Genomic DNA, 54196 nt, shown 5'->3' with positions numbered 1-54196 from the left:
GGCAATCAATCCGCATCTCCACGGGATGTGTTTTTGTTTTATGAGGTGGGGGGGGGGGGCCGGCCCCCCCACCGCGAAACTGTCGGGCACCAAGCACGAGGCGTTCAGCATCGCCGGCAAGCCCGGCGCCGACGGCGAGACTGTGCCGGTGATCCGTCTCGATGATCTGATCGACGACGGCCATCTGCCGCTCGGCGGCAAGTACATCGTCAAGCTCGACGTCGAGGGGGTCGAGATCGACGCGATCCGCGGCGGCGAGCGGCTGCTCGCTGAAGACACCGCGATCCTGTGCGAAGAGCACGGCAGCGACCGCGATCACAAAGTGTCGCGCTTCATCCTCGAACACACCCCGCTGAAGCTGGTCGTGTACGACCCGCAAAGCAATCGCTACGAGGCCGTAGTCGACCTCGGCATTCTCGACCGGATCAAGGTCGCGTCGAATGTCGGCTACAACGTCGTCGGAACCGCAAGCGCGTTCTGGCAGGCCCGGATCCAACACCTGAATGCGAGCGTGGCGCAGCGCTCGGCGAGAAACTGAGCATGTCCGTTCGTCGTCTGGCACCGAAAGAGCTGCAACCCGAGAGCTTCGCGTTCACCGCGGAAAATCTCGCCTGGGCGCAGAAGGAAATCACCAAGTATCCGCCGGGCCGGCAGTTCTCGGCGGTGATCGCGATCATGTGGCGGGCGCAGGAACAGTGCGGCGGCTGGCTGCCGGAAGCGGCGATCCGCACCGTCGCCGACATGCTGGAGATGCCGCACATCCGTGCGCTGGAAGTGGCGACCTTCTACACGATGTTCCAGCTCAACCCGGTCGGCAAGAAGGCCCATGTGCAGGTCTGCGGCACCACGCCGTGCCGGCTGCGCGGCGCCGGCGAGCTGATCGAGGTCTGCAAGAACCGGATCCACCACGACCCGTTCCATCTGTCGGCTGACGGAGACTTCTCCTGGGAGGAGGTCGAGTGCGCCGGCGCCTGCGTGAATGCGCCGATGGTGCAGATCTGGAAGGATACCTACGAGGATCTGACGCCCGAGACGCTGAACAAGGTGCTGGACTGCTTCGCCAGCGGCAATCCGCCGACGCCGGGTCCGCAGAATGGCCGGCAGCACGCGGCACCGATTACCGGCCCGACCACGTTGAAGACGGGTGGTATCAACGTATCGCCGGTCGACGCCAACGGGCCGCCGTTGACCGATGACGAGGCGAAGCGGGCGGGGGCGGCTGCCAACGTCCAGGAACGCCCCGCGCCCAAGCCGCCCGCAGCAGACGCCACCGAGAAGAACCCGCCATGACGACGCCCGCCCCGGTGGGGCGCGCCGTCGCGGAAAGCGCGAGAGCCATGCCGATCCCCGTTTACATGCTGCTGCACGGTGTCGCCGCCGCAGCGTTCATATTTCTGCTGCAGCGCTACGCGCTCGGTGCAACACTCCAATCGAGCGTGATCTGGGCGCTGACCTTCGGGGGCTGCGCTACCGGGCTCGCTTACATGCAATCCAAACGCTGACAGGGAACGCCGCAAGCCATGCTGGACGACAAGGACCGCATCTTCCGGAACCTGTACGGTCTCGACGACTGGACGCTGAAGGGCGCGCGCCGTCGCGGCGCGTGGGAAGGTACCAAGGCGATCATCGACAAGGGCCGCGACTGGATCATCAACGAGATGAAGGCGTCGGGCCTGCGCGGCCGCGGCGGCGCCGGCTTCCCGACCGGCCTGAAGTGGTCCTTCATGCCGAAGGACAATGCCGACGGCCGGCCGAGCTATCTGGTCGTCAACGCCGACGAGTCCGAACCCGGCACCTGCAAAGACCGCGAGATCATGCGCCACGACCCGCACACGCTGGTCGAAGGCTGTCTGGTCGCCGGCTGCGCGATGGGCGCCCACACCGGCTACATCTACGTGCGCGGCGAGTTCATCCGCGAGCGCGAGCGGCTGCAGGCGGCGATCGACCAGGCCTACGAGGCCAAGCTGATCGGCAAGGACAACGTCCACGGCTATCCGTTCGACCTCTATGTCGCCCACGGCGCCGGCGCTTACATCTGCGGTGAAGAAACCGCGTTGCTCGAGAGTCTCGAGGGCAAGAAGGGCCAGCCGCGGCTGAAGCCGCCGTTCCCGGCGAACGTCGGTCTGTTCGGCTGCCCGACCACGGTGAACAACGTCGAGTCGATCGCGGTGGCGCCGGATATCCTGCGCCGCGGCGCGGCGTGGTTCTCGTCGATCGGCCGCGCCAACAACGTTGGGACCAAGCTTTACGGCATCTCCGGCCACGTCAACACGCCCTGCGTCGTCGAAGAGGCGATGGGCATTCCGTTCCGCGAGCTGATCGAAAAGCACGGCGGCGGCATTCGTGGCGGCTGGGACAATCTGCTGGCGATCATTCCCGGCGGCGCATCGTGCCCGCTGATCCCGGCGGCCGATTGCCAGGACCTGATCATGGACTTCGACGGCACCCGCGCGGTGAAGTCGAGCTTCGGCACCGCCGGCGTGATCGTGATGGACAAGTCGACCGATGTCGTCGCGGCGATCGCGCGCATCAGTTACTTCTTCAAGCACGAAAGCTGCGGCCAGTGCACGCCGTGCCGCGAAGGCACCGGCTGGATGTGGCGCGTGCTCGACCGCATGGTCGAAGGCCGCGCCCACAAGCGTGAAATCGACATGCTGCTGGAAGTAACCAAGCAGGTCGAAGGCCATACCATCTGCGCGCTCGGCGATGCCGCGGCCTGGCCGATCCAGGGCCTGATCCGCGCCTTCCGCCCCGAGATCGAGCGCCGCATCGACGACTTCTCGCGCAAGGCCACGCTCGACGATCAGGGCGTGCTCGATCCGGCGCACATGCAAGCGGCGGAGTGACTGCCATGATCAAGATCATCGTCGACGGCAAGGAAGTCGAAGTTCCGCCGGAGTACACGCTGCTGCAGGCCTGTGAGTCCGCCGGCGCCGAAATTCCGCGATTCTGTTACCACGAGCGGCTGTCGATCGCCGGCAACTGCCGGATGTGTCTGGTCGAGCTGAAGGGCACGCCGAAGCCGGTGGCGAGCTGCGCCTGGGGCGTGCGCGACTGCCGTCCGGGCCCGAACGGCGAGCCGCCGGAGATCTCGACCAAATCGCCGATGGTCAAGAAGGCACGCGAAGGCGTGATGGAGTTCCTGCTGATCAACCATCCGCTCGACTGCCCGATCTGCGATCAGGGCGGCGAGTGCGACCTGCAGGACCAGGCGATGGGCTATGGCGTCGACCAGAGCCGGTTCGCCGAGAACAAGCGCGCTGTTGAGGACAAGTATCTCGGCGTGCTGGTCAAGACCTCGATGACCCGCTGCATCCAGTGCACCCGCTGCGTGCGCTTTGCGGCGGAGATCTGCGGCGTGCCGGAAATGGGCGCGATCGGCCGCGGCGAGGATATGGAGATCACCACCTATCTCGAGCGGGCGCTGACCTCGGAGCTGCAGGGCAACCTGGTCGACATCTGCCCGGTCGGCGCGCTGACGTCCAAGCCGTATGCCTTCGCGGCGCGGCCCTGGGAGCTCGGCAAGACCCAGTCGGTTGATGTGATGGACGGCGTCGGTTCGGCGATCCGCGTCGATACCCGCGGCCGCGAAGTGATGCGCATCCTGCCGCGCGTCAACGAGGCGATCAACGAGGAGTGGATCTCCGACAAGACCCGCCACGTCGTCGACGGCCTGCGCACGCAGCGGCTCGACCGGCCTTACGTTCGTGAGGGTGGCAAGCTGAAGCCGGCGAGCTGGCAGCAGGCATTCGCCGCGATCAAGGCCAAGCTCGACGGCACCTCGGCCAAGAAGATCGGCGCGATCGCCGGCGATCTCGCCGCGGTCGAAGAGATGTTCGCGCTGAAGCAGCTGCTCGCCAAGCTCGGCTCGACCAACGTCGCGGCGCAGAACGTCGCGGCGTTCGATCCGAAGGCCGGCCGCGCCAGCTACATCTTCAATCCCGGCATCGTCGGCATCGAGCAGGCCGACGCGGTGCTGATCATCGGCTCCGATCCGCGCAAGGAAGCGGCGATCCTCAACGCCCGCATCCGTAAGCGCTGGCGGGCCAGCGGCATGCCGATCGGCGTGATCGGCGACCAGGCCGAGCTGACCTATCACTACAACTATCTCGGCGCCGGCACCGACACGCTGAACGATCTGATCGCCGGCAAGCTCGGCTTTGCCGAGACGCTGAAGAACGCCAAGCGCCCGATCATCCTGGTCGGCGCGGCGGCGACTGCGCGTCGCGACGGCGCGGCGATCCTGTCGCTGGCGGCCAAGCTCGCCGCCGACGTCGGCGCGCTCGACGACGGCTGGAACGGCTTTGCGGTGCTGCATCCGGCGGCCTCCAGCGTCGGCGCGCTCGATATCGGCTTCGTGCCGGGAGCGGGCGGGCTGGGTGCAGCGGAGATGGCGACGGCCGGCGGCGTCGACGTGCTGTTTTCGCTCGGCGCCGACGAGGTCAAGGTGCCGGACGGCGCATTCGTCGTTTACATCGGCACCCACGGCGATCGCGGCGCGCACCGCGCCGACGTGATCCTGCCGGGCGCCGCCTACACCGAGAAGTCCGGCATCTACGTCAACACCGAAGGCCGCGTGCAGATCGCCAATCGGGCGTCGTTCCCGCCGGGCGATGCGCGCGAGGACTGGGCGATCCTGCGGGCGCTGTCGGAAGCGCTCGGTGCCAAGCTGCCCTACGACTCGCTGGCGGCGCTGCGCAAGGCGCTGTTCGCCGAGGTGCCGCATCTGATGCGGGTCGATCAAATCGAGGCCGGCGATCCGGCCGATCTGCGCAAGCTGGCGAGCGCCGGCGGCAGCGTCGAAAAGACGCCGTTCAAGCCGGTGATCGCCGATTTCTACATGACCAACCCGATCGCGCGGGCGTCCGCGGTGATGGCGGAATGTTCCCGCCTGGCGTCGGGGCAATTGCTGACGGCGGCGGAGTAGGCGGGACCCATGGCTGAATTCTTCGCGACCAACCTGTGGCCGCTGCTCGTGGTGATCGGGCAGAGCGTGCTGCTGTTGGTCATCCTCCTGATCGCGATCGCCTACATCCTGCTCGCCGACCGTAAGATCTGGGCGGCGGTGCAGATCCGTCGCGGCCCGAACGTGGTCGGACCGTGGGGTCTGCTGCAGTCGTTCGCCGACTTGCTGAAGTTCGTCCTCAAGGAGCCGACCATTCCGGACGGCGCCAACAAGGGCCTGTTCCTGCTGGCGCCGCTGGTGACCTGCGTGCTGGCGCTCGCGGCCTGGGCGGTGATCCCGGTGAATGCCGGCTGGGTGATCGCCGACATCAACGTCGGCGTGCTCTACATCCTCGCGGTGTCGTCACTGTCGGTGTACGGCATCATCATGGCGGGCTGGTCGTCGAACTCGAAGTACCCGTTCCTCGCCGCGCTGCGCTCGGCGGCGCAGATGGTGTCCTACGAAGTCTCGATCGGCTTCGTGGTGATCTGCGTGCTGCTGTGCGTCGGCTCGCTGAACCTGACCGCGATCGTCGAGGCGCAGGACGGCAAGTGGGGCATGCTCGGCTGGTACTGGCTGCCGCTGTTCCCGATGTTCGTGGTGTTCTACGTCTCGGCGCTGGCCGAAACCAACCGCCCGCCATTCGACCTCGTCGAAGCGGAATCGGAACTGGTCGCCGGCTTCATGGTCGAATACTCGTCGACCCCGTATCTGCTGTTCATGCTCGGCGAGTACGTGGCGATCGTCACGATGTGCGCGATGGGCACGATCCTGTTCCTCGGCGGATGGTTGCCGCCGGTGCCTTATGCGCCCTTCACCTGGGTGCCGGGCATCGTCTGGTTCTCGCTGAAGCTGCTGTTCATGTTCTTCCTGTTCGCGATGGCGAAGGCGATCGTGCCGCGCTACCGCTACGACCAGTTGATGCGGCTGGGCTGGAAGGTGTTCCTGCCGCTGTCGCTGGCGATGGTGGTGATCGTGGCGTCGGTCCTGCAGTTCGCCGGCCTGGCACCGAAATGAGGCTTCGATGAACGTCACCGCTACCGCCCGTTCGCTGCTTCTGACCGAGTTCGTATCGGCGTTTTTCCTCGCCATGCGTTACTTCTTCAAACCGAAGCCGACGATCAATTATCCTTTCGAGAAGAACCCGATCTCTCCGCGGTTCCGCGGCGAGCACGCGCTGCGCCGTTATCCCAACGGCGAGGAGCGCTGCATCGCCTGCAAGCTGTGCGAGGCGGTGTGCCCCGCGCAGGCGATCACCATCGAGGCCGGTCCGCGCCGCAACGACGGCACCCGCCGCACGGTGCGCTACGACATCGACATGGTGAAGTGCATCTATTGCGGGTTCTGCCAGGAGGCGTGCCCGGTCGACGCGATCGTCGAGGGACCGAACTTCGAGTTCGCCACCGAGACCCGCGAAGAATTGTACTACGACAAGGCCCGCCTGCTGGCCAACGGCGACCGCTGGGAACGCGAAATCGCCAAGGCCATCTCCCTCGACGCGCCGTACCGGTGAGCTGACGCCATGTCGATGCCCGTCCTGTTCTTCTATCTCTACGCCGGGGTGGCGATCGCCGCCGCGGTGATGGTCGTGGTCGCCCGCAACCCGGTGCACTCCGCGCTGTTCCTGATCCTGGTGTTCGTCAACGCCGCCGGCATGTTCGTGCTGATGGGGGCCGAATTCCTGGCTATGATCCTGATCGTGGTCTATGTCGGCGCCGTCGCGGTGCTGTTCCTGTTCGTGATCATGATGCTGGATGTCGATTACAGCCAGCTTCGCGAGGGCTTCCTCGAATATCTGCCGTTCGGCCTGTTGATCGGCTTCATCTTCCTGGCCGAGCTGCTTCTGTTGGCCGGCGGCTGGGTGATCAGCCCGACCGTCACCAAGGCGGTGACGTCGCCGATCCCGACCGGCGTGTCCAACACCGAGGCGCTCGGCCTCGTGCTCTATACCCGCTACATCCACTACTTCCAGGTGTCGGGCATGGTGCTGCTGGTGGCGATGGTCGGCGCGATCGTGCTGACGCTGCGTCACAAGAAGAAGGTCAAGCGGCAGGATATCGCCGCGCAGAACGCCCGCTCCAAGGAGACGGCGATGGCGATCCGCCACGTCAAGCCGGGGCAGGGCCTGTCCGACAACGATGCTCCGGAGTGGGTGCGATGAACGAGATCGGTCTCGGCCATTTCCTGTCGGTCGCCGCGGTGCTGTTCACGCTCGGCACGCTCGGCATCTTCCTGAACCGCAAGAACGTCATCATCATCCTGATGTCGATCGAGCTGATGCTGCTCGCCGTCAACATCAATCTGGTGGCGTTCTCGATCTACCTGAACGACATCGTCGGCCAGGTTTACGCGCTGCTGGTGCTCACCGTCGCAGCCGCGGAGGCCGCGATCGGCCTTGCGGTGCTGGTGGTGTTCTTCCGCAACCGCGGCACCATCGCGGTGCAAGATATCAACTTGATGAAGGGCTAGGGCATGATCGGCAATCGTTTGCGGATTGACGGCATGTCCGGGGGGCTGAAGGCGCGCGCATGATCCAGGCTATCGTATTCCTGCCGCTTGTCGGCGCGCTGATCGCGGCCGTCATTGCGCTGGTGGGCGCCCACGCCCGCAACCCGAGCGGCGACACCGTCGAGCATCACGATGATCACGGCCATGGCCACGACGCCCATGGCCACGCGGCGCACGGCCATGACGCTCATGCGCATGCCGCGCATGGTCACGACGACCACGCGCACGACGATCACGCTCACGGTCCGGTTGAACCGGCCGCCGCCGGCTCGCGTCTCGCCGAGATCGTCACAACGACGCTGCTGCTGATTTCCTGCGCGCTGTCCTGGGTGACGCTGGTCGAAGTCGGCTTCATGCACCACGATTCACGCGTGGCGTTGTTGCCGTGGATCAATTCCGGCGAGCTGCAGGTCGCCTGGGCGCTGCGCGTCGACACCCTCACGGCCGTGATGCTGGTGGTGGTGACGACGGTGTCGTCGCTCGTTCACCTGTATTCGATCGGCTACATGCACGAGGATCCGCATCGGCCGCGGTTCTTCGGCTATCTCTCGCTGTTCACGTTCGCGATGCTGATGCTGGTGACCGCCGACAACCTGCTGCAGCTGTTCTTCGGCTGGGAAGGCGTCGGTCTGGCGAGCTACCTGCTGATCGGGTTCTGGTACCAGAAGCCGTCGGCCAATGCCGCCGCCATCAAGGCTTTCGTGGTCAACCGCGTCGGCGACTTCGGGTTCCTGCTCGGCATCTTCACGGTGTTCGTGCTGGTCGGCTCCACCGATTTCGACACCATCTTCTCGGCGGCGCCGGGTCTGACCGGCAAGACCATCAACTTCTTCGGCTGGCACGCCGACGCACTGACGCTGGCCTGCCTGATGCTGTTCATGGGCGCGATGGGCAAGTCGGCGCAGTTCCTGTTGCACACCTGGCTGCCTGACGCGATGGAAGGCCCGACCCCGGTGTCGGCGCTGATCCACGCCGCGACCATGGTCACCGCAGGCGTGTTCATGGTGGCGCGGATGTCGCCGCTGTTCGAACTCGCGCCGAATGCGCAGGCCGTGGTGATGTTCTTCGGCGCGACCACCGCGTTCTTCGCGGCGACGATTGGTCTGGTCCAGAACGACATCAAGCGGATCGTGGCGTATTCGACCTGTTCGCAGCTCGGCTACATGTTCGTGGCGATGGGGGCGGGCGCTTACTCGGTCGGCATGTTCCACCTGTTCACGCATGCCTTCTTCAAGGCGCTGCTGTTCTTGGGCGCCGGCTCGGTGATCCACGCGATGCATCACGAGCAGGACATCCGCAACATGGGTGGCCTGAAGGACCGCATCCCGTTCACCTACGGCGTGATGCTGATCGGCACCCTGGCGCTGACCGGCTTCCCGCTGACCGCCGGCTACTTCTCCAAGGACGCGATCATCGAGGCGGCGTTCGTCTCGAAGAACCCGCTGGCGTTCTACGGCTTCCTGATGACCGTGGTCGCCGCGCTGCTGACCTCGTTCTATTCGTGGCGCCTGGTGTTCAAGACCTTCCACGGCGAGCCGCATGATCGGAAGCATTACGAGGCGGCGCATGAGAGCCCGCTGGTGATGACGATCCCGCTGTTCGTGCTCGCGTTCGGCGCGCTGGCGGCCGGCTATCCGTTCAAGGAGCTGTTCGCCGGCCACGGCATCGAGGAGTTCTTCCGCTCGTCGCTGAAGATGCACCCGCACATCATCGAAGAGATGCACCACATCCCGGCCTGGATCGCGTTGCTGCCGACGGTGATGATGGTGGTGGGCTTCCTGGTGTCCTGGTTCTTCTACATCCGGCGCCCGGATATCCCGATGGAGCTCGCCAGCCAGCATCGGCTGCTCTACCAGTTCCTGCTCAACAAGTGGTACTTCGACGAGTTGTACGAGATCATCTTCGTGCGTCCGGCGAAGTGGATCGGCCGCCAGCTCTGGAAGAAGGGCGATGGCATGCTGATCGACGGCTTCGGCCCCGACGGCATCTCTGCCCGGGTGCTCGACGTCACCCGCGGGGTGGTCCGGATGCAGACCGGCTACCTCTACCACTACGCATTCGCGATGCTGATCGGCGTGGCCGGTCTGATCACCTGGTTCATCCTCGGCTTGGGGGGCCGGTAAATGTCGGCTTCGATCATGACCTGGCCGGTGCTGTCGGTCGTTACGTTCCTGCCGGTGCTCGGTGCGGCACTGGTCTATCTGGCCCGCGGCGAGGACGAGGCGGCGCGGCGTAACGCCCGCTGGATCTCGCTGTGGACCACGCTGATCACCTTCGCGGTGTCGCTGCTGCTGGTGTGGCACTTCGATCCCGCCAACCCGGGCTTCCAGTTCGTCGAAAAGGCACCTTGGCTCGGCAACACCATCACCTATCACATGGGTGTCGACGGCATTTCGCTGCCGCTGGTGATCCTGACCACCGCAATCATGCCGTTCTGCATCATCGCGAGCTGGCGCTCGGTGACGGTGCGGGTGCGCGAATACATGATCGCGTTCCTGATCCTCGAAACGCTGATGATCGGCACCTTCTCGGCGCTGGATCTGGTGCTGTTCTATCTGTTCTTCGAAGGCGGCCTGATCCCGATGTTCCTGATCATCGGCATCTGGGGCGGTCCGCGCCGGGTGTACGCGTCGTTCAAGTTCTTCCTGTACACGCTGCTCGGCTCGGTGCTGATGCTGCTGGCGATCATGGCGCTGTACTGGAACGCCGGCACCACCGACATTCCGACCCTGATGCGCACCTCGGTCCCGAGCGGTCTGCAGACCTGGGCGTGGCTGGCGTTCTTCGCTTCATTCGCGGTGAAGATGCCGATGTGGCCGGTGCACACCTGGCTGCCGGACGCTCACGTCGAAGCGCCGACCGCGGGTTCGGTCGTGCTGGCCGCGATCCTGCTGAAGATGGGCGGCTACGGCTTCCTGCGGTTCTCGCTGCCGATGTTCCCCGACGCCTCGGTGTATTTCGCGCCGCTGATCTACACCCTGTCGGTGATCGCGATCATCTACACCTCGCTGGTCGCGCTGATGCAGGAGGACATCAAGAAGCTGATTGCGTACTCCTCAGTGGCGCATATGGGCTTCGTCACTATGGGCATCTTCTCCGGCACCACCCAGGGCGTCGCCGGCGCGGTGTTCCAGATGATCAGCCACGGCATCGTGTCGGGCGCGCTGTTCCTCTGCGTCGGCGTCGTCTACGACCGGATGCACACCCGCGAGATCGCCGCCTATGGAGGCCTGGTCAACCGGATGCCGCTGTACGCGCTGGTGTTCATGGTGTTCACGATGGCCAATGTCGGTCTGCCCGGCACCTCCGGCTTCATCGGTGAATTCCTGACGCTGCTCGGCACCTTCCGCGTCAACATCCCGACCGCGACGCTGGCGACCACCGGCGTGATCCTGTCGGCCGGCTACGCGCTGTGGCTGTATCGCAAGGTGGTGTTCGGAGCGATGACCAAGCCGGCGCTCGCCAGCATCAAGGATTTGACCTGGCGCGAAGGTCTGATGATGGCGCCGCTGGTGGTTCTGACGATCCTGTTCGGCTTCTATCCGAAGCCGGTGCTCGACATGTCGGCCGCCTCCGTTCAGCAACTCGTCAACAACTACGCCGCCGCCGTGACTGCCGTGAAGGCAGCGGCGCTGCCGTGACCGGCAAGGACTGATCCAGATGAACTTTGAAACAGCCGGTTACCCGCTGCTTCCGATCCTGCCGGAACTGGTTCTGGTGGTGGGGGCGATGCTGCTCCTGATGCTCGGCGCGTATCGCGGGCCGAAGGCCACCGGCACCGTCACGGTGCTGGCGATCCTGCTGCTGGTCGCCACCGGCGCGCTGGAGCTGTTCGCGCTGCCGGCCGGCAAGCTGGTCACCTTCGGCGGCAGCTTCATCGTCGACGACTTCGCCCGCTTCCTGAAGGTGCTGGCGCTGATCGGTTCGGCGGTGACGCTGATCCTGTCGCTCGAAGTGCTGACCCATCCGACGCGGCGGATGTTCGAATACGCCATTCTGGTGCTGCTCTCGTCCGCCGGCATGCTGCTGCTGATCTCGGCCGGCGACCTGATCATGCTGTATCTCGGCCTCGAGCTGATGAGCCTCGCGCTCTACGTGGTCGCGGCCAGCAACCGTCAGGATGCCAAGTCGAACGAAGCCGGCATGAAGTACTTCGTGCTCGGCGCTCTGTCGTCCGGCATGCTGCTGTACGGCGCCTCGCTGATCTACGGATTCACCGGCACGGTGCAGTTCTCCGGCATTGCGGCTGCGGCCAAGGACGGCAATGTCGGCCTGGTGTTCGGCCTTGTGTTCCTGCTCGCCGGCCTGTGCTTTAAGGTCTCCGCTGTGCCGTTCCACATGTGGACGCCGGACGTCTATGAAGGCGCGCCGACTCCGGTCACTGCGTTCTTCGCCTCGGCGCCGAAGGTGGCGGGCATCGCGATCTTCACCCGCGTCACGCTGACGGCGTTCCCGAGCATCGCGCCGCAGTGGCAGCAGATCGTGATCTTCGTGGCGATCGCCTCGATGGCGCTCGGCTCGTTCGCGGCGATCGGCCAGAAGAACATCAAGCGCCTGATGGCGTATTCGGCGATCGCCAATATCGGCTTCGCGCTGGTCGGTCTGTCGGCCGGCACGGTCGAAGGCGCGCAGGGCGTGATCGTCTACATCTCGATCTATGTGGCGATGACGCTGGGCGCGTTCGCGGTGATCCTGGCGATGCGTCGCAACGGCATGCACGTCGAGAACATCAGCGACTTCGCCGGCCTGTCGCGGACCAATCCGCCGCTGGCGTTCTTCTTCGCGATGCTGCTGTTCTCGTTCGCCGGCATCCCGCCGCTGGCCGGGTTCTTCGCCAAGTTCTACGTGTTCATGGCCGCGATCAAGGCCGGCATGTTTGTGCTGGCAGTGGTCGGCGTCGTCACCAGCGTGGTGGGTGCCTACTATTATCTCGCCATCGTCAAGGTGATGTACTTCGACGAGCCGGCGCCGGGCGTCGATCCGGTGCGGCCGGAGCTGCGCGGCGTCCTGATGGTCGCCGGCCTTTTCAATATGCTGTTCTTCGTCTACCCGGCACCGCTGGTGAACGCAGCGACAGCGGCAGCCAAGTCGCTGTTCTAAATGACAGCGCTGCATCTCGGATCAAAGGCGGCAGCGGCGGGCTATAGGCTCGCCGCTTTCGATTCCACGGGCTCGACCAACGCCGAGGCGCTGACCAGCGCGCGATCAGGCGAGGCGGGTCCGATGTGGTTCGTCACCACCGAGCAGACCGCTGGCCGCGGCCGCCGCCAGCGCGCCTGGATCGCGCCGCGCGGCAATCTCGCCAGCAGTGTTCTCGAAGTGATGCGAGTGCCGCCCGGCACCGCGGCGACGCTCGGCTTCGCGGCCGGGCTCGCGCTCGAAGCCGCGCTGCAGCAGGTCAGCCTGGAAGTGCGGGCGCGCTCAGGGATCGATTTTGGTTTCCGGCTGAAATGGCCGAACGACGTGCTGGCATCCGGCAAGAAGCTCGCCGGCATTTTGCTCGAAGCGGAGAATGTCGGTGATCGCCTCGCCGTGGTGGTCGGTATCGGCACCAACGTCATCGCGGCGCCGACCGATACGCCGTATCCGGCAGTCTCGCTGCACGACCTCGGCATTTCGGTGAGCGCGGAGGATCTGTTCGCGGCGCTGTCCGACGCTTGGACGGAGCTGCGCGGCATCTGGGACGACGGCCGCGGCTTTCCGGAGATTCGCCGGCGCTGGTTGGAGCGCGCCGCCGGTCTCGGCGAGCCGGTGTCGATCCGGTCGGGCGACAGCGCGCTCGAGGGCGTGTTCGACAGCATCGACGACACCGGCTGTCTGATCGTGCGCACCACCGACGGAAGAAGGGTGCCGGTTTCGGCCGGTGACGTGTATTTCAAAGGCGTCGCATCAATGGGAGCGGCGTGATGGCGCGTCCGGACGAGTTTACATTTGCGCCGCTCGGCGGCGTCGGCGAGATCGGCATGAACCTGTCGATCTACGGCCTCGGCAATCGCGCTCAGCGGAGCTGGCTGGCGGTCGACCTCGGCGTGTCGTTCGGCGACGAGGAGCATCTGCCCGGCATTGATTTGATCATGCCGGACATCCGCTTCCTGGAAAAAGAGAAGAAGAACCTGGTCGGCCTGGTGCTGACCCATGCGCACGAGGATCATTTCGGCGCGATCATCGATCTGTGGCCGAAGCTCGGCTGCCCGATCTACGCCACCAAGTTCAGCGCCTCGCTGTTCGCCGCCAAGCTGGCGGCCGAACGCACCACGCTGAAGATTCCGATCACCGAAGTGCCGTCGGGCGGCACCATCGATCTCGGCCCGTTCAGCGTCGAGTTCATCCCGGTGGCGCATTCGATTCCGGAAAGCCACGCGCTGGCGATCCGCACCTCGGTCGGCACCGTGCTGCACACCGGCGACTGGAAGATCGATCCGACGCCCGTCGTCGGTCCGCCGACCGACGAAGCACGACTGCGTCAGCTCGGCGACGAAGGCGTGCTCGCGCTGATCGGCGATTCCACCAACGCGGTGCGCGACGGCCGCTCGCCGTCGGAAGCTGAAGTTGCGGTTTCGCTCGCCGGCCTGATCAAGTCGGCGAAGGGCCGCGTCGCGGTGACGACCTTCGCATCAAACGTCGGCCGCATCCGTGCTGTCGCCGATGCGGCAAAGGCGGCGGGGCGCGAGGTTGTTCTGGTTGGACGCGCGATGGACCGCGTTGCGCAGGTCGCGCGCGAGACAGGGCATCTCGATGGCGTGCAGAGTTTCCGCGGACCCGAGTATTATGGGCACTTTCCGCCCGACAAGGTGCTGGCGCTGTGCACCGGCAGCCAGGGCGAGCCGCGCGCCGCGCTGGCGCGAATTGCCAGAGACGACCATCCCGAAATCACCCTCAACAAGGGCGACTGCGTGATCTTCTCGTCGCGCACCATTCCGGGCAACGAGAAGGCGGTCGGCAGCATCATCAACGGGCTGGTGACGCAAGGCATCGAAGTGATCACCGATCGCGATCACCTCGTTCACGTCTCCGGCCATCCGCGCCGCGACGAACTGCGCGAGATGATCTCCTGGGTGCGGCCGCAGCTCTTGATCCCGGTGCACGGCGAAGCGTTGCATCTGAACGCACACGCCAAGCTGGCGCGGCAGATGGGCGTGCCGAAGGTGATGACCTGCCGCAACGGCGACCTGATCCGTCTCGGCCCGGGCGATCCGGCGGTGATCGATCAACTGCCGTCGGGCCGGCTCTACAAAGACGGCACCATCCTCGAGCAGGACACCTCGCGCGCCGTGGTCGAGCGCCGCAAGATGGCGTTCGCCGGCTGTGCCTTCGTGGCGCTGGCGCTGACCGAGGCCGGCGAACTCGCCGACGATCCCGAGGTCGATCTGGTCGGCATGCCGGAGAACAACACCGCGGGCGAACCACTCGAAGACATCGTGTTCGATGCCGTGGTTGCCACTGTCGAGGGGTTGCCGCGCGCGCGGCGACGCGATCCGGACTCCGTGGCGGAATCGGTGCGACGCACGGTCCGCTCGATCGTTCAGGCGGAATGGGGCAAGAAACCTTTGTGCACGGTGCACGTGCTGACGGTTTGAGATAAACACCAACAAGAACACGACAACGAAAGAGGGTGACCATGCTCGGGCGGCTCAACCACGTGGCGATCGCGGTGAAGGATGCGGTACAGGCCGCCAAGGTCTACGGCGCCGGCTTCGATGCGGCGATCTCGGAAGCCGTGCCGCTGCCGGAGCACGGCGTCATCACCGTGTTCGTGACCCTGCCGAACACCAAGATCGAGTTCATCCAGCCGCTCGGCGAAGCCTCGCCGATCGCCAAGTTTCTCGAGCGCAACGCCGACGGCGGCATTCACCACGTCTGCTACGAAGTGCCGGACATCATCGAAGCGCGCGACCGCCTGACCAAGGAAGGCGCGCGGGTGCTCGGCGACGGCAATCCGAAGATCGGCGCCCACGGCAAGCCGGTGCTGTTCTTCCATCCGAAGGATTTTTCCGGCGCGCTGGTCGAGATCGAACAAGCCTGATCGATGGCCTCCACCATCGCCGGCCTGCTCGCGATCTACTTCGTCTTATGGTGGATCGTGTTGTTCGTGACGCTGCCGTTCGGCGTGCGCAGTCACGCCGAGAGCGAAGGTGAGGGGCCGTCTCCCGGCACCGATCCCGGCGCCCCAGTGGCAACGCTGCTGGCGCGCAAGGCGCTGTGGACCACGCTGATCTCGGCGGTGATCTTCGCCGTCGCGCTCTACGCGTATCGGTCCGGCTGGCTCGGCATCGATCGTCTCGCCAAGCTGATGAATCTGCCGCTGTAGTAGCCGCTGCGCCGCATGCCGCGTTGTCGTGGCGACGTGCTGTGGTTCGGCGCTGCGTGTTGAGCGCAGCGAGCCTCACGGGCGCGTGCACGATTCGCGGCGATGAATTTCGCTGCGTTCAATCGATCCTACCAGTCGCGCACGCGCAGCAGCTCTTTTTGCCAAATGTATCTGGGTTGGATTCGCCCGCGAGCAGCGCCGGCTGCTTGGCGATTCGTCGAATGAAAAATAGTGCCGAAATGGTGCTGAAAAAGAAAAAGCAGGGCGCGGCGCCCTGCTAAAAAACTTGTCGACCCTATAATTTCCCCGAATAGTTGTTCGTATTGTTTGGCCGGGCGACGTTCGTTGATGAACGTCAGGGTTCCTCCCGAGACTTGGACCACTCAGACCTTCGCCGCAAGGCTCAGCCTGTAGCCACATTGGTAGCCTATTCTAAGCGTCTTGTCATCATTCACGGCAACGAATGTTCAAATTTAAGGCAAGACGTGAAATGAACGAGAACTCGCCAGCTGCACGCGGTTTGCAGTTTCGTTTGGCGCGGTTGCCGAGCTGTGCGATGCTGCGTTGGTCAACCGAACGCAACCGACCTGCATGATAATTCACCCGCCCAAAGGACTGTCTGCGCTGCGCCGACGCCTCGGGCGGCTGATTCCGTTGGTTGCTGTGGTGGTGCTGGTGCAGCTTTTGGCGCCGGTCGGGGCGGTGCGCTTCATTGCCAGTGCGATTGCCGATCCGGTCGGCGTCGCGCCGCTGTGCGCCGAGATGGCGAGGCCGGGGCAGGCATCACACGCCGCTATACCGTCGGCGCACGACTCGGGCTGCTGTGCGATCTGCGCCGTCGGCCTCAGCGGTGCGCCGGTGCCGGCGCTGCCGCCGCAGGATTTCGTGGTGGCGCGGTTTGCCGAGGTGGTGGTCTGGTACCTTGCCGATTCGGCGCCGGCCGACCGTCGCTCGTTCGCGCACGCCCGGGCGCGTGGGCCGCCGGCTCTGGTTTCAGCCTCTGCCTGACCGCGGCGTCCGCCGCTCTTTTCAATGTTCGATAATCGCCGGACGGCGCGTCACCCCGCAATCGCCGGGAACGCGCCTGCCGCAGCTTTCGTTCTGACTTCCTCAACTGACAGAAAGACCCACCCATGAAGATGTTCATCCGCAGCGTTGCGTCCGTCGCCGTTGCCACCTTGCTGTCCACCGCCGCCGTGCAGGCCGCCGAGGTCAAGGCCGGCGATCTGGTGATCAGCCAGTCGTGGAGCCGCGCCACCCCGGGCGGCGCCAAGGTTGCCGGCGGCTTCCTCACCATCGAGAACAAGGGCAGCAGCGCCGACCGTCTGGTGTCCGGCACCGCCGACATCGCCGGCAAGGTCGAGATCCACGAGATGTCGATGGACAACGGCGTGATGAAGATGCGCCCGCTCGACAAGGGCCTGCCGATCGAGCCCGGCAAGACCGTCACGCTGATGCCGGGCAGCTACCACATCATGCTGATGGATCTGAAAGGCCCGCTGAAGCAGGGCGACAAGGTGCCGATGACGCTGCAGTTCGAAAAGGCCGGCAAGGTTCAGGTCACGCTCGACGTCGAAGGCGTCGGCGCCAAGGCGCCGGGCGATGCCGGCGGCAGCATGATGAAGATGGACCACGGCACGATGGATCACAGCGGCCACGGGATGAAGAAGTGATGCGGCTGCGATCCGTATCGGCAGCGGCGGCCCTCGCGGCCGCCGCGCTCGGCGCCGCGCCGGCGCTGGCTCACGTCACGCTGCAGCCGAACGAGGCCACGGCGGGCAATTACTTCCAGGCGGCATTCAGCGTGCCGCACGGCTGCGACGGCAGCGCGACGGTTGCGGTCCGGGTCAAAATTCCGGACGGCGTGCTGTCGGTGAAGCCGCAGATGAAGCCGGGCTGGTCGGTCGACATCAAGACCCGCAAGATCGATGGCGAACAGCCGAAGCTGCACGGCAAGACCATCACCGAGACCGTCGACGAGGTGACCTGGCGCGGCGGGCCGCTCCCGGACAACCTCTACGACACTTTCGGTCTGGTGATGAAACTGCCCGACGCTGCCGGCAAGACGCTGTACTTCCCGGTGGTGCAGGAATGCGAAAAGGGCGTTTCGCGCTGGATCGAAATTCCTGCCTCGGGACAGAAGCCCGACGCCCTGCATGAGCCGGCCCCGGCGCTGCGGCTGAAGCCGAAGGCGCCGTGACGGCGGGCTACACTCACACGCGCCGCCGCGGGCGCTGGCTGGCCTGGATCACGGCGATCGCCGTGCTGCTGTGGCCGGCGCTCGCGGCCGCGCATGCCAGCCTCGTCGCCAGCGATCCCGCTTCTGAAGCGGTGCTGGCGACGCCGCCGACCAGTTTCTCGCTGACCTTCAACGAACCGGTCACCGCGCTGCTGCTGCAACTGATCGACGCGCGCGGCCGCAGCCAAGCGATCACGGCAATCGACCAGGACGGCGCGACCCTTCGATTTGCTCCGCCGGCCGGACTAGGCGAGGGCGCCCATGTGCTGAGCTGGCGGGTGGTCTCCGCCGACGGCCACCCGATCGGCGGGGCGCTGACGTTCTGGATCGGGACGCCCGGCCAAAGGCTGCCGCCGATCGTCGTGCCGGACGATCCCGCGCGTCGCACCGCGATTTGGGCGACGCGCATCCTGGGCGGCTTCACGCTGCTGACCGCCGTCGGCGGCGCGGCGTTCCTGGCCTGGATCGCTGCCGCACCGGTCGCGGGCGCGGCGATGCTGACCGCAGGACTCGCGCTGCTCGGCCTGGCCGCTGTCGTGTTGTCGGCCGGCCTGCAGGGGCTGGACGCGCTCGATCTGCCGCTGGCCCGGCTCGGCGATGCCGCGGTGTGGCGCGCCGGCGCATCGGGCTCGTTCGGCGATGCGGCCGCACTGTCCGGCATGGCCTTCGTCCTGACGCTGCTGGCACTGCGCTGGCGCGGCTGGAACGCGCGGCTGCTGTCGCTCGGCGCCGTGGTGAGCCTCGGCACGGCGTTCGCCGTCAGCGGACATGCGGCCACAGCCGAGCCGCGCGCGCTCTCCGGCGCCGCCGTCTGGCTGCATGGCGTCAGCCTGGCGCTGTGGATCGGCGCACTGCTGCCGCTGGCGATCGCGGTCGGCAGGCGCGATGCGGCGCCGGCGACGCTGCGGCGGTTTTCCAAGGCGATCCCGCTGGTGATCGTAATGCTGCTGATCAGCGGCGTCGCGCTGGCGGCGATCGAACTCGGGCGGATCGATGCGCTGTGGCAGAGCGATTATGGCCGTGTGCTGATCGCCAAGCTGGCGCTGGTTTGCGTGCTGCTCGCTCTGGCGCTGTGGAACCGGGTGTGGCTGACGCCGCTGCTGCTGGCCGGCGAAGCTTCGACGGTGCGGAGAATGCGGGCCAGCATCGTGGCCGAGCTGGTGCTGGTGATCGCCATCCTGGGCGTGGTCGGGCTGTGGCGGTTCACGCCGCCGCCGCGCAGCACCGCATCTCAACCGGCGGCAGCCTCGGAGATGGTGCATCTTCATACCGAGCGGGCGATGGCCACGGTGACGCTGGCGCCCGCCCGAGCCGGGCCTGTCGAGATCGAAGTGCTGCTGCAGACGGCCGAGGAAGCGCCGCTTGCCGCGCAGGCGCTGACCGTGACGCTGGCCAAGCCTGACGCCGGGATCGAGCCGCTCAGCGCCGAAGCGCGGAAGACGGCGGACGGACCCTGGCGGGCGCGGCTGACGGCGCCGGTGCCAGGGACATGGACGCTGACGCTCGGCATCCTGATCTCGGATTTCGAGAAGGTGAACCTCGAAACCCCGATCGTGATTCGATAGTCGGGTGCCGAGCACCCGGTCGCCGTGCTAGACCGCAAGTGTCCCGCACCGACCTGAGCAGCGGCCAATCCGGCTCGAATTGCAGAGTTGCGCGGCTCCCGCCCTTGTGTTTTCGCGTCCGATCCGGTTTCACTGGCGCAAAATCAGCTTCCACCCGATTCTCCGAGCAAATCCCATGCGTTTGTCGCGATTCTTCCTGCCGATCCTGAAGGAAAACCCGAAGGAGGCCGAGATCGTCTCGCACCGGCTGATGCTGCGCGCCGGCATGCTGCGGCAGGAGGCGGCCGGCATCTACGCCTGGCTGCCGCTCGGCCATCGGGTGCTGAAGAAGATCGAGCAGATCGTCCGCGAGGAGCAGAACCGCGCCGGCGCGATCGAACTGCTGATGCCGACGCTGCAGCTCGCCGACCTGTGGCGCGAGAGCGGCCGCTACGATGCCTACGGTCCGGAGATGCTGCGGATCGCCGACCGGCATAAGCGGGAATTGCTGTACGGCCCGACCAACGAGGAAATGATCACCGAGATCTTCCGGGCCTACATCAAGTCCTACAAGAGCTTGCCGCTGAATCTTTATCATATTCAATGGAAATTCCGCGACGAGCAGCGTCCGCGTTTCGGCGTGATGCGCGGCCGCGAATTCCTGATGAAGGACGCGTACTCGTTCGACGTCGACGAAGCCGGCGCGCGCAAGTCCTACAACAAGATGTTCGTCGCTTACCTGCGCACCTTCGCGCGGATGGGCCTGAAGGCAATCCCGATGCGCGCCGAGACCGGCCCGATCGGCGGTGATCTCAGCCACGAATTCATCGTGCTGGCCGAGACCGGCGAGTCCGGTGTCTACATCGACCGCGACGTGCTGAACCTGCCGGTGCCGGACGAGAACGTTGACTACGATGGCGACCTGACCCCGATCATCAAGCAGTGGACCTCGGTCTATGCGGCGACCGAGGACGTTCACGAGGCGGCGCGCTATGAAAGCGAAGTGCCGGAGGCCAACCGCCTCAACACCCGCGGCATCGAGGTCGGTCAGATCTTCTACTTCGGCACCAAGTATTCCGACTCGATGAAGGCCAATGTCACCGGCCCGGACGGGACCGATGCGCCGATCCACGGCGGCTCCTACGGTGTCGGCGTGTCGCGGCTGGTCGGCGCGATCATCGAGGCCTGCCACGACGACAACGGCATCATCTGGCCGGAGGCGGTGGCGCCGTTCCGGGTGACGATCCTCAATCTGAAGCAGGGCGACGCTGCGACCGACGCGGCCAGCGACCAGCTGTATCGCGAGCTGTCGGCCAAGGGCGTCGACGTTCTGTATGACGACACCGATCAGCGCGCCGGCGCCAAGTTCGCGACTGCGGACCTGATCGGCATTCCGTGGCAGATCCACGTCGGTCCGCGCGGGCTGGCCGAAGGCAAGGTCGAACTCAAGCGCCGCAGCGACGGGTCGCGCGAAAATCTCGCACTCGCCGATGTGGTCGCACGTCTGACGTAATAGGCACTTATCCACCGCGGGCCTGAACGGCGAGGGCGGCGTCGGCCAGATAAAGCCCGAATCGTGTGAAATTCGGACTATGGATCACGCCATGAACGAGCCAGTTCGAACTCCTCCTTTTGCGCCATTCGAATGGCTGATTTCCGGGCGCTATCTGCGCGCGCGCCGGCGTGAGGGGTTCATCTCGGTGATCGCCGGCTTCTCGTTCCTCGGCATCATGCTCGGGGTGGCGACGCTGATCATCGTCATGGCGGTGATGAACGGCTTCCGCAAAGAGCTGCTCGACAAGATCCTCGGCCTGAACGGCCACCTCCTGGTGCAGCCGCTGGAAAGCCCGCTGACCGACTGGAAGGACGTCGCCGACCGGCTCAGCGGCGTGCAGGGCATCAAGCTCGCAGCCCCGGTGGTTGACGGCCAGGCGCTGGCGTCGTCGCCGTTCAACGCCTCGGGCGTGTTCGTGCGCGGCATCCGCGCCGACGACCTCAATCATCTGTCGTCGATCGCCAATCATCTGAAGCAAGGTACGCTGGAAGGCTTCGACGACAGCCAGGGCGTCGCGATCGGACGCCGGCTCGCCGATCAGCTGTCGCTGCACGCCGGCGACAGCATCACGCTAGTGGCGCCGCGCGGCGCCGTGACGCCGATGGGCACCACGCCGCGGATCAAGCCCTATAAGGTCGCGGCGGTGTTCGAGATCGGTATGTCCGAATACGATTCGACCTTCGTGTTCATGCCGCTGAAGGAAGCGCAGGCGTATTTCAACCGCGCCAACGACGTCACCGCCATCGAGGTCTATACCGACAATCCCGACCGCATCGACGTCTTCCGCAAGGCGGTGACCGAAGCCGCCGGAAGGCCCGTGTTCCTGGTCGACTGGCGCCAGCGCAATTCGACGTTCTTCAACGCGCTCCAGGTCGAGCGCAACGTCATGTTCCTGATCCTGACGCTGATCGTGCTGGTGGCGGCGCTCAACATCATCTCCGGCCTGATCATGCTGGTGAAGGACAAGGGCGCCGACATCGCGATCCTGCGCACCATGGGCGCGAGCCAGGGCTCGATCATGCGGGTGTTCCTGATCACCGGCGCGGCGATCGGCGTGGTCGGCACGCTGACCGGGTTCTTCGTCGGCGTGCTGGTGTGCATGAACATCGAGTCGATCCGGCAGTTCCTGTCCTGGGTCACCAACACCGAACTGTTCTCGCCGGAGCTGTATTTCCTGTCGAAGCTGCCGGCCGAGATCGATTTCGCCGAGACCAGCGCGGTGGTGATCATGGCGCTGACGCTGTCGTTCCTCGCCACGCTGTACCCGTCGTGGCGCGCCGCGCGCCTCGATCCGGTCGACGCGCTGCGCTACGAGTAAGGCGAAACACGATGGAGCAGGGCGCCGAAGACATCCCGGTCGTGTACCTTCACGACATCAAGCGCCAGTATTCACAAGGCGAGGCGACGCTGACGATCCTCGACGGCGCCAGGCTGGCGCTCTGGGCGGGGCAATCGGTGGCGCTGGTGGCGCCGTCCGGTTCGGGCAAGTCGACGCTGCTGCACATCGCCGGGCTGCTCGAGCATCCGGATGAGGGCGAGGTCTATGTCAGCGGCGCGGCAACGTCGGCGCTGACCGATGCCGAGCGCACCCAGATCCGCCGCACCGACATCGGCTTCGTTTACCAGTCGCACCGGCTGCTGCCGGAATTCACCGCGCTGGAAAACGTGATGCTGCCGCAGATGATCCGCGGCCTGAAGCGCAAAGAGACGATCAGCCGCTCCAAGGAAATCCTGTCCTATCTGGGGCTCGCCGACCGCATCACCCATCGGCCGTCGGAATTGTCAGGCGGCGAGCAGCAGCGCGTCGCGATCGCCCGCGCGGTGGCCAATGCGCCCCGCGTGCTGTTCGCCGACGAGCCGACCGGCAATCTCGATCCGCACACCGCTGATTACGTGTTCAACGCGCTGATGCAGCTGGTCAAGGCGACCCAGGTGGCGATGCTGATCGCCACCCACAACATGGAGCTCGCCGCCCGCATGGACCGCCGCGTTTCGCTGCAGGACGGCGTGGTGGTCGAGCTGGAATAGGGCGCGCCAGGCCTTCATTCCGTCATTCCGGGCGCTCGCGTTAGCGAGCGAACCCGGAATCCCGCGGTGCAGGGTGAAGCGCCTCAACGCAGAACATCTCGGGATTCCGGGTTCGCGCTTGCGCGCGCCCCGGAATGACAGGGCCCTAAGAGAGCCGCGCTCGTCGTCAGTGCTGGCGGCGATGCTTGCGCTTCTTCTTGGTCGGCTGCTGCTGCGGCGCGGTGTACCACGGGTTGGTCATGCAATCGGCGCTGCGGCCCGAGGCCGACATCCGGCACTGCGCTATGGTGTCGTAGCTGCACTCGTCGTACCAGTCGTGATAGCTCTGATACACCCGCAGGCAGACCGGATAATCCCGCGCCTCGGCGGTGGTGGTCAGGCCGAGGCCGGCGAGCATCGCGATCAGGAGCAGCTTGCGCATCTTCGTTCGGATCCTTGTTGAGCAGCCGGTCGCGGTAGCGGCGACTCGGCGCACCCGAGAGTGTGACAGAAATCTATGACGGCGCGGGGTCGGCGCACATGCGCCGGCTCAATGCCGCCGGGCGCGGCGCGAACCGGGCCCCGCCGGCGGCTGATACCACGGATTGGTCAGGCACTGGGCGGCGATCCCCGATGCGGCCGGCCGACACTGTTCGATCGATGTGTAGCGGCACTCGTCGTAGCGCACCGGGCCATACACCCGCAGGCAAACCGGGTAGTTGTCGTAAGGCTGTGCCGAAGCTGCTCCCTGCAGCGCCAGCCCGGCCAGCAGCACCATCGCTCCAATCCGCATCGTCGCCTCCGCTGCTGCGCGGTTCATAAGCCGCGCGCCTTTCGTTCCGTGCGCTAATCCCGAATGACCGTCAATGCGGGGCCAGGCCGGTGGATTCCGGGGATAGTAACGTCTCATTAACGGTCCAGATTGCTGCGCCGGTCGCTTGCTTGACTCTAGAACGAAATAAGAACATTGTTCTTGTTATGTTCACAAGGTCAGGGAGGCGGACGATGTTGAAGATCTTCATCCAAGAAGCTGCGGCGCTGACGTCGATTGCACTGTTCATCGGCATGGTGGCGGTGTGGGCTCAAGTGCTGGCGCAGGCCTGAATGCAGGCAAGCGTTGCGACCGCTTCGGCATAGCGGGGATAAGGTCGCCGCCGATGCTTGCGGTGAAGGGTGAGGGGGCCCACCATTGGGCTTCCGAGTCGGTTGCCGTTACGGCGACCGGTTCCGCAAACCACTCGTCCCAACCCGCACGTTTGTCTGAAGAGCCGCCGCGCCGATGAGCAACGCCGGATTCGTCCATCTGCACGTCCACTCGGCCTATTCGTTGCTGAAAGGCTCGATGAAAGTCGCCAAGCTGGCCGAGCTGGCGAAGGCCGACCGGCAACCGGCGCTGGCCCTGACCGACACCGACAACATGTTCGGCGGTCTGGAATTCTCCGACAAGCTGTCGGGCTATGGCATTCAGCCGATCGTCGGCCTCGAACTTGGCATCGACTTCGGCGACCAGGATCCGAACTCGCGCCATGGCGCCTTGGCGACACCGGCGCGGATCGTGCTCCTGGCAGCGCGCGAGCAGGGCTATCGCAGCCTGATGCGGCTGAACTCACGGGCGTTCCTGGAGACGCCGGTCAATCAGGTGCCGCACGTCAAGCTCGAATGGCTGGCGGGCGAAACCGACGGCGTGATCGCGCTGACCGGCGGGCCGGACGGACCGATCTCGCTGGCGATGCTGACCGATCCGGCGCTCGCCGCGCAGCGCTGCGAGCGGCTGCAGCAGGCATTCGGCGATCGGCTGTATGTCGAACTGCAGCGTCATGGCACCGAGGCCGAGCGCCGCGCCGAAGGCGGGCTGATCGATCTCGCCTATGACAAAGGCCTGCCGCTGGTCGCGACCAACGAGCCGCATTTCGCCAGCACCGAGGATTACGAGGCGCACGATGCGCTGCTGTGTATCGCCTCCGGCAAGCTGATCGCCGAGACCGATCGCCTCCAGCTTACTCCCGACCACCGCTTCAAGACTCGCGCCGAGATGGCGGTGCTGTTCGCCGATCTGCCCGAGGCGCTGGCCTCGACGGTGGAAATCGCGCAGCGCTGCGCCTATCGGCCGCTGACCCGCAAGCCGATCCTGCCGCTTTTCACCGTCGGCGCCAGCGTCAGCGACGCGGCGGAAGCCGCCGCCGCTGAAGCGGCCGAACTGCGCCGCCAGGCCGAGCAGGGCCTCGCCAAGCGGCTCAGCGTTCACGGCCTGTCGCCGGGGACGACCGAAGAGGACTACAACAAGCGGCTCGCCTTCGAGCTCGACGTCATCACCCGCATGAAATACGCGGGTTACTTCCTGATCGTGTCCGACTTCATCAAATGGGCCAAGGCCCACGGCATTCCGGTCGGTCCGGGCCGTGGTTCGGGCGCAGGCTCGCTGGTGGCGTATTCGCTGACGATTACCGACCTCGACCCGATCCGGTTCGGCCTGCTGTTCGAGCGCTTCCTCAATCCCGAACGCGTCTCGATGCCGGACTTCGATATCGACTTCTGCCAGGATCGCCGCGGCGAAGTGATCGAATACGTGCAGCATCGCTATGGCCGCGATCAGGTGGCGCAGATCATCACCTTCGGTACGTTGCAGGCGCGCGGCGTGCTGCGCGACGTCGGCCGCGTGCTGCAGATGCCGTACGGTCAGGTCGACAAGCTGACCAAGCTGGTGCCGCAGAATCCCGCTGCGCCGATCACCCTGAAGCAGGCGATCGAAGGCGAGCCGAAGCTGCAGGCGGCGCGCGACGAAGACCCGATCGTGGCGCGTGCGTTCGACATCGCGCAGAAGCTCGAAGGCCTGACGCGTCACGCCTCGACCCACGCGGCCGGCATCGTGATCGGCGATCGCCCGCTCAGCGACCTGGTGCCGCTGTATCGCGATCCGAAATCCGACATGCCGGTGACCCAGTTCAATATGAAATGGGTCGAACCGGCGGGCTTGGTGAAGTTCGACTTCCTCGGCCTGAAGACGCTAACCACGCTCGACGTCGCGGTGAAGCTGCTCAAGCAGCGCGACATCCATGTCGACCTGCACACGCTGCCGATCGACGATGCGCCGAGTTATCAGATGCTGGCCCGCGGCGACGTCGTCGGCGTGTTCCAGGTGGAAAGCGCGGGCATGCGGCGGGCGCTGATCGACATGCGCCCCGACCGGTTCGAAGACATCATCGCGCTGGTGGCGCTGTATCGCCCGGGCCCGATGGCCAATATCCCGACCTACTGCGCCCGCAAACACGGCGACGAGGAGCCCGAATATCTGCATCCGATGCTGGAGCCGATCCTGAAGGAGACGTTCGGCGTCATCATCTACCAGGAACAGGTGATGCAGATCGCGCAGGTGATGGCCGGCTACTCGCTCGGCGACGCCGACCTGCTGCGCCGCGCGATGGGTAAGAAGATCCGCGCCGAGATGGACAAACAGCGCGCGATTTTCGTCGAAGGCGCGGTGAAGAATGGCGTCGCCAAGGACGCTGCCGACACCATCTTCGACCTGCTCGCCAAGTTCGCCGACTACGGCTTCAACAAGAGCCACGCGGCCGCCTATGCGCTGGTGTCGTACCATACCGCGTATATGAAGGCGCACTATCCGGTCGAATTCCTCGCCGCGTCGATGACGCTGGAAATCCACAACACCGACAAGCTGTCGGAATTCCGCGCCGAGGCGCAGCGGCTCGGCATCAAGGTCGAGGCGCCGTCGGTCAACCGCTCCGGCGCCACCTTCGAGGTCGGTCCGAACACCATCTACTACGCTCTCGCCGGCCTGAAGGGCGTCGGCATGCAGGCGGTGCAACAGATTGTCGAGGCGAGGGGGGATCGGCCGTTTGCCTCGCTCGCCGACTTTGCCGCACGGGTCAATCCGCGCGCCATCAACAAGCGCGTCATCGAATGTCTCGCGGCGGCCGGTGCGTTCGATTGCCTCAACTCGAACCGTGCGGCGGTGTTTGCGGGTGCCGACGCGATCGTCGCGGCCTGCCAGCGCAATCATGAAGCCGCCACCAGCGGCCAGAACGATATGTTCGGCGGTCTGTCGGATGCGCCGTCGATCATTCTGCCGCAGCTCGAGCCGTGGCTGCCGGCGGAGCGGCTGCGCCGTGAATACGATGCGATCGGCTTCTTCCTGTCCGGCCATCCGCTCGACGACTACGCCACTGCCTTGAAGCGGCTGCGGGTGCAGTCCTGGACCGAGTTCTGCAAGGCGGTGAAGTCCGGCGCCACCGCCGGCAAGGTCGCCGCCACCGTGGTGTCGCGGATGGAACGGCGGACCAAGACCGGCAACAAGATGGGCATCATGGGCCTGTCGGATCCGACCGGGCATTTCGAGGCGGTGCTGTTCTCCGAAGGTCTGGCGCAGTATCGCGAGGTGCTGGAGCCGGGCGCTGCGGTGCTGATGCAGCTCGGTGCCGAACTGCAGGGTGAGGATGTGCGCGCCCGGGTGCTGCACGCCGAGCCGCTCGACGCCGCGGCGGCGAAAACTCAGAAGGGTCTGCGCATCTTCCTGCGCGATACCAAATTCCTCGACTCGGTCGCCAAGCGGCTGCAGCCGCCGGAGACCAAGGTTGCGGGCGGCAACATCGCGCTGGTGCTGCGGCTCGATCCGCAGACCGAGGTCGAGTTCGATATTCCCGGGCGCTACCACGTGTCGCCGCAGATCGCCGGCGCGATCAAGGCTGTGACCGGCGTCGAGCACGTCGAAACGCTGTGACAACGGGTTTGCTCTCGCGTCACGGAAAACGGACGGCGAGGGCGGTATTTGTTCGCGAACCGGTCGCGGATTGTTCAATCGCCGTTCAGATTGGGACGCGCTGAAATGCGATCGGCGGCGCTGCGCCGGTTCCGGCTGCGCCCTTGCAATGGGTCCCGGCCATGCGTCTCAATCATTTTTTCTCGGTCGTCTCCACCATCCTCGTTGTTCTGATCGCCGGGCCGGTTGGTCCCGCGGCCGCGCAGCAGCAGGAAAAACGCATCGCGCTGGTGATCGGCAATGGTGCCTATGCCAAGGCGCCGCTCTCCACCGCTGCCAATGACGGCGGCCTGATCGCGCAGACCTTGCAGGCGGCCGGCTTCGACGTCAGCGGCGCGCGCGATCTCGACGGCGACACGCTCCGCGGCGCCTTTCGCGACTTCGTGAAGAAGGCCGAGGACTCAGGGCCCGACACCGTCGCGGCGGTGTATCTGGCCGGCTACGGCGTGCAATACGCCGGCGAGAACTACTTCATCCCGGTCGACTCGCGGCTGTCGCGCGACACAGAGATCCCGACCGAAGGGCTGCGCATCAGCGACTATCTGCGCCAGCTCGCGGCGCTGCCGCTGAAGACCAGCGTCGTGGTGCTCGATCTGGCGCGCGAGCAGCCGTTCGTGCCCGGCGGATCGATCGCCTCGGGTCTGGCGATGGTCGAGCCGAACCCGAAGATGCTGATCGCCTTCAACGCCGCGCCCGGCACGGTGGCGCCGGAGGAGCGGGGCGCTTACGGCGCCTATGCGCAAGCGCTTGCCGAGATGATCCGCACCGGCGGCCTGACGCTGCCGCAACTGTTCGATCGTGTGCGGCTGCGGGTCAATGAGACTACCAAGGGCGCGCAGGTGCCGTGGGATACGCAGAGCGTGGAGTCGAACTTCATGTTCTTCGATCGCGCGCCCGATGCGCCGCCGCTGCCGGCGCCGGATCAGGCGCTGCGCAGCAAGCCGATCCGCGACATGGGCGCCGCCGAAGCGTATGCGGCCGCGCTCGATCGCGACACGCTGCAGGCTTACGAAGACTTTCTCGCCGCCTATCCGAACGATCCGCTGGCCAAGCGGGTGAGGGCGATTGTCGCCGCGCGGCGCGAGGCGATTACTTGGCGACGGACGTATCGCGTCGATACGCCGGATGCGTACTGGTCGTATCTGCGGCGCTATCCGCGCGGGCCGCACGCGGCGGACGCCCGGCGCCGGCTGGAGATCCTCGCGGCTGCACTGGAGCCGCCGCCGAGCTTCACGGTGATCGACTACGATGTGCCGCCGCCGCCACCGGACGAGATCGTCTATGTCGACCGGCCGGTGCTGATGTTCAGCGATCCGGTGTTCGATTTTGCGCCGCCGCCACCGCCGCCGGTGTTCTTCCTGCCGCCACCGCCGCCGGACTTCGTGGTGCTGCCGCCACCGCCGCCGCCGATCGGCCTGTTCTATCTGCCGCGGCCGTTGTTCGTGCCGATCCCGGCTTATGTCCGGCCGCCGGTCTATGTGCAGCCGCCGCCGAACAACATCATCTTCGCCAACATCCACAACACCACGGTGATCAATCAGGTGATCAACCAGCCGCCGGCCGCCGCCAACCCGGCCGCGCCGGTGGTGAGTCCGCCGGTTGCCGGGCCTGCGCTCGCAACACCTGGCGCACCGGCAGCGACGGCGGCTGCCGTGGCGTCCGGCGCTGTGCTGGGCGCGGCGCTGCCGGCCGCCGCGCTGCATCGCGCCACGCTGATCCAGCAGGGCAAGGCGCCGGTGCCGCAGAGCGCGTCGATCGCCACGACGCCGCCGGGCGGGTTTGCGCAACGTCCGGGCGTCCAGCCGCAGGGCCCGCGGCTGGCGCAGCCCGCCGCCGCGCCGACCCAGGCTCCGACGACGACCGCGCCGAACTCCGCATCCACGCCCACTCCTGGCACGCCGCCGAGCCAACCGACCGGACCAGCCGTCGCGCCGCCGACGGGGCAGAGCCGGTCGGGGCCAGGTGCGTCCGGCGGTGCTGCACCGGCCGGCCAGGCGCTGCCGGTCCCTGGAACCAAGGGATTGCCACCCGCGCCCGGTGTCGCCGCGCGCCCGGGGGCTCCGTCGGGCGCTCAGCCACAGCCTCCTGGTCGGCCAGCGCTCGGCCCAGGCGGCCCGGCCGCGCCGCGAAACGGGACCGTCGCGCCACCGGCCGGATCGGCGCCGAAGCCGCTTGCAGGCACGCCGCCAGCCGGCGCAGGTCCGGCGGTGCGTCCGGAAGCTGTTCGCCCTCAGCAGCAGGCCCCCGCCGCCAGGTTGCGGCCGACCCCGCCGGTGACGGCGCCCGCCAGACTGGCGGGACCGCCGCCGGGCGCAGCTGCCGACCGCCGTCCGCCGCCTGCGGCTCCGCGGATCCAGCGTCCCGCACCGCCGACGGTGTCCCGTCCGGTCCCGCCGCCGATGCATGTGGCTCCCCGGGTTGCTTCGCCGCCGCCTCCCCAGCATGCGGCTCCACGCATGGCGCCACCGCCGGCGCCGGTTCGCGCGGCACCGCCGCCGCCCCATGTCGCCCCGCCGCGGCCACCGGCACCGCCAAGGGCCGCCCCGCCGCCGCGGCCGCAGGGCCCTGCCAAACGGTGCCCGCCGGGCGTGAAGGAGTGCTGAGCGGGGTGAGGGCAGGTCAAACTGGCGGATCGCGGCCATCGCGGTCCGCCCCTCCCAGGCGCGATCTCGGCCGCTCCGCCTTGCGTTATCGGGGAATCCCGCTATAACGCGCGCCATCTCACACGGAAACATGGCTCACAAGGCCGTCCGGTGGCACCGGGCCGCGAAGGGATTCGTCCCCAGTTCGGAACGGTTGCCCACACGTTTCCGGAGGAACCAACCGGAGAAGATACAATGGCGCTTCCTGAATTCTCTATGCGTCAGCTGCTCGAAGCTGGCGTGCATTTCGGTCACCAGTCGCATCGCTGGAATCCGAAGATGGCGGACTACATTTTCGGCGTCCGCAACAACATTCACATCGTCGACCTGACCCAGACCGTGCCGCTGCTGCATCGCGCGCTGCAGGCGATCAGCGATACCGTCGCCAAGGGCGGCCGCGTGCTGTTCGTCGGCACCAAGCGCCAGGCGCAGGACGCTGTGGCTGATGCCGCCAAGCGTTCGGCCCAGTACTTCGTCAACTCGCGCTGGCTCGGCGGCACGCTGACCAACTGGAAGACGATCTCGGGCTCGATCCGCCGCCTGCGTCACCTCGAAGACGTGCTGAGCTCGGCCGACGCCAATGCCTACACCAAGAAGGAGCGTCTGGAGCTGCAGCGCGAGCGCGACAAGCTCAATCGCTCGCTCGGCGGCATCAAGGACATGGGCGGTCTGCCCGACCTGATCTTCGTTATCGACACCAACAAGGAAGACATCGCGATCCAGGAAGCCCAGCGTCTCGGCATCCCGGTCGCTGCGATCGTCGATACCAACTGCGATCCGAAGGGCATCACCTATCTGGTGCCGGGCAACGACGACGCCGGCCGCGCGATCGCGCTGTACTGCGACCTGGTCGCCCGTGCGGTGATCGACGGCATTTCGCGCGCGCAGGGCGACATGGGCGTCGACATCGGAGCGGCGTCGCAGCCGCTGCGTGAGGATCTGCCGGCGGCGCAGGCGACCACCTTCCAGGGTCTGCCGGGTCCGCGCGGCACTCCGGACGACCTCAAGAAGCTGCCGGGCGTGTCCGGCGCGATCGAAAAGAAATTCAACGACCTCGGCATCTTCCACTACTGGCAGCTCGCCGAGCTCGATCAGGCCACCGCACATCAGATCGGCGAAGAGCTCGGTCTGCCGAGCCGGGCCGATGCCTGGGTGGCGCAGGCCAAGTCGCTGACCGCCGAGGCGGAGTAATACGAGGCGATGCGGCCGGCTTCCGGCCGCATCGTTCCGTCGTCAAAATCTGAGATGTGTTCCTGATTGCGAACCGCGGGCTTCGGCTGCGCGGTCGCACTCACAGGCAGAGGGCTTATTAGCGATGGCAACGATTACTGCAGCAATGGTCAAGGAGCTGCGCGAGACCACCGGCGTCGGCATGATGGATTGCAAGCAGGCGCTCGCCGAGACCGACGGCAACATCGACGCCGCGATCGATTGGCTGCGCAAGAAGGGCCTGTCGAAGGCCGCCAAGAAGGCCGGCCGCGTCGCCGCGGAAGGTTTGATCGGCGCGCTGACCGACGGCACCAAGGGCGTTGTCATCGAGGTCAATTCCGAGACCGACTTCGTCGCGCGCAACGAGCAGTTCCAGGGGCTGGTCAAGATGATCGCCCAGGTCGCGCTCAAGGTCGGCGCCGATATCGATGCGATCAACGCTGCTCCGGTCGGCTCGACCAACGTGGCCGGCGCGATTGCCGACGCGATCGCCACCATCGGCGAGAACATGACGCTGCGCCGCGCCGCCGCGCTGAGCGTGTCGCAGGGCGTGGTCGCCAGCTACATCCACAACGCGGTGATCGACGGCGCCGGCAAGATGGGCGTGATCGTCGCGCTCGAATCCGCCGGCAAGGCCGACGAGCTTGCGACCCTCGGCCGCCAGCTCGCGATGCATGTCGCCGCTGCGAACCCGCAGGCGCTCGATCCGTCCAGCCTCGACCCGGCTGTCGTGCAGCGCGAGCGCGAGGTGATGGCCGACAAGTATCGTCAGCAGGGCAAGCCGGAAAACATGATCGAGAAGATCGTCGAGAACGGCCTGAAGACCTACTACAAGGAAGTCTGCCTGCTCGAGCAGGCCTACATCCACGACGAGAAGGGCAAGTCGGTCGCGCAGGCGGTCAAGGAAGCCGAAGGCAAGGTCGGTGCGCCGATCAAGATCACCGGCTTCGTGCGCTACGCGCTCGGCGAAGGCATCGAGAAGCAGACCTCCGACTTCGCCGCCGAAGTCGCTGCCGCTTCCGGCCAGAAGTAATCGCGGCTCACGCGAAATCCTCCCGGCCTTCGGGCCGGGAGCCAATCTTCAAGGGAGCGACCGCAACATGGCTGAGCCAATCTATCGTCGTGTGCTGGTCAAGCTGTCGGGCGAATACTTCGCCGGTCCCCAGGACTACGGTATCGATCAGGCCACCATCGATCGCGTCGCCGGCGAACTGATCGCCGCACGCGGCCTCGGCATCGAAATCGCCGTCGTGATCGGCGGCGGCAACATCTTCCGCGGCGTCGAAGTTTCCGCCCGCGGCGTGTCCCGGACCACCGGCGACACCATGGGCATGCTGGCCACCGTGATGAACTGCCTGGCGCTCGCCGAAGCGCTGCAGCGTCACGGCCAGAAGGCGCGAACGCTGGCCGCATTGATGATGCCGGAAGTCTGCGAGCTTTATACCCGCGCTGCCGCCGAACAGACGCTTGCCGAGGGCGGCATCGCGCTGCTCGCCGCCGGCACCGGCAATCCGTATTTCACCACTGATACCGCCGCGGTGCTTCGGGCCGCTGAAATCGGCGCCGGCGCGGTGCTCAAGGCGACCAATGTCGACGGCGTTTACAGCGCCGATCCGAAGCTCGATCCGAATGCGAAGCGGTTCGAGAAACTCACTCATTCCGAAGCGCTTGCCGGCGGCTACAAGGTCATGGATGCGACGGCTTTCGCGCTTGCCCGTGAAACCTCGCTGCCTATCATCGTGTTTTCGATCGCCGAACCCGGTTCGATCGGCGCGGTGCTCAGCGGCGCAGGACGGGCCACTGTAGTCGCGGGCTGATAAGCGATCACGCGCGTATCGCGCGCCGATGTTGATTTGAGATTCGAGAAACCAGAGAGGCGGGTATGTCCGACAAGTTCGACGTCAACGAATTGAAGCGGCGTATGCAGGGCGCTGCGCAGTCCCTGAAGCACGAGCTCGGCGGTCTGCGCACGGGGCGCGCCTCGGCCTCGATGCTCGAGCCGGTGCAGGTCGACGCCTATGGCAGCCACATGCCGCTCAACCAGGTCGCCACCGTATCGGTGCCGGAGCCGCGGCTGATCTCGGTGCAGGTCTGGGACAAGTCGATGGTGAAGGCGGTCGAGAAGGGGATCGTCGATTCGAACCTCGGCCTGTCGCCGGCGACTGAGGGGCAGGTGATCCGGCTGCGGATCCCCGAACTCAACGAGGAGCGCCGCAAGGAGCTGGTCAAGGTCGCACACAAATATGCCGAAGCCGCCCGCGTCGCCGTTCGCCATGTCCGCCGTGACGGCCTCGACACCATCAAGAAGCTGGAGAAGGCCCACGAGATCTCCGAGGACGATCAGAAGCGCCTCGACCAGGAGGTGCAGAAGGCCACCGATGCCGCGATCGCTGAGATCGATCAGTTGCTCGCGAACAAGGAAAAGGAAATCCTTACGGTCTAATCTTGGGCCGTGCGTGCGGGACGTGGTCACCCGGCTGCGTCCCGGCGGTGATCCGGCCAAACGGGTCGCCGCCCAGTTCGGGACCCGGGCGGTTTTGCAGCGACCGCGGGCACATCTCGGGCCTTGTCGTCGTGGCGACTATAACTTACTGATCTCGAATAATTTCTGGCAGCGAGCCGGTGACCTTCTCGCGGGATGACGCTTCGGGAATGAGCTATGTCGAAAGCTGCCGCGCCTCTGCCTGATCCGTCCGATCCACCGAGCGCGCCCGCGCACGTGGCAATTATCATGGATGGCAACGGTCGCTGGGCCGCCGCGCGAGGGCTGCCGCGTGCCGAAGGCCATCGCCGCGGCGTCGAAGCGCTCCGCCGTGTCGTCCGCGCCTCCAGCGAACTCGGTATCCGTTATCTGACCATCTTCTCGTTCAGCTCGGAAAACTGGGCGCGCCCGGCGACCGAAATCGTCGACCTGTTCGGGCTGCTGCGCCGCTTCATCCGCAACGATCTCGCATCGCTTCACCGCGACGGCGTCCGCATCCGGGTGATCGGCGAGCGGGATCGGCTCGACCGCGACCTGTGCGCAATGCTCGACGAGGCGCAGGAGCTGACCCGCAACAACACCAAGCTCAATCTGGTGGTGGCGTTCAACTACGGCTCCCGCCAGGAAATCGCCAACGCCGCCCAACGCCTGGCGCGCGAGGTCGCCGAAGGCAAGCGCGACCCGGCGACGATCGATATCGAGACTCTCGGCCGTTATCTCGACGCCCCCGATATTCCGGATCCCGACCTGATCATCCGCACCAGCGGAGAACAACGATTGTCGAATTTCCTGATGTGGCAGGCGGCGTACAGTGAATTGGTATTCGTGCCCATTCACTGGCCGGATTTCGACAAGGCCGCGCTGGAAGGCGCGATCGCCGAATATTCGCGGCGCGAGCGCCGGTTCGGCGGGTTGGCCGCCAAAACAGGATCGTGACACGCGTGAGCCAGGACAAGGCGGCGCCGGCGCCGGCGGCCGAGCAGGGGTCCCGGAATCTGATTTTGCGAATCGCAGCCGCGCTGGTGTTGGCGCCGGGCGCGATCGCGATCGCTTATCTCGGCGGCTGGCCGTGGGCTGTGCTCGCGACCGCCGTCGCGGTCGGCTTGTGGTTGGAGTGGCTGAGCATCGTCGGCCTCGGCCGTAACTGGCCGGTCGTCGGGGTGGGGGGCCTCGGCCTTGTGGTCTGCGGTGCCGCGTTGGGAGCCGGCGTGCCGTGGTTGGCTGCCGCCGCGATCGTGCTTGCGCTGGCCGTTTTGGCGCTGCTCGGCGGCGGGCAGCGCCGTTGGGCGACATCCGGCTTTGGCTACGCCGCGGCTGCCTTGGTTGCCTCGATCCTGATCCGCGCCGACCCGGACTACGGCTTCGCCGCCTTGATGCTGATTCTGTTGATCGTCTGGGTCACCGACATTGGCGGCTATTTCGCCGGTCGCGGGATTGGCGGGCCGAAGCTGTGGCCGCGGGTCAGCCCGAAGAAGACCTGGGCGGGAGCGATCGGGGGCTTCGTTCTGAGCCTCGTGATCGCGGCTGGCTTTGCCTTGTTCGGTCTTGGAAAAATGCTGCCGCTGCTTGTGCTTGCAGCAATCCTTTCAACTGTTTCTCAGCTCGGTGATCTGTTCGAATCCGCGGTCAAGCGCCGCTTCGGCGTGAAGGACTCAAGCCACATCATTCCCGGCCACGGCGGGTTGATGGATCGGCTCGACGGCTATGTGGCGGCGGTCGTGGTGGCGGTATTGATCGGGCTGACGCGCGGACCGCTGGATGGTATTGGCCGCGGATTGATGGTGTGGTGACGCAATGAGCCCTGTTCCTTTGAAAAACGCCGAGCGTGCCCATAGCGGCGTCCGCACTGTCAGTGTGCTCGGCGCCACCGGTTCGATCGGCGACAGCACGATGGACCTGATCCGCGCCGAGCCCGAGCGCTACCGGGTCGAGGCGCTCACCGGCAACGCCAACGTCGCCGGCCTCGCCAAACTCGCCAAGGAATTCAACGCCCGTTTTGTCGCCGTTGCCGATCCGGCCCGACTCGGCGAATTGCGCGCGGCGCTCGCCGGGACCGACGTCGCCTGCGGTGCGGGCGAGAGCGCCGTGATCGAAGCGGCGGCCCGGCCGGCCGATTGGGTGATGGCGGCCATTTCGGGGGCGGCCGGTCTGAAGCCGGCGCTGGCGGCGGTCGACCGCGGCACCACCGTGGCGCTCGCCAACAAAGAGTGCCTGGTGTGCGCCGGCGACTTCTTCATGAGCCGGGCGACTGCTGCCGGAGCGCAGATTCTGCCGGCGGATTCCGAGCACAACGCGCTGTTCCAGGCATTGGCCTCCGGCAACCGCCATGAACTGACCCGGGTCATCATTACCGCCTCGGGCGGACCGTTCCGGACCTGGGCTGCCGCCGACATCGAGCAGGCGACCCTGGCGCAGGCCCTGAAGCATCCGAACTGGAGCATGGGCCAGAAGATCACCATCGATTCGGCCTCGATGATGAACAAGGGCCTCGAGGTGATCGAAGCCTCCTATCTGTTCGCGTTGTCGCCGGACGAGATCGACGTGCTGGTGCATCCGCAGTCGATCGTTCATGGCCTCGTCGAGTTTGCCGACCGCTCGGTCGTGGCTCAGCTCGGTGCGCCGGACATGCGGATTCCGATCGCGCATTGTCTCGGCTTCCCGGATCGTATTACCGGGCGCGCAGCGAAGCTCGACCTCGCCAAGATTGGTCAGTTGACCTTCGAAGCTCCTGATTTCGCGCGCTTTCCCGGTCTGCGGCTGGCTTATGACGCGCTCCGCACCGGCAATGGCGCCACCACCGTGTATAACGCCGCCAATGAGGTGGCGGTCGCGGCCTTCATCGCGCAGAAGATCCGGTTCGGGGCGATCGCGCGGCTGGTCGAAGACACGCTCAACAGCTGGGTCCGTGCCGGCAACCAGGCGCCGCTCGGCTCCGCCGACGACGCCATCGCGCTTGACCAACAGGCGCGAAACCTCGCTGCCACCCTATTGCCTCAAATTGCCGCAAAGGCATCCTAGAGGAGATAGGGAACAGGGCCGTCGGTTCTGCTCGAAGGGAATGGGATGGCCGATCTTTTTCTGAATAGTTTCCACACGTTGAGCCACGGACTGGTGGGGTATGTGGTGCCCTTCTTGTTCGTGTTGACCATCGTGGTGTTCTTCCACGAACTCGGCCATTTCCTGGTGGCGCGCTGGAACGGCGTGAAGGTTCTGACCTTCTCGATCGGCTTCGGTCCGGAGATCGTCGGCTTCAACGACCGCTACGGCACCCGCTGGAAGCTGTCGGCCGTGCCGCTCGGCGGCTACGTGAAGTTCTTTGGCGACGACAGCGAGGCCAGCACGCCTTCCGGCGATGCGTTGTCGCAGATGTCGGCGTCCGAGCGGGCGGTCAGTTTCCACCACAAGCCGGTGGGGCCGCGCGCCGCGATCGTGGTCGCCGGCCCGTTGGCCAACTTCATTCTGGCCGTGGTGCTGTTCACCTTCCTGTTCAGCGTGTTTGGGGTGCCGAATACCTCCGCGCGTGTCGATGGCGTGCAGCCGGGCAGTGCCGCTGAGGCGGCTGGCTTCAAGCCGGGCGACGTGGTGACGTCAATCAACGGCAGCGCGATCAGCAATTTCCTCGAGATGCAGCGTTTCGTTGGTGCCGAAGCCGGCAACCAGCTCAAATTTACCGTCAAGCGTGGCGATTCGACCGTCGATCTGGTTGCGACGCCCCAGCTCAAGGAGATCAAGGACCGCTTCGGTAACGTCCAGCGCCTCGGCATCCTCGGCATCAGCCGCTCGACCGCGGCGGGTGAGGTGACCACCGAGCAGGTCAATCCGGCGGTGGCGTTCTGGATGGGGATCAAGGAGACCTGGTTCGTCGTCGACCGGACGTTCTCCTATATCGGCGGTATTTTCACCGGCCGGGAAGCGGCCGACCAGCTTGGGGGCCCGCTGCGGATCGCGCAGGTCTCGGGGCAGGTGGCCACGATCGGCTTTACCCCGCTGCTGCATCTGGCGGCGGTGCTGTCGATCTCGATCGGCCTGTTGAACCTATTCCCGGTTCCGTTGCTGGATGGCGGGCACCTGTTGTTCTATGGAATCGAAGCCGCGCGCGGCCGGCCGCTGTCGGAGCGGGCGCAGGAGGTTGGGTTCCGGATCGGGCTCGCCTTGGTGCTGATGTTGATGATGTTTGCGACCTACAACGACATCCTCCACCTGGCGTCGTCGTGAGTCTCCCATTTGTCAAACGTGGCGGATGGGCAACGTGTTGGAATGAAATTGAAATCGCAGCGCTAAAGGACGTTTGCCGGGGCGGCAAAATTGTCTACAAGCGAGGCAACCTGGGGATTCTGTCGGTGCGGGGGCTCCGTGCCGGCATCGGAATGACAAGGGCGCGTTGCGCATGAAAGTTGGAATGCGAGTGTTGCGGGGGGTAGTCGGTGCCGCCCTGGTGTTTTTCGCCGTACCGGTCGCCACGACGGCGGTCGGGGTGGTGATGGCGTCTCCTGCCGCCGCCCAATCCGCTTCGTCGATCGCGGTCGAGGGCAACCGGCGAGTCGAGGCCGAGACCATTCGCTCCTATTTCAAGCCGGGTCCGGGCGGACGGCTCGACCAGGGCTCGATCGATGACGGCCTCAAGGCGCTGATCGAGACCGGCCTGTTCCAGGACGTGCGCATCAACCAAGCGGGCGGCCGTCTGGTCGTCAGCGTCGTCGAAAACCCGGTGATCGGTCGCCTGGCTTTCGAGGGCAACAAGAAGATCAAGGACGAGCAGCTCTCGGCTGAAATCCAGTCGAAGCCGCGCGGCACGCTGTCCCGCCCGATGGTGCAGGGCGACGCGCTGCGGATCGCCGAAATCTATCGCCGTTCGGGTCGCTACGACGTTCGCGTCGACCCGCAGATCATCGAGCAGCCGAACAACCGCGTCGACCTGGTGTTCGTGATCACCGAAGGTCCGAAGACCGGCGTGAAGTCGATCGAGTTCGTCGGCAACAAGGCCTATTCGTCCTATCGCCTGAAGGACGTGATCAAGACCCGCGAGAGCAACCTGCTCAGCTTCCTCGGCAACGGTGACGTTTACGATCCGGACCGGGTCGAGGCCGACCGCGACCTGATCCGCCGCTTCTACCTGAAGCACGGCTTCGCCGACGTGCAGGTGGTTGCCGCGCTGACCGAATACGATCCGGAGCGCAAGGGCTTCCTGGTCACCTTCAAGATCGAGGAAGGCCAGCAGTACCGCGTTGGTTCGGTGACCTTCGAATCCGCTATTCCGACCCTCGACGGCAACTCGATGCGCAGCTTCTCGCGCGTCAATGTCGGCTCGCTCTACAACGCCGAGGCGCTGGAGAAGTCGGTCGAAGAGATGCAGATCGAGCTGTCGCGCCGCGGCTATGCGTTCGCGACCGTGCGTCCGCGTGGCGACCGTAACTTCGACGAGCACACCGTTTCGATCGTGTTCTCGATCGAAGAGGGGCCGCGCGTCTACATCGAGCGCATCAACGTCGTCGGCAACACCCGGACCCGCGATTACGTGATCCGGCGTGAGTTCGACATCTCTGAAGGCGATGCCTACAACCGTGCGCTGGTTGACCGCGCTGAGCGCCGCCTGAAGAACCTCGACTTCTTCAAGACGGTGAAGATCACCACGGAGCCGGGCTCTTCGAGCGACCGCGTCATCCTGGTGGTCAACCTCGAAGAAAAGTCGACCGGCGACTTCTCGGTGTCGGGCGGTTACTCGACCAGCGACGGTGCGCTGGGTGAAGTCTCGGTCTCGGAACGTAACTTCCTTGGCCGCGGCATCTTCGCCAAGGCGTCGGTGCAGTACGGTCAGTATGCCCGCGGCTACTCGCTGTCGTTCGTCGAACCGTATCTGCTCGACTACCGCGTCGCGCTCGGCCTCGACCTGTATCAGCGCGAACAGCTCGCCAACCGTTACATCTCGTATTCGACCAAGACGCTCGGCTTCAGCCCGCGCCTCGGCTTCGCGCTGCGGGAAGATCTGTCGCTGCAGGTCCGTTACTCGCTGTACCGGCAGGAAATCACGCTGCCGTCGTACCTGAACAACTGTAACAACATCCCGGGCGCTGGCTTCTTCCCGACGCCGCAGTACATCGCCGCGAACAATCTGCAGGCCACCTACGGCGTGCTGGGTTGCTACGGTGACGGCGAAGCTTCCCTGCCGGTCCGCATCGGTCTGGCTGGCGGCGCCTACTGGACCTCGTCGCTCGGCTATACCTTGACCTACAACACCCTCGACAACATCAAGAACCCGACCGACGGTCTGCTCGTCGACCTGCGGCAGGACTTCGCTGGTGTCGGCGGCGACGTGAAGTTCATCAAGACCGCGTTCGACGCCAAGTACTACACGTCGCTGGTGTCGGATCTGGTCGGCTTGGTTCACCTGCAGGCTGGTAACCTGAGCACCTATGGCGGCAACCAGCTGCGGATGCTCGACCACTTCCAGATGGGTTCGAACCTGGTTCGCGGCTTCGCTCCGAACGGTATCGGTCCGCGCGACATCGGCCAGTACGCGCTGTACGGCTACGGCGGCGACGCGCTCGGCGGCACCAACTACTGGGGTGCTTCGGTCGAGTTGCAGATGCCGTTCTGGTTCCTGCCGAAGGAAGTCGGGCTCAAGGGCGCCGTCTATGCCGACGCCGGTTCGCTGTTCGACTACAAGGGCCCGACGTCGTGGTCGGTCACCGGAGAGGTCAACACCCCCGGCTGTATCCCGGCGAGCCAGACCACCATCGGTACCTGCTCGGGTCTGAACTACGACGACACCAATCTGGTCCGTACCTCGGTCGGTGTCGGCCTGATCTGGGCGTCTCCGTTCGGTCCGCTGCGCTTCGACTACGCGATCCCGATCACCAAGGGTAAGTACGACCGCGTTCAGGAGTTCAAGTTCGGCGGCGGGACCTCGTTCTAAGTCCCGCACTCCGGACCACGACCGAAGGAATGGCATCCACGTCGTTTTTCCCGCCGCGTCCTTCGTCGACCCTGGCCGAGATCGCCAGCCTGACGAAAGCAACGCTGGTTGATGCTTCGCACGCGGAGCATCGCATCACCGGACTGGCCTCGCTCGACGAGGCCGGCCCCATGCACTTGAGCTTCTTCGAGAATCTCCGCTACTCGGACGAACTCGCCAACACGCGCGCGGGCGCGTGCCTTGTCAGCGAGCGGTTTGAAGGCAGGGTGCCGTCGCACGTCGCTGTGCTGCGCGCCCGGCGTCCGTTCCATGCCTTCGTGGCCTACGCCCGGCATCTGTATTCCGATGCGTTGCGTCCGCACACCGGCATCGGAGCGCCCGGCATCGCGCCGACGGCGGTCATCCATGAGAGCGCCAAGCTCGAAGACGAGGTCACGGTCGAGCCGCTGGCGGTGATCGGGCCAGACGTCGAGATCGGCTCGGGAACGGTGATCGGGCCGGGGGCGGTGATCGCTGCCGGCGTCAAGATCGGCCGCGATTGCGACATCGGTGCCGGCAGCCACCTGCAGCACGCGCTGATCGGCAACAACGTGCTGATGCATCCGGGCTGCCATATCGGCCAGGACGGCTTCGGCTTTATCTTCGCAGGCCAACACACCAAGGTCCCGCAGACCGGCCGCGTGATCATCCAGCACGATGTCGAGCTCGGCGCCGGGACGACAATCGACCGCGGCTCGCTGCGTGACACGGTGATCGGCGAGGGCACCAAGATCGACAATCAGGTTCAGATCGGTCACAACGTAACAATTGGTCGACATTGCGTGATCGCCGCCAAATGCGGTCTTGCCGGCAGCCTGACGCTGGGCGACAACGTCGCGCTCGGCGCCATGGTCGGCATCAACAATCATGTGGTGATTGGCGACGGCGCCCAGGTGGCGGCGATGTCCGGGGTGAAGGACAGTATTCCCGCAGGTGAGCGCTGGGGCGGTATCTTCGCACGGCCGACCAGAACATGGTTCCGGGAGATGCTCGCGGTGCGGCGGCTCGCTGAAGGCAGCGGAGCCGACACGGCGGCAAGACCCGATGACGACAGGGATGAAGGACGGGGGTGATGGAATCGCCGATTCGCTTTGAGAAAGTTGACATCAACACCATCCTCAAGACCCTGCCGCACCGCTTCCCGTTTCTGCTGATCGATCGCGTGATCAACATCCGCGAGGACTACAGCGGCATCGGCATCAAGAACGTCACCGTCAACGAGCCGGCGTTCCAGGGCCACTTTCCGGAGCGGCCGGTGTATCCGGGCGTGCTGATGATCGAGGGCATGGCCCAGACCGCGGGCGTGATCGGCATCCTGTCTGTCACCGGCACCGAGAAGCCGCGCGCGGTGTATTTCCTGACCATCGACAAGTGCAAGTTCCGCAAGCCGGTGATGCCTGGCGATACCGTCGAGTATCACCTGACCCGCACCGGGCGGCGCAAGACGATGTGGTGGTTTCACGGCGAGGCCAAGGTCGACGGACAGATCGTGGCGGAAGCCGATGTCGGCGCGATGCTGGCAGATTGACGGGCTGAATGAGCACAATTGATCCGACTGCGCGTATCGAAGACGGCGCCGTCATCGGCGACGACGTGACCATCGGGCCCTTCTGCACCATTGGGCCGCACGTCAGCATCGGCGCAGGTACGACGCTGATCGGCCACGTCAACGTCACCGGCCACACCACGATCGGCGAAGGCTGCACCATCCATCCGTTCGCCTCGCTTGGCGGCGCGCCGCAGTCGACCGGCTATAAGGGCGAGCCGACGACACTGATCATCGGCAACGCCTGTACCATCCGCGAGAACGTGACGATGAACACCGGCACGGTCGGCGGCGGCGGCGTCACCCGCGTCGGTGACCGCGGGTTCTTCATGGCGGCGAGTCATGTCGGCCACGACTGCATCGTCGGCAATGACGTGATCTTTGCCAATGCCGCGACCCTCGGCGGTCACTGCGAGATCGGCGATTTCACCTTCATCGGTGGCATGACGGTGCTGCAGCAGTTCACCCGGGTCGGCCCTCAGGTGATGATCGGCGGCATGAGCGGGCTGCGCACCCACGTCATTCCATACGCGCTCGCCAACGGCATCTATGCGAAGCTCGCCGGGTTGAATATCGTCGGCATGCGCCGGCGGAAGTTCACCAAGGAGCGGCTCGCGATTGTGCGCTCGTTCTTCAACGACCTGTTCTACAGCAGCGGTCCGCTCGCCGAACGGCTCGAACGGGTGCGCCCGCGCACGGCGGAGGATCCGGCGATCGCCGAGATCGTCACGTTCATCGACGACATCAAGGGCCGCGGCGGTCGCGGTGCGCGTGTCGCGCTGTGCATGGCGCGTGAGGGCGGTGCGGCCGTCAATGACGGCGACGACGCCTGACCTGCGGTCGGCGCGGCCATGACTGATCCATCACTGCAGATTGGCGCGCCCGTCGGCATCATCGCCGGCGGCGGCACGCTGCCATTCGCCGTTGCCGACTCGCTCGCTGCGCGCGGCCTGACGCCGGTGCTGTTCGCGCTGAAGGGAAGCTGCGACGCCGAACGCGTCACCGCGTACCGGCATCATTGGCTGCGAATGGGAGCTTTCGGCAGGCTGCTGCGACTGCTCCGCGCCGAAGGCTGCCGCGACCTGGTGTTCATCGGCTCGCTGGTGCGGCCGGCGCTGACGGACATGCGGCTCGACTGGGGCGCGATCAAAGTGCTCCCGGCGGTGCTCGCGGCCTATCGGGGCGGTGACGACCACCTGCTGACGGGTGTCGGCCGGCTGTTCGAGCGTCACGGGTTCAGGCTGCTTGGTTTGAAAGACGTCGCGACCGACGTGCTGATGCCAGAAGGCTGTCTCACCCGGGCCGTTCCCGATGCCGGTGTTCAGGCCGATATCGTCAAAGGACGGGCGGTGCTGGCGGCGCTCAGCCCGTTCGACATCGGCCAGGGCTGTGTGGTGATCGACGGTCACGTCGTTGCTGTCGAGGACACCGGCGGGACCGACGAGCTGCTGCGGCGCGTGGCGCAGCTTCGCGACGCCAGGCGGATCCGCGCCAAGCCCGGCCACGGCGTGCTGGTGAAGGCGCCGAAGACCGGTCAGGACCTGCGCTTCGACCTGCCTGCGCTCGGGCCGAAAACCATCGAAGGACTGATCGCCGCGCAGCTCGGCGGCGTCGCCGTGGTGGCCGGGCACACCGTCGTCGCCGAGCCGCAAGAGATGATTGCTGCCGCCGACAAGGCCGGCGTGTTCGCGATTGGGATGCCGGCATGAGCGGCGCTGCCAAGGCCGGGGATCGGGTTCGCACGGTCTATCTGATCGCGACCGAGGAGTCGGGGGATCGGCTCGGCGCTGCGCTGATGCGCGAACTCAGGGCGCGGCTCGGATCGAACGTCCGGTTCGCCGGCGTCGGCGGGCACAGCATGGCCGGCGAGGGGCTGGCATCGCTATTTCCGATCGAGGAGCTGTCGATCATCGGCTTCGCTGCCGTGGTGCAGCGGCTGCCGATGATCCTGAAGCTGATCCGCCGCGCGGTCGACGCGGTGCTGACCGCCAAACCCGACATCCTGGTGATCATCGACAGCCCCGACTTCACCCACCGCGTTGCGCGCCGGGTCCGGCAGCGCGATCCGACAATCCCGATCGTGAACTACGTCTCGCCGACGGTGTGGGCGTGGCGGCCGGGACGGGCGCGGGCGATGCTCGGCTATGTCGATCACGTGTTGGCCCTGCTGCCGTTCGAGCCGGCGGAGTATCGCCGGCTGCAGGGCCCGCCATGCAGCTATGTCGGTCATCCGCTCACCGAGCAGTTCGGCTCGCTACGACCTAATGCCGCCGAGCAGGCGCGCCGCGAGGCGTCCCCGCAGGTGCTCTTGGTGCTCCCGGGCAGCCGGCGCAGCGAAGTGCGCCATCACGCGGCTGCGTTCGGCGACACGCTGGCGCGGCTGAAGCACGAGGGCGTCGCATTCGAAGCTGTGTTGCCGACCACGCCGCATCTGGAGGGGCTGGTCCGGGCTGCGGTTGCGTCCTGGGAGGTGCAGCCACGGATCGTCGTCGGCGAACAGGACAAACGCGCCGCGTTCAGGATCGCGCATGCGGCGCTGGCCAAATCGGGCACGGTGACGCTGGAGCTTGCGATCGCTGGCGTGCCGATGGTTACGGCGTATCGGGCCGGCAGCGTCGAGATCTGGATCGCGCGGCGTGTCGTTCGTCCCGGCACCGTGATCCTCGCCAATCTCGTGATCGGCGACGATGTGATCCCGGAGTTCATCCAGGAAGATTGCGTACCCGACCGGCTCGCCCCGGCGGTACGTGACCTGCTCGGCGACACGCCGGCGCGGCGGCACCAGCTCGCGGGCTTTGCGAAGATCGACGACATCCTGTCGACCGGCGAGCAGACGCCGAGCGGACGTGCGGCCGATATCGTGCTGGACGTGATGCGGCACAAGGGTGGTAATCACCACAGCGCTTCATCGGCGGATTGAGGGACTGCTCTACCGACCCGAGCCCGGAAACGAAAAGGACCGGCGCGAGGCCGGTCCTTCAACGACGTTCGTGCGTGTAGAGATCAGCCGCGCTTGCCGATCTCGACGTAGTTGCGGGTGGTCGCGCCGGTGAAGAGCTGGCGCGGACGGCCGATCTTCTGATGCGGATCTTCGATCATCTCGCTCCACTGGCTGATCCAGCCGACGGTGCGGGCGACCGCGAACAGAACGGTGAACATGTCGGTCGGGAAGCCCATCGCCTTCAGCGTAATGCCCGAGTAGAAGTCGACGTTCGGGTACAGCTTGCGATCGATGAAGTACTGATCGCTGAGCGCGATCTTCTCGAGCTCCATCGCCACCTTGAGCAGAGGGTCGCCGTGGTGACCGGTCTCGGCCAGCACCTCGTGGCAGACCTGCTGCATGATCTTGGCGCGCGGATCGTAGTTCTTATAGACGCGGTGGCCGAAGCCCATCAGCCGCACCGACGAGCTCTTGTCCTTCACCTTGGCGATGAAGTCCGGGATGTTCTCGACCGAGCCGATCTCCTTCAGCATCGCCAGCGCCGCTTCGTTGGCGCCGCCATGCGCCGGGCCCCACAGGCAGGCGATGCCGGCGGCGATACAGGCGAACGGGTTGGCGCCCGACGAGCCGGCGATACGCACCGTCGAGGTCGAGGCGTTCTGCTCGTGGTCGGCGTGCAGCGTGAAGATCTTGTCGAGCGCGTTCGCCAGCACTGGGTTGACGACGTACTCCTCGCACGGAGTCGCGAAGCACATCCGCAGGAAGTTCGCCGCGTAGCTGAGCGTGTTCTTCGGATAGATGAAGGGCTGGCCGACCGAGTATTTGTAGGCCATAGCGGCCAGCGTCGGGACCTTTGCGATCATCCGGATCGAAGCGACCATCCGCTGGGTCGGATCGTTGATGTCGGTGGAGTCGTGGTAGAACGCGGCGAGCGCGCCGACCGAAGCCACCATCACCGCCATCGGATGTGCGTCACGACGGAAGCCCTGGAAGAACCGGGCCATCTGCTCGTGGACCATGTTGTGGCGGGTGACGCGGTAGTCGAAATCTTCCTTCTGCGCCTTGGTCGGCAGTTCGCCGTACAGCAAGAGATAGCAGGTTTCGAGGAAGTCGCCTTTTTCAGCGAGCTGTTCGATCGGGTAACCGCGATACTCGAGAACGCCTGCGTCGCCGTCGATGTAAGTGATTTTGGACTGGCAGCTCGCCGTCGACGTGAAACCCGGATCGTAGGTGAACATCCCGGTCTGCGCGTAGAGCTTGCCGATGTCGATGACGTCGGGACCGACTGTCCCGGTGAGCACCGGAAGATCGAAGTTCTTGTTTCCAACCGTCAGCGTTGCCGTTTTGTTGTTGGTCGTTGCGTCCATCGTGTGGTCCCCGATGTTCGTTGGCGAAACCAGCCGTATGCGCAGCGCTCTTGCGAGCGAGACTGGTTGTCTTGAAGCGCTGGCGGAAAGGCGTAGCTCATTGCAGTGTGCACTGCAAGGCGGCCGGACGCGAGCCGTTTCCCGGGTTTTTTACGCGGCCTGATCGGCGAGGCGGGACAGGCACTCGTCGCGCCCAAGCACCGCCAAAACGTCGAAGATTCCCGGCGATGTGGTTCGTCCCGTGAGTGCCACGCGGAGCGGTTGCGCCACCGCACCCAGCTTCAGCCCAGCCTGCTCGGCGAACGCCCGCATCGCGGCCTCGGTCGTCGCCGCCGTCCACGGCGTGACGTCCTCCAGCGCGGCGCGCAGCCGGCCGATCAGCTGCCGGGTTTCGGGCGTCAACACCGCCTGCGCCTTGGGGTCCAGCGCCAGCGGCCGGTCGGCGAAGATGAAGCCGGCGTTGTCGAGCAGCTCGATCAGCGTCTTGGCGCGCTCCTTCAGCCCCGGCATGGCCTGGGTGAGCTTGGCACGGATGCTGTCGTCGAACTTCGCCGCAATCGCCGGGCCCTGCGGGATGTATTTCAGCAGGTCCTCGAGCAGGGTCACGAGAGAGTGATCATCGCTCTGACGGATGTAGTGACCGTTGAGGCTCTCGAGCTTGGCGAAATCGAACCGCGCCGCCGACCGGCCAATCGCCGGCAGGTCGAACGCATCGATCATTTCCTGGGTGGTAAAGATTTCCTGATCGCCGTGGCTCCAGCCGAGTCGGACCAGATAGTTGCGCAGCGCGGCCGGCAGGTATCCCATCGCGCGGTAGGCGTCGACGCCAAGCGCACCGTGGCGCTTCGACAGCTTCGAGCCGTCGGGACCGTGGATCAGCGGGATGTGTGCCATCACTGGCAGCTCCCACTCCATCGCGTCGTAGATCTGCTTCTGGCGCGCCGCGTTGATCAGATGGTCGTCGCCACGGATGACGTGGGTGACGCCCATGTCGTGGTCGTCGACCACCACCGCCAGCATGTAGGTCGGGGTACCGTCGCCGCGCAGCAGCACCAAATCGTCGAGGTTCTCGTTCTGCCAGGCGACACGGCCCTGCACCTGATCCTCGATCACGGTCTCGCCGGTCAGCGGTGCCTTCAGGCGGATGGTCGGCTTGACGCCTTCCGGGGCCTCGGAGGGATCGCGGTCGCGCCAGCTACCGTCGTACAGCTTGGCACGGCCCTCGGCGCGGGCCTTGTCGCGCATCGCCGCCAGCTCCTCGGTGGTGGCGTAACAGCGGTAGGCCTTGCCGGCCGCCAGCAGCTGCTCGGCGACCTCGCGGTGCCGCGCTGCGCGCGCAAACTGGTAAACGGTGTCGCCGTCCCAATCGATCCCGAGCCATTTCAGCCCGTCGAGGATGGCGTCGATCGCCTCCTGGGTCGAACGCTGACGGTCGGTGTCCTCGATTCGCAGCAGCATCGTGCCGCCGTGCTTGCGCGCATACAGCCAATTGAACAGCGCGGTGCGGCCTCCGCCGATGTGCAGGAAACCAGTGGGCGAGGGCGCGAAGCGGGTGACGACGGGACGGGTCATTCGAACCAAATGCAGGGAAGGGAACGCGCCGGAGCGGCGCGCAGGGTGTATAGCAGGATCGGCGCATAACTAAAGTGGTCCGCGCAGCCCCTGGGGGTTGGCGCGGGGCGGCGGATTTGGCAGATACCCCTTTCGGTTCCGACCAGTAGGACGATTGACGCATGACGACGGCAGATACAGCGGCGGGCGAGGCAGGGCGCGACTTCATTCGCGACATCGTCCAGGCCGATCTCGACAGCGGGAAGCACCGGACCATCGTGACCCGGTTCCCGCCGGAGCCCAACGGCTATCTGCATATCGGCCATGCCAAGTCGATCGCGCTGAATTTCGGCATCGCGCAGGAATTCGGCGGCCGCTGCCATCTGCGGTTCGACGACACCAATCCGACCAAAGAAGAACAGGAATACATCGACTCGATCCAGGCCGACGTTCACTGGCTCGGCTTCGACTGGGGCGAGCACATGTTCTACGCCTCGGACTATTTCGAGCAGCTCTACGCTTGGGCGGAGCTGATGATCAAAAACGGCGACGCCTATGTCGACGATCAGTCGCAGGACGAGATCCGCGCCAGCCGCGGCACGCTGACCGAGCCGGGTAAGAACAGCCCGTTCCGCGATCGCTCGGTCGAGGAGAATCTCGACCTGTTCCGGCGGATGAAGGCCGGCGAATTCCCGAACGGCGCGCGGGTGCTGCGCGCCAAGATCGATATGGCGTCGGGCAACATCAACCTGCGCGATCCGGTGCTGTACCGCATCCTGCATGCGCACCATCCGCGCACCGGCGACAAATGGTCGATCTATCCGAGCTACGACTACGCGCACGGCCAATCGGATGCGATCGAGGGCATCACCCACTCGATCTGTACGCTGGAGTTCGAGGATCATCGGCCGCTGTACGAATGGCTGCTGTCGAAGCTGCCGGTGCCGTCGCAGCCGCGGCAGTACGAATTCGCGCGGCTCAACATCACCTACACGCTGCTGTCGAAGCGTGTGCTGACCGAGCTGGTGCGCGGCGGCCATGTCGCCGGCTGGGACGATCCGCGGATGCCGACGATGGCCGGGATGCGGCGCCGCGGCGTGCCGCCGGCGGCGCTGCGCGATTTCGTCAAGCGGATCGGCGTCGCCAAGGCCAACAGCGTGGTCGATCTCGGCATGCTGGAATTCTGCATCCGCGAGGAATTGAACCGCACCGCGCAGCGGCGGATGGCGGTGCTAAAGCCGCTGAAGGTGGTGATCGAGAACTACCCGGAAGGTCAGACCGAAGAACTCGAGGCGATCAACCATCCGGACGATCCGAGCCTCGGCACGCGCAAGATCGCGTTCGGCCGCGAGATCTACATCGAGCAGGACGACTTCATGGAGAACCCGCCGAAGAAGTTTTTCCGGCTGTCTCCCGGCAATGAGGTGCGGCTGCGCTATGCTTACTTCATCAAGTGCCGTGAGGTGATCAAGAACGGCGCCGGCGAGATCGTCGAGCTGCGCTGCACCTATGATCCGGAAACCCGCGGCGGCAACGCGCCCGACGGCCGCAAGGTCAAGGCGACGATGCACTGGCAGCCGGCGGCGCAGTCGGTGAAGGCCGAGATCCGGATCTACAATCAGCTGTTCGCCAACCCGGCGCCGAGCGCTGCGACTTTTGCCGATGACCTCAATCCGCAGTCGCTGGAAGTGCTGACCGAGGCGCGGATCGAGCCGGAGACGGCGGCGAGCAACTCGACCGAGCCGCTGCAGTTCGAGCGTCAGGGTTACTTCGTCCGCGATCGTGACTCGACACCGGATAAGCCGGTGTTCAATCGCACCATCGGGTTGCGCGATACCTTCGCCAAGGAAGTCGCGAAGGGCTGAACGACCACCGATCCTGATTGCGCCCCGCCGGTGATTGCCGGCGGAGGCATTCTGCTCCACTGTTCCGCTCGCGGCGGACGGGGGCGGGTGCCGTGGAGCGGCGCGATCGGACCAGAGCACGGACATGGCCGACCGGCGCGCCGGCGGGCGCCGGTGCGTTGCTGCCGTCCGGCCTGTCGTGGGGACCGGCTTTTCTTGATCTGTTACGCGACTGGGCGCGGGCCGAGGCGGGGCCGGGCCGGTTGCTGCCGTGGACGCCGGTGGCATTCGGCGCCGGTATTGCCGTGTACTTCGCTGCCGATCACGAGCCGGTTGCCTGGGTGGCGGCAGCGACTGCGGCGGTGTTCGGAAGCGCGGCTATCCTGCTGCGGCGCAGCCGGGCCTTCGCACCGGTCCTGTTGCTGGCGGCCGTAGTGGCAGGCTTTGCGACGGCGTCGCTGAAAGCTGCGCGGATCGCGCATCCGGTGCTGGCCGCGCCGGTGTTCGCAGCGGAGCTGCGGGGCTTTGTCGAAATCCGCGAGGAGCGCGAGCGCACCGATCGCTTCGTTCTGCGTGTGACGCAGATGCAGGCGGCGCGGGCACCATCGCTGGAGCGGGTGCGGCTGTCGGTGAAGAAGGGAACGGCGCCTGCGGTCGGCAGCTTCGTGACGCTGAAGGCGCGGCTGCAGCCGCCGCTTCAGCCGCTGCGACCGGGCAGCTACGACTCCGCGCGTGACCTGTACTTCCAGGGCATCGCCGCGTCCGGCTTCGCGCTCGGTGCAATTACCACCGCCGAGCCGCCGCAGGATGGCGGCTGGCGCTTGCGCTACGCCGCGGTGATGCAGGGCCTGCGCGATGCGATCGACGCCCGGATCCGCGCGTCGCTGGGGGGCGATCCGCGCGCGATCGCCACCGCGCTGCTCACAGGTAAGCGAGACGCGATCTCGACCCCGGTGAACGACGCGATGTTCATCTCCGGTCTCGGTCACGTGCTGTCGATCTCCGGTTATCACATGGCGGTGGTGGCCGGCGTGGTGTTCTTCGCGCTCCGCGCCCTGCTGGCGCTGATCCCGCGGCTGACCGTGACGTTTCCGATCAAGAAGGTCGCAGCCGCGATCGCGCTGCTCGCCGCGGCCTTCTATCTGGCGCTGTCGGGCGCGGAAGTCGCGACCCAGCGCAGCTTTCTGATGACCGCGGTGGTGCTGATCGCCGTGATGGTCGACCGCCGTGCGATCACGTTTCGGACGCTGGCGCTGGCCGCACTGGTCGTGCTGCTGATCGCGCCGGAGGCGTTGGTGCATCCGAGCTTCCAGATGTCGTTCGCGGCCACACTCGGCCTGGTGGCGCTGGTACAGATCGGCATGCCGGCGCTGTTCGCGCAGGCCGATAGTTCGACCGCGGCGCGGGTGGCGCTGTGGGGCGGGCGGGAGATTGCACTGCTGGCGCTGGCTTCGCTGGTCGCCGGCTTCGCGACGATGCCGTACGCGGCCTATCACTTCCACCGCATCACGCCCTATGGCGTGCTCAGCAATCTGGCGGCCATGCCGGTGGTGTCGGCGATCGTGATGCCGGCGGGGCTGCTCGGGCTCTCGGCGATGCCGTTCGGGCTCGATGCGCCGTTCTGGCGGATCATGGAACTCGGGATCGAGTGGATGATTCTGGTCGCCCAATGGGTGGCGTCGCTGCCCGGCGCGGTCGGCCGCGTCACAGCGTTCGGTAGCGGCCCATTGCTCGTCGCCTCGCTCGGTATCGTGATGCTCGGGCTGCTCCGCTCGCCGCTGCGCTGGGGCGGGGCGCTCGGCGTTGTTGCTGCGGTTGCCTGGGCGGCGCTGACGCCGCAGCCGGAGGTGCTGATTGCCGGCGACGGCAGGCAGGTCGCGGTGCGCGGCGCCGACGGCCGGCTGCGCCTGATGCAGGGCGGCGCAGATAGCTTTCGGCTGAAGGAGTGGCTTGCCGCCGATGCCGATTCCCGCGCCGCGGATGCAGCGTCGCTGCGCGCCGGCGTCTCCTGCGATCTGGACGGCTGTGTCACGCCGCTCGCCGACGGACGGCTGGTGGCACTGTCGCTCCGGCCCGACGGGTTCGCCGACGATTGCGCCCGTGCGGTGCTGATCGTCACCGCCGGCCAGCCGCCGCCGGATTGTGCCGCACGGGTGATCGGCCGGGACGAATTGCAGGCGAATGGCGCGCTGGCGCTGCGGCGGAGCGGAAATGATCCAGGGCTGTTCGTGGCGGAGGCCGCCCGACCTCGCGGCCAGAGCCGGCCTTGGGCTCCAGCGGCCGCGACGGACGCGGCTATCTCGACCGAACCTTCAAGCCGTCGCCGTGCGCCGATCGACGCAACGCCGGCTCCGCAGGACCAAGTGGGCGACGAGTAGGGCGCAAAGGCCCGCACGCCGACGACAGAGCGGGCGACCAGCTCTGTCCGCTGCGCGCCTCAATACTTGCGGTACAGCCCGATCAGCTTGCCCTGGATGCGGACGCGGTTCGGCGGCAGGATCCGCACCTCATAGGCGGCGTTGGCCGGCTCCAGCGCGATCGAGGCGCCGCGGCGGCGGAAGCGCTTCAGCGTGGCTTCCTCTTCGTCGATCAGCGCCACCACGATGTCGCCGGTGTCGGCGATGTCGTTCTTCTGGATCAGCGCCATGTCGCCATCGAGGATGCCGGCTTCGACCATCGAGTCGCCGCGCACTTCCAGCGCGTAGTGTTCGCCGCTGCCGAGCATGTCGGCCGGCACGCTGATGGTGTGGCTGCGGCTTTGCAAGGCTTCGATCGGCGTACCGGCCGCAATCCGGCCCATCACCGGCACCGCGACGCTGCCGCGATCGTGGTCATCCTCGGCGGGCGCCGGGCTCGGCGGCCGCACCTTGCCGAGATTGCCTTCGATCACGCTCGGAGTGAAACCGCGGCGGCTGTTGCCGGGCATCCCGCCGGTATCGGGCAGCTTGATGACTTCGATCGCGCGGGCGCGGTTGGGCAGCCGCCGGATGAAGCCGCGCTCTTCCAGCGCGGTGATCAGGCGATGAATGCCGGACTTGGAACGGAGGTCGAGCGCATCCTTCATCTCGTCGAAGGACGGCGGCACGCCGGCTTCCTTCAGTCGCTCGTTGATGAATTTCAACAGCTCAAACTGCTTGCGGGTCAGCATCGGCAAATCCCCAGTCGGCGATGATGTGCCGGTTCGAGGTGCGTTTCGGTTCGGGCCACGAGCCCTTGTGAGAGCGTCATCGTCGCCGAATCTCGAAAACAAATCATGAACGAACACTATCTGTTCGGGGTGTGTTCCGCAACCTCTTAATCGAAATCTAGGATTTTCACGGGTCGCTATAGCGGGAGCTTAAGGATGACGCAGGGTGAACCGGCCGGTGCCGCCGGCGCAAAAGCCGGGCGCACGATCAGCGCTTCCGCGGTCGCCAGCCGTGCCAGCAGCGACGAATCCTGGCTGTCGACCGGAGTGGCGATCTGCCGTCCGGTTTGGTCGCGTGACAGCGTCGCGCGCAGATAGTCTTCGCGCTGATCGTTGGCGGGAAGGTCCGCGCCGAGCAGCGCCGGTTCGCGGACATGCCTTGGCTCGCTCATGCCGCACAGCGCGCGGATCAGCGGCACCATGAACAGCACCGCGCAGACGTAGGACGACACCGGATTGCCGGGCAGGCCGATCACCCGCATCGGGCCGAGATGGCCGTGCATCATCGGCTTGCCCGGGCGCATCGCGATCTTCCAGAACGCGATCGTGGTGCCTTCGGCTTCCAGCGCGCCCTTGACTAGATCGTGGTCGCCGG

47 protein-coding genes (1 of these 47 cut by a window edge) are annotated in these 54196 nt (G+C 65.9%); 41 read left to right on the top strand and 6 right to left on the bottom strand.

The window, feature by feature from the left end; translation table 11 throughout:
* From VRZ08_RS02170 to VRZ08_RS02060, 23 genes are all read left to right on the top strand, one after another.
* Window positions 1-538, top strand: a 538-nt coding sequence (locus tag VRZ08_RS02170; RefSeq protein WP_414531430.1) for an FkbM family methyltransferase, incomplete at its 5' end; no start/stop codon positions are given.
* Between the two features lie 2 nt (window positions 539-540).
* Window positions 541-1290, top strand: a complete 750-nt coding sequence (gene nuoE / locus VRZ08_RS02165; protein WP_414531429.1) for an NADH-quinone oxidoreductase subunit NuoE — start codon at window positions 541-543, stop codon at window positions 1288-1290.
* Window positions 1287-1502: a hypothetical protein gene (locus VRZ08_RS02160; protein WP_107344842.1), complete on the top strand. Its 216-nt coding sequence runs from the start codon at window positions 1287-1289 to the stop codon at window positions 1500-1502. The genes nuoE and VRZ08_RS02160 overlap by 4 nt, the downstream gene beginning before the upstream one ends.
* Window positions 1503-1520: 18 nt before the next feature.
* Window positions 1521-2846, top strand: coding sequence for an NADH-quinone oxidoreductase subunit NuoF (gene nuoF / locus VRZ08_RS02155; protein ID WP_107344841.1), 1326 nt, complete (start codon window positions 1521-1523; stop codon window positions 2844-2846).
* Between the two features lie 5 nt (window positions 2847-2851).
* Window positions 2852-4927 carry an NADH-quinone oxidoreductase subunit NuoG gene (gene nuoG, locus VRZ08_RS02150; protein WP_414531428.1) on the top strand — a complete coding sequence of 692 codons (2076 nt, stop codon included), beginning with the start codon at window positions 2852-2854 and terminating at the stop codon, window positions 4925-4927.
* Window positions 4928-4936: 9 nt separating this feature from the next.
* Entirely contained in the window at window positions 4937-5962 is a 1026-nt protein-coding gene (gene nuoH / locus VRZ08_RS02145) for an NADH-quinone oxidoreductase subunit NuoH (RefSeq protein WP_012496375.1), read from the top strand.
* 7 nt (window positions 5963-5969) lie between these two features.
* Complete coding sequence (gene nuoI, locus VRZ08_RS02140; protein WP_011158491.1) at window positions 5970-6458, top strand: NADH-quinone oxidoreductase subunit NuoI; 489 nt, start codon at window positions 5970-5972, stop codon at window positions 6456-6458.
* A gap of 9 nt (window positions 6459-6467) precedes the next feature.
* Entirely contained in the window at window positions 6468-7106 is a 639-nt protein-coding gene (locus tag VRZ08_RS02135; RefSeq protein WP_346294793.1) for an NADH-quinone oxidoreductase subunit J, read from the top strand.
* Window positions 7103-7414 (top strand): NADH-quinone oxidoreductase subunit NuoK, encoded by a 312-nt coding sequence (gene nuoK / locus VRZ08_RS02130; protein WP_107344838.1) that lies wholly within the window; start codon window positions 7103-7105, stop codon window positions 7412-7414. The genes VRZ08_RS02135 and nuoK overlap by 4 nt, the downstream gene beginning before the upstream one ends.
* Before the next feature lie 59 nt (window positions 7415-7473).
* The gene (nuoL, locus tag VRZ08_RS02125) at window positions 7474-9576 is read left to right on the top strand and encodes an NADH-quinone oxidoreductase subunit L (protein ID WP_346294792.1); all 2103 of its coding nucleotides are present in this window, start codon (window positions 7474-7476) and stop codon (window positions 9574-9576) included.
* Window positions 9577-11094 carry an NADH-quinone oxidoreductase subunit M gene (locus VRZ08_RS02120; protein ID WP_164571091.1) on the top strand — a complete coding sequence of 506 codons (1518 nt, stop codon included), beginning with the start codon at window positions 9577-9579 and terminating at the stop codon, window positions 11092-11094.
* A 19-nt stretch (window positions 11095-11113) separates the two neighbouring features.
* The gene (nuoN, locus tag VRZ08_RS02115) at window positions 11114-12553 is read left to right on the top strand and encodes an NADH-quinone oxidoreductase subunit NuoN (protein ID WP_107344836.1); all 1440 of its coding nucleotides are present in this window, start codon (window positions 11114-11116) and stop codon (window positions 12551-12553) included.
* The gene (locus VRZ08_RS02110; protein ID WP_414531427.1) at window positions 12554-13360 is read left to right on the top strand and encodes a biotin--[acetyl-CoA-carboxylase] ligase; all 807 of its coding nucleotides are present in this window, start codon (window positions 12554-12556) and stop codon (window positions 13358-13360) included. It begins immediately after the preceding gene.
* Complete coding sequence (locus VRZ08_RS02105; RefSeq protein ID WP_107344834.1) at window positions 13360-15030, top strand: ribonuclease J; 1671 nt, start codon at window positions 13360-13362, stop codon at window positions 15028-15030. The genes VRZ08_RS02110 and VRZ08_RS02105 overlap by 1 nt, the downstream gene beginning before the upstream one ends.
* 41 nt (window positions 15031-15071) lie before the next feature.
* Window positions 15072-15476, top strand: a complete 405-nt coding sequence (mce, locus tag VRZ08_RS02100) for a methylmalonyl-CoA epimerase (protein ID WP_011158483.1) — start codon at window positions 15072-15074, stop codon at window positions 15474-15476.
* A gap of 3 nt (window positions 15477-15479) precedes the next feature.
* Window positions 15480-15761, top strand: a complete 282-nt coding sequence (locus tag VRZ08_RS02095) for a DUF1467 family protein (protein WP_107355913.1) — start codon at window positions 15480-15482, stop codon at window positions 15759-15761.
* A 591-nt stretch (window positions 15762-16352) separates the two neighbouring features.
* Window positions 16353-16769: a hypothetical protein gene (locus VRZ08_RS02090; protein WP_414531426.1), complete on the top strand. Its 417-nt coding sequence runs from the start codon at window positions 16353-16355 to the stop codon at window positions 16767-16769.
* Between the two features lie 125 nt (window positions 16770-16894).
* Complete coding sequence (locus VRZ08_RS02085; RefSeq protein WP_107344831.1) at window positions 16895-17434, top strand: copper chaperone PCu(A)C; 540 nt, start codon at window positions 16895-16897, stop codon at window positions 17432-17434.
* The gene (locus VRZ08_RS02080; RefSeq protein ID WP_414531425.1) at window positions 17434-17961 is read left to right on the top strand and encodes a YcnI family protein; all 528 of its coding nucleotides are present in this window, start codon (window positions 17434-17436) and stop codon (window positions 17959-17961) included. The genes VRZ08_RS02085 and VRZ08_RS02080 overlap by 1 nt, the downstream gene beginning before the upstream one ends.
* Entirely contained in the window at window positions 17958-19565 is a 1608-nt protein-coding gene (locus VRZ08_RS02075; protein WP_414531424.1) for a copper resistance CopC/CopD family protein, read from the top strand. Before VRZ08_RS02080 ends, VRZ08_RS02075 begins: the two co-directional genes overlap by 4 nt.
* A 175-nt stretch (window positions 19566-19740) precedes the next feature.
* Window positions 19741-21057 carry a proline--tRNA ligase gene (gene proS, locus VRZ08_RS02070; protein WP_414531423.1) on the top strand — a complete coding sequence of 439 codons (1317 nt, stop codon included), beginning with the start codon at window positions 19741-19743 and terminating at the stop codon, window positions 21055-21057.
* Between the two features lie 79 nt (window positions 21058-21136).
* The gene (locus VRZ08_RS02065) at window positions 21137-22417 is read left to right on the top strand and encodes a lipoprotein-releasing ABC transporter permease subunit (protein ID WP_107344827.1); all 1281 of its coding nucleotides are present in this window, start codon (window positions 21137-21139) and stop codon (window positions 22415-22417) included.
* A gap of 11 nt (window positions 22418-22428) precedes the next feature.
* Window positions 22429-23127, top strand: coding sequence for an ABC transporter ATP-binding protein (locus VRZ08_RS02060; RefSeq protein ID WP_107344826.1), 699 nt, complete (start codon window positions 22429-22431; stop codon window positions 23125-23127).
* Between the two features lie 166 nt (window positions 23128-23293).
* On the opposite strand, the gene VRZ08_RS02055 is transcribed toward VRZ08_RS02060, so the two are convergent.
* Both VRZ08_RS02055 and VRZ08_RS02050 read right to left on the bottom strand, forming a co-directional pair.
* The gene (locus VRZ08_RS02055; RefSeq protein WP_414531422.1) at window positions 23294-23548 is read right to left on the bottom strand and encodes a DUF3551 domain-containing protein; all 255 of its coding nucleotides are present in this window, start codon (window positions 23546-23548) and stop codon (window positions 23294-23296) included.
* 108 nt (window positions 23549-23656) lie between these two features.
* Window positions 23657-23926 (bottom strand): DUF3551 domain-containing protein, encoded by a 270-nt coding sequence (locus VRZ08_RS02050; protein ID WP_414531421.1) that lies wholly within the window; start codon window positions 23924-23926, stop codon window positions 23657-23659.
* Window positions 23927-24385: 459 nt separating this feature from the next.
* On the opposite strand from VRZ08_RS02050, the gene dnaE reads away from it, so the two are divergent.
* The 16 genes from dnaE (at window position 24386) to lpxB (ending at window position 45631) form a co-directional block, all read left to right on the top strand.
* On the top strand, window positions 24386-27841 hold the full coding sequence (gene dnaE, locus VRZ08_RS02045) for a DNA polymerase III subunit alpha (protein ID WP_107355908.1): 3456 nt from the start codon (window positions 24386-24388) through the stop codon (window positions 27839-27841).
* Window positions 27842-28002: 161 nt separating this feature from the next.
* Entirely contained in the window at window positions 28003-30483 is a 2481-nt protein-coding gene (locus VRZ08_RS02040) for a caspase family protein (RefSeq protein ID WP_414531420.1), read from the top strand.
* A 234-nt stretch (window positions 30484-30717) separates the two neighbouring features.
* Window positions 30718-31713, top strand: a complete 996-nt coding sequence (locus tag VRZ08_RS02035; RefSeq protein WP_107344822.1) for a 30S ribosomal protein S2 — start codon at window positions 30718-30720, stop codon at window positions 31711-31713.
* Window positions 31714-31837: 124 nt separating this feature from the next.
* The gene (tsf, locus tag VRZ08_RS02030) at window positions 31838-32764 is read left to right on the top strand and encodes a translation elongation factor Ts (protein ID WP_414531419.1); all 927 of its coding nucleotides are present in this window, start codon (window positions 31838-31840) and stop codon (window positions 32762-32764) included.
* 67 nt (window positions 32765-32831) lie between these two features.
* The gene (gene pyrH / locus VRZ08_RS02025) at window positions 32832-33548 is read left to right on the top strand and encodes a UMP kinase (protein WP_107344820.1); all 717 of its coding nucleotides are present in this window, start codon (window positions 32832-32834) and stop codon (window positions 33546-33548) included.
* 65 nt (window positions 33549-33613) lie between these two features.
* Window positions 33614-34174, top strand: a complete 561-nt coding sequence (frr, locus tag VRZ08_RS02020) for a ribosome recycling factor (RefSeq protein ID WP_011158468.1) — start codon at window positions 33614-33616, stop codon at window positions 34172-34174.
* Between the two features lie 216 nt (window positions 34175-34390).
* Window positions 34391-35149, top strand: a complete 759-nt coding sequence (locus VRZ08_RS02015; RefSeq protein WP_107344818.1) for an isoprenyl transferase — start codon at window positions 34391-34393, stop codon at window positions 35147-35149.
* A gap of 5 nt (window positions 35150-35154) precedes the next feature.
* Window positions 35155-36003: a phosphatidate cytidylyltransferase gene (locus tag VRZ08_RS02010; RefSeq protein WP_414531418.1), complete on the top strand. Its 849-nt coding sequence runs from the start codon at window positions 35155-35157 to the stop codon at window positions 36001-36003.
* Window positions 36004-36007: 4 nt separating this feature from the next.
* On the top strand, window positions 36008-37231 hold the full coding sequence (gene dxr / locus VRZ08_RS02005) for a 1-deoxy-D-xylulose-5-phosphate reductoisomerase (protein ID WP_107344816.1): 1224 nt from the start codon (window positions 36008-36010) through the stop codon (window positions 37229-37231).
* Between the two features lie 45 nt (window positions 37232-37276).
* Window positions 37277-38428, top strand: a complete 1152-nt coding sequence (gene rseP / locus VRZ08_RS02000) for an RIP metalloprotease RseP (RefSeq protein WP_107344815.1) — start codon at window positions 37277-37279, stop codon at window positions 38426-38428.
* Window positions 38429-38600: 172 nt separating this feature from the next.
* Entirely contained in the window at window positions 38601-41126 is a 2526-nt protein-coding gene (bamA, locus tag VRZ08_RS01995) for an outer membrane protein assembly factor BamA (RefSeq protein WP_414531417.1), read from the top strand.
* A 29-nt stretch (window positions 41127-41155) separates the two neighbouring features.
* A complete protein-coding gene (gene lpxD, locus VRZ08_RS01990) occupies window positions 41156-42238 on the top strand; it encodes a UDP-3-O-(3-hydroxymyristoyl)glucosamine N-acyltransferase (protein ID WP_414531416.1) in 1083 nt (360 codons plus the stop codon).
* On the top strand, window positions 42238-42693 hold the full coding sequence (gene fabZ, locus VRZ08_RS01985) for a 3-hydroxyacyl-ACP dehydratase FabZ (protein WP_107344812.1): 456 nt from the start codon (window positions 42238-42240) through the stop codon (window positions 42691-42693). Before lpxD ends, fabZ begins: the two co-directional genes overlap by 1 nt.
* 8 nt (window positions 42694-42701) lie before the next feature.
* Window positions 42702-43544, top strand: coding sequence for an acyl-ACP--UDP-N-acetylglucosamine O-acyltransferase (lpxA, locus tag VRZ08_RS01980; RefSeq protein ID WP_414531415.1), 843 nt, complete (start codon window positions 42702-42704; stop codon window positions 43542-43544).
* 18 nt (window positions 43545-43562) lie between these two features.
* On the top strand, window positions 43563-44420 hold the full coding sequence (locus tag VRZ08_RS01975; protein ID WP_414531414.1) for an LpxI family protein: 858 nt from the start codon (window positions 43563-43565) through the stop codon (window positions 44418-44420).
* On the top strand, window positions 44417-45631 hold the full coding sequence (lpxB, locus tag VRZ08_RS01970) for a lipid-A-disaccharide synthase (RefSeq protein ID WP_414531413.1): 1215 nt from the start codon (window positions 44417-44419) through the stop codon (window positions 45629-45631). Before VRZ08_RS01975 ends, lpxB begins: the two co-directional genes overlap by 4 nt.
* An 83-nt stretch (window positions 45632-45714) precedes the next feature.
* Here the strand turns inward: lpxB and gltA are convergent, their stop codons facing one another.
* On the bottom strand, window positions 45715-47019 hold the full coding sequence (gltA, locus tag VRZ08_RS01965) for a citrate synthase (protein ID WP_414531412.1): 1305 nt from the start codon (window positions 47017-47019) through the stop codon (window positions 45715-45717).
* 150 nt (window positions 47020-47169) lie between these two features.
* Window positions 47170-48591 carry a glutamate--tRNA ligase gene (gltX, locus tag VRZ08_RS01960; protein ID WP_414531411.1) on the bottom strand — a complete coding sequence of 474 codons (1422 nt, stop codon included), beginning with the start codon at window positions 48589-48591 and terminating at the stop codon, window positions 47170-47172.
* Window positions 48592-48752: 161 nt separating this feature from the next.
* On the opposite strand from gltX, the gene VRZ08_RS01955 reads away from it, so the two are divergent.
* Complete coding sequence (locus tag VRZ08_RS01955) at window positions 48753-50435, top strand: glutamine--tRNA ligase/YqeY domain fusion protein (protein ID WP_414531410.1); 1683 nt, start codon at window positions 48753-48755, stop codon at window positions 50433-50435.
* Between the two features lie 92 nt (window positions 50436-50527).
* Complete coding sequence (locus VRZ08_RS01950; RefSeq protein ID WP_414531409.1) at window positions 50528-52792, top strand: ComEC/Rec2 family competence protein; 2265 nt, start codon at window positions 50528-50530, stop codon at window positions 52790-52792.
* A 59-nt stretch (window positions 52793-52851) separates the two neighbouring features.
* On the opposite strand, the gene lexA is transcribed toward VRZ08_RS01950, so the two are convergent.
* The gene (gene lexA, locus VRZ08_RS01945) at window positions 52852-53562 is read right to left on the bottom strand and encodes a transcriptional repressor LexA (protein WP_107344803.1); all 711 of its coding nucleotides are present in this window, start codon (window positions 53560-53562) and stop codon (window positions 52852-52854) included.
* 176 nt (window positions 53563-53738) lie between these two features.
* On the bottom strand, window positions 53739-54196 hold the final stretch of the coding sequence (gene glp, locus VRZ08_RS01940) for a gephyrin-like molybdotransferase Glp (RefSeq protein WP_414531408.1). The gene runs 754 nt beyond the window's last position; only the last 458 of its 1212 coding nucleotides appear in the window; its start codon lies beyond the right edge, outside the window; it ends in the stop codon at window positions 53739-53741.

Origin of the sequence: Rhodopseudomonas sp. G2_2311 (genome assembly GCF_047501505.1) — a bacterium.
Classification (GTDB): domain Bacteria; phylum Pseudomonadota; class Alphaproteobacteria; order Rhizobiales; family Xanthobacteraceae; genus Rhodopseudomonas; species Rhodopseudomonas palustris_H.
The sequence above is the reverse complement of the archived record's forward strand: the minus strand, read 5'-3'. Positions and strand labels throughout refer to the sequence as shown.

Coding starts and splice junctions, on each gene's coding strand:
- tsf (WP_414531419.1), top strand. CDS start 31,838: ATGGCAACGATTACTGCAGCAATGGTCAAGGAGCTGCGCGAGACCACC.
- VRZ08_RS02105 (WP_107344834.1), top strand. CDS start 13,360: ATGGCGCGTCCGGACGAGTTTACATTTGCGCCGCTCGGCGGCGTCGGC.
- VRZ08_RS01975 (WP_414531414.1), top strand. CDS start 43,563: ATGACTGATCCATCACTGCAGATTGGCGCGCCCGTCGGCATCATCGCC.
- nuoG (WP_414531428.1), top strand. CDS start 2,852: ATGATCAAGATCATCGTCGACGGCAAGGAAGTCGAAGTTCCGCCGGAG.
- bamA (WP_414531417.1), top strand. CDS start 38,601: ATGAAAGTTGGAATGCGAGTGTTGCGGGGGGTAGTCGGTGCCGCCCTG.
- lexA (WP_107344803.1), bottom strand. CDS start 53,562: ATGCTGACCCGCAAGCAGTTTGAGCTGTTGAAATTCATCAACGAGCGA.
- nuoL (WP_346294792.1), top strand. CDS start 7,474: ATGATCCAGGCTATCGTATTCCTGCCGCTTGTCGGCGCGCTGATCGCG.
- fabZ (WP_107344812.1), top strand. CDS start 42,238: ATGGAATCGCCGATTCGCTTTGAGAAAGTTGACATCAACACCATCCTC.
- VRZ08_RS02035 (WP_107344822.1), top strand. CDS start 30,718: ATGGCGCTTCCTGAATTCTCTATGCGTCAGCTGCTCGAAGCTGGCGTG.
- nuoF (WP_107344841.1), top strand. CDS start 1,521: ATGCTGGACGACAAGGACCGCATCTTCCGGAACCTGTACGGTCTCGAC.
- dxr (WP_107344816.1), top strand. CDS start 36,008: ATGAGCCCTGTTCCTTTGAAAAACGCCGAGCGTGCCCATAGCGGCGTC.
- VRZ08_RS02080 (WP_414531425.1), top strand. CDS start 17,434: ATGCGGCTGCGATCCGTATCGGCAGCGGCGGCCCTCGCGGCCGCCGCG.
- VRZ08_RS02090 (WP_414531426.1), top strand. CDS start 16,353: ATGATAATTCACCCGCCCAAAGGACTGTCTGCGCTGCGCCGACGCCTC.
- nuoI (WP_011158491.1), top strand. CDS start 5,970: ATGAACGTCACCGCTACCGCCCGTTCGCTGCTTCTGACCGAGTTCGTA.
- VRZ08_RS02160 (WP_107344842.1), top strand. CDS start 1,287: ATGACGACGCCCGCCCCGGTGGGGCGCGCCGTCGCGGAAAGCGCGAGA.
- lpxA (WP_414531415.1), top strand. CDS start 42,702: ATGAGCACAATTGATCCGACTGCGCGTATCGAAGACGGCGCCGTCATC.
- VRZ08_RS02060 (WP_107344826.1), top strand. CDS start 22,429: ATGGAGCAGGGCGCCGAAGACATCCCGGTCGTGTACCTTCACGACATC.
- lpxD (WP_414531416.1), top strand. CDS start 41,156: ATGGCATCCACGTCGTTTTTCCCGCCGCGTCCTTCGTCGACCCTGGCC.
- VRZ08_RS02135 (WP_346294793.1), top strand. CDS start 6,468: ATGTCGATGCCCGTCCTGTTCTTCTATCTCTACGCCGGGGTGGCGATC.
- proS (WP_414531423.1), top strand. CDS start 19,741: ATGCGTTTGTCGCGATTCTTCCTGCCGATCCTGAAGGAAAACCCGAAG.
- lpxB (WP_414531413.1), top strand. CDS start 44,417: ATGAGCGGCGCTGCCAAGGCCGGGGATCGGGTTCGCACGGTCTATCTG.
- VRZ08_RS02095 (WP_107355913.1), top strand. CDS start 15,480: ATGGCCTCCACCATCGCCGGCCTGCTCGCGATCTACTTCGTCTTATGG.
- nuoN (WP_107344836.1), top strand. CDS start 11,114: ATGAACTTTGAAACAGCCGGTTACCCGCTGCTTCCGATCCTGCCGGAA.
- rseP (WP_107344815.1), top strand. CDS start 37,277: ATGGCCGATCTTTTTCTGAATAGTTTCCACACGTTGAGCCACGGACTG.
- dnaE (WP_107355908.1), top strand. CDS start 24,386: ATGAGCAACGCCGGATTCGTCCATCTGCACGTCCACTCGGCCTATTCG.
- VRZ08_RS01955 (WP_414531410.1), top strand. CDS start 48,753: ATGACGACGGCAGATACAGCGGCGGGCGAGGCAGGGCGCGACTTCATT.
- VRZ08_RS02055 (WP_414531422.1), bottom strand. CDS start 23,548: ATGCGCAAGCTGCTCCTGATCGCGATGCTCGCCGGCCTCGGCCTGACC.
- gltA (WP_414531412.1), bottom strand. CDS start 47,019: ATGGACGCAACGACCAACAACAAAACGGCAACGCTGACGGTTGGAAAC.
- VRZ08_RS02015 (WP_107344818.1), top strand. CDS start 34,391: ATGTCGAAAGCTGCCGCGCCTCTGCCTGATCCGTCCGATCCACCGAGC.
- nuoH (WP_012496375.1), top strand. CDS start 4,937: ATGGCTGAATTCTTCGCGACCAACCTGTGGCCGCTGCTCGTGGTGATC.
- VRZ08_RS02110 (WP_414531427.1), top strand. CDS start 12,554: ATGACAGCGCTGCATCTCGGATCAAAGGCGGCAGCGGCGGGCTATAGG.
- frr (WP_011158468.1), top strand. CDS start 33,614: ATGTCCGACAAGTTCGACGTCAACGAATTGAAGCGGCGTATGCAGGGC.
- VRZ08_RS02120 (WP_164571091.1), top strand. CDS start 9,577: ATGTCGGCTTCGATCATGACCTGGCCGGTGCTGTCGGTCGTTACGTTC.
- VRZ08_RS02040 (WP_414531420.1), top strand. CDS start 28,003: ATGCGTCTCAATCATTTTTTCTCGGTCGTCTCCACCATCCTCGTTGTT.
- VRZ08_RS02050 (WP_414531421.1), bottom strand. CDS start 23,926: ATGAACCGCGCAGCAGCGGAGGCGACGATGCGGATTGGAGCGATGGTG.
- mce (WP_011158483.1), top strand. CDS start 15,072: ATGCTCGGGCGGCTCAACCACGTGGCGATCGCGGTGAAGGATGCGGTA.
- nuoK (WP_107344838.1), top strand. CDS start 7,103: ATGAACGAGATCGGTCTCGGCCATTTCCTGTCGGTCGCCGCGGTGCTG.
- nuoE (WP_414531429.1), top strand. CDS start 541: ATGTCCGTTCGTCGTCTGGCACCGAAAGAGCTGCAACCCGAGAGCTTC.
- VRZ08_RS02085 (WP_107344831.1), top strand. CDS start 16,895: ATGAAGATGTTCATCCGCAGCGTTGCGTCCGTCGCCGTTGCCACCTTG.
- VRZ08_RS02065 (WP_107344827.1), top strand. CDS start 21,137: ATGGATCACGCCATGAACGAGCCAGTTCGAACTCCTCCTTTTGCGCCA.
- gltX (WP_414531411.1), bottom strand. CDS start 48,591: ATGACCCGTCCCGTCGTCACCCGCTTCGCGCCCTCGCCCACTGGTTTC.
- pyrH (WP_107344820.1), top strand. CDS start 32,832: ATGGCTGAGCCAATCTATCGTCGTGTGCTGGTCAAGCTGTCGGGCGAA.